This is a genomic window from Burkholderia sp. Bp9031 (assembly GCF_003857965.1).
In the GTDB taxonomy this organism is placed as follows: Bacteria; Pseudomonadota; Gammaproteobacteria; order Burkholderiales; family Burkholderiaceae; genus Burkholderia; species Burkholderia ambifaria_A.
In genome coordinates this window covers 1-43,945 of sequence record NZ_QTPW01000044.1, presented here as the reverse complement: position 1 = coordinate 43,945, position 43,945 = coordinate 1, and the positions used below count along the sequence as shown (strand labels likewise).

The 43,945-nt window shown below is 62.5% G+C and carries 29 protein-coding genes and 1 pseudogene; 15 read left to right on the top strand and 15 right to left on the bottom strand.

The features are described from left to right. Position 1 precedes the first annotated feature (1 nt). Entirely contained in the window at positions 2-1,291 is a 1,290-nt protein-coding gene (locus DIE15_RS33720) for a sigma-54-dependent Fis family transcriptional regulator (protein WP_260428418.1), read from the top strand. Between the two features lie 25 nt (positions 1,292-1,316). Here DIE15_RS33720 and DIE15_RS33715 read toward each other — a convergent pair whose 3' ends face one another. Together DIE15_RS33715 and DIE15_RS33710 are read right to left on the bottom strand one after the other, a co-directional pair. After that, on the bottom strand, positions 1,317-2,087 hold the full coding sequence (locus tag DIE15_RS33715) for a PP2C family serine/threonine-protein phosphatase (protein WP_057927318.1): 771 nt from the start codon (positions 2,085-2,087) through the stop codon (positions 1,317-1,319). Positions 2,088-2,169: 82 nt separating this feature from the next. Further along, the gene (locus tag DIE15_RS33710) at positions 2,170-2,454 is read right to left on the bottom strand and encodes a hypothetical protein (protein ID WP_057927317.1); all 285 of its coding nucleotides are present in this window, start codon (positions 2,452-2,454) and stop codon (positions 2,170-2,172) included. Between the two features lie 481 nt (positions 2,455-2,935). Here DIE15_RS33710 and DIE15_RS33705 point away from each other — a divergent pair, with 481 nt between their 5' ends. Both DIE15_RS33705 and DIE15_RS33700 read left to right on the top strand, forming a co-directional pair. Continuing rightward, positions 2,936-3,481: a lecithin retinol acyltransferase family protein gene (locus DIE15_RS33705; RefSeq protein WP_124835566.1), complete on the top strand. Its 546-nt coding sequence runs from the start codon at positions 2,936-2,938 to the stop codon at positions 3,479-3,481. A gap of 42 nt (positions 3,482-3,523) precedes the next feature. Next, complete coding sequence (locus tag DIE15_RS33700) at positions 3,524-3,766, top strand: hypothetical protein (RefSeq protein WP_057927315.1); 243 nt, start codon at positions 3,524-3,526, stop codon at positions 3,764-3,766. A gap of 30 nt (positions 3,767-3,796) precedes the next feature. Here DIE15_RS33700 and DIE15_RS33695 read toward each other — a convergent pair whose 3' ends face one another. Next, positions 3,797-4,015, bottom strand: a complete 219-nt coding sequence (locus tag DIE15_RS33695) for a hypothetical protein (protein ID WP_124835565.1) — start codon at positions 4,013-4,015, stop codon at positions 3,797-3,799. Between the two features lie 448 nt (positions 4,016-4,463). Between DIE15_RS33695 and DIE15_RS33690 the strand changes: the two genes are divergently transcribed. Beyond that, the gene (locus DIE15_RS33690; protein ID WP_124835564.1) at positions 4,464-6,569 is read left to right on the top strand and encodes a serine/threonine protein kinase; all 2,106 of its coding nucleotides are present in this window, start codon (positions 4,464-4,466) and stop codon (positions 6,567-6,569) included. Positions 6,570-6,595: 26 nt separating this feature from the next. Here DIE15_RS33690 and DIE15_RS33685 read toward each other — a convergent pair whose 3' ends face one another. Continuing rightward, positions 6,596-7,054 carry a (2Fe-2S)-binding protein gene (locus DIE15_RS33685; protein WP_124835563.1) on the bottom strand — a complete coding sequence of 153 codons (459 nt, stop codon included), beginning with the start codon at positions 7,052-7,054 and terminating at the stop codon, positions 6,596-6,598. After that, positions 6,982-9,366, bottom strand: coding sequence for a molybdopterin cofactor-binding domain-containing protein (locus DIE15_RS33680; RefSeq protein WP_124835562.1), 2,385 nt, complete (start codon positions 9,364-9,366; stop codon positions 6,982-6,984). The genes DIE15_RS33685 and DIE15_RS33680 overlap by 73 nt, the downstream gene beginning before the upstream one ends. A 281-nt stretch (positions 9,367-9,647) precedes the next feature. Between DIE15_RS33680 and DIE15_RS33675 the strand changes: the two genes are divergently transcribed. Both DIE15_RS33675 and DIE15_RS33670 read left to right on the top strand, forming a co-directional pair. Beyond that, entirely contained in the window at positions 9,648-11,996 is a 2,349-nt protein-coding gene (locus DIE15_RS33675; protein WP_057927310.1) for a hypothetical protein, read from the top strand. A 24-nt stretch (positions 11,997-12,020) separates the two neighbouring features. Then, positions 12,021-12,983, top strand: coding sequence for an NAD(P)/FAD-dependent oxidoreductase (locus DIE15_RS33670; protein ID WP_185734595.1), 963 nt, complete (start codon positions 12,021-12,023; stop codon positions 12,981-12,983). A 171-nt stretch (positions 12,984-13,154) separates the two neighbouring features. Here the strand turns inward: DIE15_RS33670 and DIE15_RS33665 are convergent, their stop codons facing one another. Next, positions 13,155-13,415 (bottom strand): hypothetical protein, encoded by a 261-nt coding sequence (locus DIE15_RS33665; protein WP_057927308.1) that lies wholly within the window; start codon positions 13,413-13,415, stop codon positions 13,155-13,157. 836 nt (positions 13,416-14,251) lie between these two features. Next, on the bottom strand, positions 14,252-14,512 hold the full coding sequence (locus DIE15_RS37905) for a hypothetical protein (RefSeq protein ID WP_057927307.1): 261 nt from the start codon (positions 14,510-14,512) through the stop codon (positions 14,252-14,254). 118 nt (positions 14,513-14,630) lie between these two features. Between DIE15_RS37905 and DIE15_RS33650 the strand changes: the two genes are divergently transcribed. From DIE15_RS33650 to DIE15_RS33615, 6 genes are all read left to right on the top strand, one after another. Next, entirely contained in the window at positions 14,631-14,855 is a 225-nt protein-coding gene (locus DIE15_RS33650; protein WP_124835560.1) for a hypothetical protein, read from the top strand. Positions 14,856-14,881: 26 nt separating this feature from the next. Beyond that, positions 14,882-16,483: a GMC oxidoreductase gene (locus DIE15_RS33645; protein WP_124835559.1), complete on the top strand. Its 1,602-nt coding sequence runs from the start codon at positions 14,882-14,884 to the stop codon at positions 16,481-16,483. Between the two features lie 137 nt (positions 16,484-16,620). Then, a complete protein-coding gene (locus tag DIE15_RS33640; protein WP_057927306.1) occupies positions 16,621-17,634 on the top strand; it encodes a hypothetical protein in 1,014 nt (337 codons plus the stop codon). Between the two features lie 427 nt (positions 17,635-18,061). Beyond that, the gene (locus DIE15_RS33635; protein ID WP_057927305.1) at positions 18,062-18,361 is read left to right on the top strand and encodes an H-NS histone family protein; all 300 of its coding nucleotides are present in this window, start codon (positions 18,062-18,064) and stop codon (positions 18,359-18,361) included. A gap of 945 nt (positions 18,362-19,306) precedes the next feature. Then, positions 19,307-19,819: a low affinity iron permease family protein gene (locus DIE15_RS33620; protein WP_057927302.1), complete on the top strand. Its 513-nt coding sequence runs from the start codon at positions 19,307-19,309 to the stop codon at positions 19,817-19,819. Positions 19,820-20,385: 566 nt separating this feature from the next. Then, positions 20,386-20,532, top strand: coding sequence for a DUF3096 domain-containing protein (locus tag DIE15_RS33615; protein WP_082664756.1), 147 nt, complete (start codon positions 20,386-20,388; stop codon positions 20,530-20,532). A gap of 96 nt (positions 20,533-20,628) precedes the next feature. Here DIE15_RS33615 and DIE15_RS33610 read toward each other — a convergent pair whose 3' ends face one another. Further along, positions 20,629-22,431: an alkaline phosphatase gene (locus tag DIE15_RS33610; protein WP_124835558.1), complete on the bottom strand. Its 1,803-nt coding sequence runs from the start codon at positions 22,429-22,431 to the stop codon at positions 20,629-20,631. A gap of 395 nt (positions 22,432-22,826) precedes the next feature. On the opposite strand from DIE15_RS33610, the gene DIE15_RS33605 reads away from it, so the two are divergent. Further along, entirely contained in the window at positions 22,827-25,313 is a 2,487-nt protein-coding gene (locus DIE15_RS33605) for an AsmA family protein (RefSeq protein WP_124835557.1), read from the top strand. Between the two features lie 214 nt (positions 25,314-25,527). On the opposite strand, the gene DIE15_RS33600 is transcribed toward DIE15_RS33605, so the two are convergent. Further along, positions 25,528-26,604 carry a helix-turn-helix domain-containing protein gene (locus DIE15_RS33600; RefSeq protein ID WP_124835556.1) on the bottom strand — a complete coding sequence of 359 codons (1,077 nt, stop codon included), beginning with the start codon at positions 26,602-26,604 and terminating at the stop codon, positions 25,528-25,530. A gap of 759 nt (positions 26,605-27,363) precedes the next feature. On the opposite strand from DIE15_RS33600, the gene DIE15_RS33595 reads away from it, so the two are divergent. Then, positions 27,364-28,260 carry a helix-turn-helix domain-containing protein gene (locus tag DIE15_RS33595; protein ID WP_311771998.1) on the top strand — a complete coding sequence of 299 codons (897 nt, stop codon included), beginning with the start codon at positions 27,364-27,366 and terminating at the stop codon, positions 28,258-28,260. Here DIE15_RS33595 and DIE15_RS33590 read toward each other — a convergent pair. Next, positions 28,253-30,172 carry an ATP-binding protein gene (locus DIE15_RS33590; RefSeq protein WP_124835555.1) on the bottom strand — a complete coding sequence of 640 codons (1,920 nt, stop codon included), beginning with the start codon at positions 30,170-30,172 and terminating at the stop codon, positions 28,253-28,255. The two genes, DIE15_RS33595 and DIE15_RS33590, sit on opposite strands and share 8 nt — an antisense overlap. 627 nt (positions 30,173-30,799) lie before the next feature. After that, positions 30,800-31,548, bottom strand: a pseudogene (locus DIE15_RS33585) (HipA domain-containing protein); the annotation flags it as partial. Between the two features lie 569 nt (positions 31,549-32,117). Between DIE15_RS33585 and rpoD the strand changes: the two are divergent. Beyond that, entirely contained in the window at positions 32,118-34,151 is a 2,034-nt protein-coding gene (gene rpoD, locus DIE15_RS33580; RefSeq protein ID WP_260428416.1) for an RNA polymerase sigma factor RpoD, read from the top strand. Positions 34,152-34,533: 382 nt separating this feature from the next. Here rpoD and DIE15_RS33575 read toward each other — a convergent pair whose 3' ends face one another. The 4 genes from DIE15_RS33575 to DIE15_RS37265 all read right to left on the bottom strand — a co-directional run bounded on the left by DIE15_RS33575 (position 34,534) and on the right by DIE15_RS37265 (position 43,902). Further along, complete coding sequence (locus tag DIE15_RS33575; protein ID WP_057927296.1) at positions 34,534-35,904, bottom strand: MFS transporter; 1,371 nt, start codon at positions 35,902-35,904, stop codon at positions 34,534-34,536. A gap of 660 nt (positions 35,905-36,564) precedes the next feature. Next, a complete protein-coding gene (locus tag DIE15_RS33570) occupies positions 36,565-36,879 on the bottom strand; it encodes a hypothetical protein (RefSeq protein WP_057926895.1) in 315 nt (104 codons plus the stop codon). 542 nt (positions 36,880-37,421) lie between these two features. Next, positions 37,422-37,661 carry a hypothetical protein gene (locus tag DIE15_RS33565; protein ID WP_124835554.1) on the bottom strand — a complete coding sequence of 80 codons (240 nt, stop codon included), beginning with the start codon at positions 37,659-37,661 and terminating at the stop codon, positions 37,422-37,424. Beyond that, on the bottom strand, positions 37,648-43,902 hold the full coding sequence (locus tag DIE15_RS37265) for a neuraminidase-like domain-containing protein (RefSeq protein ID WP_221624186.1): 6,255 nt from the start codon (positions 43,900-43,902) through the stop codon (positions 37,648-37,650). The genes DIE15_RS33565 and DIE15_RS37265 overlap by 14 nt, the downstream gene beginning before the upstream one ends. Positions 43,903-43,945 lie beyond the last annotated feature (43 nt).

The window sequence follows — 43,945 nt, the reverse complement described above, 5'->3', positions numbered from 1 at the left end:
GATCTCGTATGCCGGCCTGCTCGAGAAGATCGAGATCCTGCGCTCGATGCTGCGCTGGGCGCCCAAGCTCGAGCGTGCCGACATCGAGAAGCTGCTCAATCAGGCGAACGTGCTGCGCGACGAGGTCATGCAGATGTCGCGCAAGGAGCGCTTCGTCGAGGCCGCCGTGGCCGCGCCGCAGACGCCTGATGCTTCCGATTCTCCCGATACGCCGGAGGCGCCCGCGCCCGCGGTGCAGCGACGCAGACAGGCGCTGATCGAGCGCAGTTTCATCTTCGAAGGCATCTTTGGCGACAATCCGAAGTTGCTCGCCGCGCTCGAGATCGCCGAAAAGGCCGCACCGACCGATCTGCCGGTGCTGATCGACGGCGAGAGCGGGACCGGCAAGGAACTGATGGCGAAGGTCATCCACGCGAACGGGGCGCGTGCCGACCGGCCCTATATCTCGGTGAACTGCGGCGCGATTCCCGACAACCTGCTCGAATCCGAGCTGTTCGGCCATCGGCGCGGCGCGTTTACCGGCGCGTCGAACGATCGCAAGGGCAAGTTCGAGAGTGCGCACACCGGCACGATCTTTCTCGACGAAATCGGCGAATTGCCGCTGTCGGGCCAGGTCAAGCTGCTGCGCGTACTGGAGTCGCACGAAATCCAGCGCGTCGGCTCGGACGAGCCGATCAGCGTCGATACGCGCATCGTCGCCGCCACCAACAAGAATCTGCGGCAATTGAGCGAGCAGGGGCTCTTTCGCGAGGACCTGTTCTATCGCCTGAGCGTCATTCATCTGACGTTGCCGGCGCTGCGCGAACGTCGCGACGAAATTCCGCTGCTGCTCGCCTACTTCGGCGACGAGGCCGCGGGGGCACTGAAGCGCAGGCCCATCAAGACGACGCCGAAGCTGCGCGACTTCCTGCTGACTTACGCGTATCCGGGCAACATTCGCGAGCTGCGCAACCTCGTCTACCGTCTGTCGTGCCTGGCCGGCGAGGTCGCGGATATCGAGCACTTGCCCGAGGACATCCGTCCGAAAACCGTGTCGAGCGCCGTTCGTGCGACGGATGACGGCACGTCGGGCCGGCCGATGTCGCTCAGCGACGCGAAGCGTGCCGCAAGCGACGAGGCGGAGCGGGCATTTCTCGAACGCGGGTTGCAGGAGACCGGCGGAACCGTGGCCGAACTGGCGCGCCGCTGCGAGATGAACCGGTCGCACCTGCAGATGCTGCTCAAGAAGCACGGTATCCGTTCGAAAGCGTTCCGTCATCAGGACGGCGCGACACCTGACAAGGACGCGTGAGCGTCACGCGCGTCCGCTCGATCGTTCAGCGTTGCACGGAAGGATTGGCGAGCGTCCGGTCCGACGCATCGGGATCGTCGGCGCGGATCACGACGGCGGTGACGTTGTCCCGGCCGCCCGCGCGCAACGCGAGTTCGACGAGCACGTCCGTTGCACGCGCGCAATCGCCGCAGGCGAGGGCGGCCGAGATGTCGGCTTCGTCCAGCTCATTGCTCAGCCCGTCGCTGCACAGCAGAAACATGTCGCCGTCGCATACGTCGATGCGTCGTTCGTCGAGATGCAACCGCTCGGCGGCGCCGACCGCGCGCGTGATCACGTGCTGTGACGGGTGATGCCGCACCTGCTCGGCGCTCAGGTGGCCCTGCGCCTGCAGCTCCGCGACGTGGCTGTGGTCGAGCGTGAGCTGCGTCAGGTGCGCGTCGCGGTACAGATAGATCCGGCTGTCTCCGGCCCACAGCCAGCCGCATTGACGGCCGCTCGCCAGCAGCACCGCCACCGTGCTGCCGATCATGCGTACGCCGCGCTGGGCGGCCGATTCACGCAAGCGGGCATTGACGGCATCGAGCGCGGTGCGCGCCGCCTCGATGAAGTCCGCCAGCGTGGCCGGGGCGGCCAGCCGTTCCAGCGCCTGCACGATCATCCGGCTCGCGAGGTCGCCGGCCGAATGCCCGCCCATGCCGTCCGCGACGGCCCACAGGCCACGGTGCGGCAACGCAAGGCAATCGTCTTCGTTGATCTCGCGAACCAGGCCCACGTCAGTGCGTGACGCCGAAGTCCATTGCAGTTCTGCGCTCACGGGGCGCCACTCCCTTTCGTCCAGGGCCTGTTCATGCCGATAACGGGCTCGCGAACGTGTATTGCCGGTCGGCGTGAACAGGCTAGACGAGCCGGTTCCTGCCGTCTGCACCCACCCCGACCACGATGTTCGAGCCGGGCGCCGAGTTCGTGACGTCGACGTTCTGAATCTGGTTGAGGACCTGGTTCGCGTAGAACGTGTTGTACGTCTGATAGAGGTTGACGACCGGCCCGAACGCCGGAGCGGGCGGCGCGTAGGGCTGGATCCAGCCAAATACCCACGGCGCGCCCGCGCCGCGGATGAACGACATCGTCTTGCGGTCGATGTCGCGTTGCATGTGAAGGTCGGTAATTGCGAGCGTGGTCATGATGCGTCTCCGAATGGGGCTTGCCGCCGGAATGGGTAACCGATACGTGCAAACCTCGTGCCATGCGTGACACCACCCGCGTGCGTCGATCCGCTCGCGTGCGTCGATCCGGTGAGCGCCGCACGCGGCAAGGCAAGGCGTCATCGACACGCGTTGCTTGCATGCTAGTGCGTCGCGGCGTTGTCCTGCAATGGTTGCACGCAAGCCAACAGTTGCGCGCACGAACGTGGCCGCGAAACCGACACATGCCGCGGCAGGCGCAAACGGCTGTCCGGCGCGCCAACTGGTGCTGTCGCGCCAACGAAATCTCCGGCAAAGGGTTGGTCGTTGGGCGACAGTGCGGCACCGGGTTCGCAGCGCGCTTCCCGTCGAGCATTGCGCGACGGGCGCCGGGCGATTGGCACGCTTGATGCAGGTTAGTTGGCAACCGGCTAACCGTTGAACAACACGGGCGGCCGCCAACCTGCAGACGGAGCCAGTCATGGAACGCGACCTTCAACCAGTGAACAGCGCTGTGTCCCGCACGGCGGCTGGCGCTGCGGATGCAAGCGCGCATGCGGCTTCGCTGCCCGGCGGCGTCGAGGCACTGACGCCCGGCGCGCACCTGGTTTCCGATCGCGCCGGCTACAGCCACCACGGCATCTACGTCGGCGACGGGCGCGTCGTCCACTACGCGGGGCTTTGCACGACGCTGCATCGCGGCCCGATCGAAGAGGTCACGTTCGAGCGCTTCGCCGACGGTCACGCGGTTCGCGTCGTGCCGCATCCGTGCGCGGCCTATGCGGGGCGCACCGTGGTGCTGCGCGCGCGTTCCCGTCTCGGCGAAAACCGCTACCGGCTGCTGACGAACAACTGCGAGCACTTCTGCACGTGGTGCCTGGAAGGCACGGGCCACAGCGAGCAGGTTCGCACGTGCGTCATGCATCCGCGGACGGCATTCCGGTTCGCGCTGTCGATCTGCCGCGCAATGCTCGCGGCGCGGCGTGCGGACGGACGGTGCGCTGCAGCCGCCATCGCCGCCGCATGAGCGACGTCCCGATGCGTACGACATCGCCACGAGGAGGCTCAAATGAACGGGATCGAATCTTCGCTGCGCATGCAGGTCGACAAGTGGCTCGCGCCGAGCGCGCGCGTGCCGGCGCGCATCGTGCGCTTCAGCCGCATGCCTGCGCAACGGCGGCGCTTTGTCTGCGTCGAGGCCGTGCATCCGGCTCGCACGATCGCGATCTTCTTCTTTCGTCACGACGACGGCTCGTGGTGGGTGTTCCCGCCGGCCGATCGGCGGCCCGCGATGACGGCGCGCGCGGTCTGACCGTGCGCGCCAGGTCGAGTGGTGTGTCCGTCAGCGCAGCAGCGTCGGACGCGCCGGGCGCGCCGCTGCTTCGGCCGCAGGGGCACGCGCCGACGCAGAACCGCGGGCGTCGGTGTGCAGATAAGGGAAAGCTTGCGGCGCGAGCATCGTCTGATGCGCACGGACCATCGCACCGCCGGTGATGGCGGCCATCGCCTGTCTGTCGAGGTCGACGCTTTGAGGAAGATCGTTGATGACGAGCACGCCCATGGTTTGCTCCGCAAAATCGGATGGGAGAAAGGGTAGTCATGCAGCATCATGCGATGTGCCGACGTACCTTGAATCTGTCCAGTATAGGTTCCGCCGCACGGCCGCGCAGCCTGGAAAATGAACGAGGCCGTGCAGGCGGCGCGGACGGCGAAAGCCTGAAGCCGGTTCGCCATGGATCTGCCCGAATTCTAGTTCCGGCACCGATTGCACAGGGCGTTACCGCAGACTAGTATGATTTGTTAGACATCCTGTCAGAAGGCCGGCGGCCGGTGCGGCGCGCAGTCGAATTCGTCTGACGATGGCGTGGCGGCGATCTCGTGTTCGACGGTGTCCGGTGCATCACCGATACGTCGCGCCGCTTGGGTACGTCATGGACAGTCCTTGCCCTGGCGGCGCCGCGAGGCGCCGAAGCGGGTCGGCAAGCTGAAGCTGAGTTGACGGCATACGAATGATGAGCTTTGCGCAGCTGATTCATACATTCCAGAGCGGGACGCTGTCGCAGGACGCGTTCTTGTCGGAGATCGACCGGGTGCTGGCGACCGATCAGGTCGATTGCGCACGGTTGCGCGAAGTACTCGACGAGACGCAAACCACGCAGCCACTGTCAGACGATATCTATGCGGAAGTGCTGAAGCGCATCGAACGGTGTCGTGACAGAACGGCAGCCGCGGGCGACGCAACCCGGATTCAGGAGAGCGTGCTTCGGCCCGAGGCGCGTCCGGACACCCCGTCCGGGCAGTCGAGCGGCGCAATGTCCGTCGACGGCGAGCGCGTGAAAGGCATCGGCGATACGCTGAACGGGCGCTTCGTGCTGGAGGAGTGCCTCGGCGTCGGCGGGATGGGTACCGTGTACAAGGCGCTCGACCTCCGCAAGCTGGAGGCCTCGGATCGCAAGCCGCACATCGCGATCAAGGTGCTCAACGTGCAGTTCCGCGGCCAGCCGACTTCGCTGATCGCGCTTCAGCGCGAAGCCCGCAAGGCGCAGACACTCGCTCATCGCAACATCGTCACCGTCTACGATTTCGATCGGGACGGTCCGCTCGTCTACCTCACGATGGAGTATCTGTCCGGCCGCCCGCTCAGCAAGGTGCTGCGCGCGCCGGACTTCAAGGGCATGCCGCTCGATACCGCGTTGCCGATTATCGCCGGCATGGGCCAGGCGTTGGCCTACGCGCATGAACGCGGCTTTGTCCACTGCGATTTCAAGCCCGCCAACGTGTTCCTCACCGACCGGGGCGAAGTGAAGGTGATCGACTTCGGGATCGCACGCGCCTTCCAGCGGCGCGACGAGGATCCCGACGTGACCGTGTTCGATCCGGCGAGCCTGGGCGGCATCACGCCGGCCTACGCGAGCCCGGAGATGTTCGAGCATCTCGAGCCGGATCCGCGCGACGATGTCTACGCGCTCGCCTGCGTGACCTACGAATTGCTGACCGGACACCATCCGTTCAATCGGCTGTCCGCCACCCAGGCGCGTCACGACCACTTGCGGCCCGAGCGCCAGCCCGGTCTCGATCGCACGCAATGGCGAACCTTGAGCGCCGCGTTGTCGTTCGACCGCGCGACGCGCACGCCGAGCGTCAACTTGTTCCTGGAGGGCATGGGCGTGTTCAAGCGCCCTGCGTGGTCATCGGGCGCACGCGTTGGGGCTGCCGTGGGCGCTTGTACGGTGGCGGCGATCGCCGTGCTCTGGTACGGCTACCAGTCGCTGTCGCGCAGCGGCGAAGGGCGCCCCGCCGCGGACACGGTCGCGCACGCGTCTGCCGGCGGAGGGAATGGCGCGACGGCGGGCGCCACGGCCGGCAGCACGCCCCCGGCCACCGCGAACGCCGTGCCCGCTGCGGCCAGCGTGCCGCCGCCGGCACCGGCACCGGCGATCTCGCTGGCATCCGTGATGGCTGCGCTGTCGCGCATACCGTGTTCGGCGCTGGATGCCTCGGTGCAGGATCACGTGCTGCAGGTGCGCGGTTATGCGGAGGCCGGTGTCGGTATCGGGCGCGTGCGAACCGCACTGAGCAGTTTGGCGGGCGGGCAGACGGCCAATCTCGACGTGCGTCCGGTCGATGCGCACAATTGCGAGGTCGTGAGCGCGTTTGCCCCGTACTGGCGATCGAATCGGGCTTCGTCATCACACGCCGCGTCGATCCGCACGCGAGCGCCCGATGCGCATCTTGCGGAAGGCAACCCGCTGGTCATCGACATCACGACACCCGGTTACGATTCGTATGTGAACGTCGACTACTACGTGCTGAACGGGAGCGTCGTGCATCTCGTGCCAAGCAGCCGCGAACGCGACAACCAGGCGCCGCCGAATTACGCCGCGACAATCGGCAGCATGGGCGAGTGGGTGATCGGCAAGCCTTTCGGGACCGAGATGATCGTGCTCCTCGTCACGCCCGCGCCGCTGTTCGACGGGGTACGTCCGCCATCCGAGCCGCGCACCGCCTATCTCGCGGCAATCGATCGACAATTGAAGCTGTTCGAGGCCAAGTACGGCGAAGGACGCATTGCCGCCGACTTCGTCCAGATCACGACGCGTGCCAAGGGTAGCTGATCGAGCCTGTTGCCGGTTCGCCCCAGTCAGCGGACCAGCGATTCCGCCGCCTGGTGGATGGCCTTGCGGATGCGGGGAAACGTGCCGCACCGGCACGCGATCTTCTTCATGGCCTCGTTGATCTGGTTGTCGTCGGGGCGCGGGCAGCGCATGAGCAGGGCCGTGGCGGCGATCAGCTGTGCGCTTTGGCAATAGCCGCATTGCACGACGTCGACGGCGATCCACGCGTCCTTCAGTGCGCGCGCTTCAACGCTGTCCAACCCTTCGACGGTCGTGATGCGCGAGCCGTTCAGCGTCCCGACCGGGAGCTGGCAGGCAGGCACGGCCTGGTCGTCGAGCAGCACCGTGCATGCACCGCAGACCCCGACGCCACAGCCGAACTTCGTGCCGGTCAGCTTCCGTTCGCAGCGAATCACCCAGAGCAGCGGGGTGGCGGGCTCGGAATCGAGGTGAGCGGTTTCCCCGTTGATACGGACTGACACCATCGGTCGTCTCCTTGGTCGGGTGGGCTCGGCTTGATGAGCGGCAGGGTGCGATGACGCACGCCCGTGAGCGAATACAACGCATTCGCCACGGCCGCTGCGATCGGCGGCGTGCCCGCTTCGCCGACGCCGTGCGGCTCGGTCCCGCCTGCCAGGACCTGCGTGACGATCTCGGGACAGGTCTCCATGTTGACGAGCGGATAGCTGTCGAAATAATGCTGCGCGACTTGCCCGTTCTGGATCGTGATCGCCTGCTCGAGCGCGGCCGACAATCCGAAGATGATCCCGCTTTCCATTTGCTGCTCGACCAGGTTCGGATTCACGGCCAGCCCGCAGTCGATCACGCAGACCACGCGCGTCACGCGAAAGCCGTCACCTTCCTGCCGGACTTCGGCGACTTGCGCGACCACGCTACCGAACGATGCGTGCATCGCCACGCCGCGTGCGCGCCGCGCGCCGGTCTTGTCACGCCATGCCAGCGGCGAACGCCAGCCGGACAGCGCGACGAGCGCCCGCAACACGGCCGCATGGCGCTGGTGCGCCGGCTGCCTGAGCATGTCGAGGCGGAACTGGATCGGGTCCTTCCGTGCCAGCACGGCCATCTCGTCGATGAAGCTCTCGACGAAGAAGGCCTGATGCGAGTGTCCGACGGAGCGCCAGTAGCCAACGGGAACCGGGAGCGTCACCGTATGGTGCTGGACCAGCATGTTCTCGCATTCATAGGGCAGGTCGAATGCGCCTTCCGCCGTGGTGGCGTCGGGCAACCATTTCGCGGCGAGGCTCGGCATGCCGAAAGTGCGAGGCATCGCCTGCGCGCTGATCGACTGGCTCGCCGACATGCCTTTCCATGCGACCAGCCTGCCGCTCGCATCGATTGCGCCGCTGTATCTCGCCACACAGGCCGGGCGGTAGAAGTCGTGCGTCATGTCCTGCGGGCGCGACCAGATCGTCTGTACCGGCCGCCCCTTCGCATGGAGCGCGATGGCGGCGGCCTGCGTGATGAAGTCGACCTCGAGCCGCCGGCCGAATGCGCCGCCGATCAATTGCTGGTTGACGACCACCTTGTCTTCGTCCAGGCCCAGCAGCGCCGCGACTGCCTTGCGTGCCATCATGGGGACCTGCGTGCCGCACCAGATCGTTGCCGAGTCGTTCTCGACCAGCACCGTGCAATTCATCGGTTCCAGCGGCCCGTGAGCCAGGTAGGGCACTTCGTACTGCGCGACGAACGGCTTGGTACGGCCCAGCGCCGCATCGGCGTCGCCGGTGGCGTAGAACACGTGGCGGCCCGCGTCGCCGTCGAGGGCGTGCGTCAACGCCGTGCGGACCTCCTCGGTATTCACGCTGGCAGCCGGCCCGTGATCCCATGTGACCGACAACTGGCACAACGTCCGCATTGCGATGAAGGGATTGTCGGCAATGACGGCAACGCCTCCCGTTCCGCCGTTGTATGGCTCGATCCTGAAGATGCCGGTCACGGCCTTCAGGCTGGCGACCCCGGACTTGTCGAAATCCAGCGCTTTGCCGCCGAGTGTCGGACACATCGTGACGCTCGCATACAGGAGCTTGTCCGGAAGCACATCGATGCCATAGCGCGCGCTGCCGTCGAGCTTCGAGTGCGCCTCGATGCGACCCAGCCGTTTCCCGACCAGCGTGAACGTCTTCGGGTCCTTCAGGTCGACATGTGTCGGGCGCGGCACGTTCCGCGCGAGCTGGACAAGTTCACCGTATGTCGCCGAGCGTCCCGACCGATGGCGCACCACGCCGGCATGCGTCTCGCATTCCGCGACGGGCACATGCCAAAGCTTCGCCGCAGCGCTGCACAACATGACGCGGGCCGTGGCACCCGCCTCGCGCATGGGCCCCCACAGATCGATCATGCCCGTCGATCCCCCCGTTACCATCGAACCCAGATAACGTGCTCCATGGCGCGCCAGTGCCGCCGCGCCGCGAGCGAGCAGGCTCGCATCATCGGGACGAAACGGAAGGCCGTCGGCGAGGGATTCACGGTCCTTGTAGATCGTGTCGAGTGGAGACATGACGGTGCGAACCCGCGACCAGTCTGCATCGAGCTCTTCCGCCAGCAACATGGCCGCGCCGGTATGTATCCCCTGGCCCATTTCGGATTTGCTCATGACGATCGTCACGTCATTAGCGGAACTGATCATCACCCAGCCGTTGAGCGGCACATCGACGCGTGATGTCTCGAGCTGCGCGGGTACGGATTGCCGGTCATCGGGACGCCACCAGGCCCAGCCGACCACCAGCATGCCCGCCGCGCCCGCACTGCCCAACACGAAGGTTCTGCGCTTCAACATGATGTGGCCGCCGACATGTGTTGATCGAGTCGCGGCGCATTCGGCGAATCACGCCACGCGCCTCGACAATTTAATGTTTCAAACACAATCCGACATTTCATTGCTGCTGCAATCACCTATATTAGTCACTGATATCGGCAACTGAGAACCCGAATGTGATGTTCGTTTGAAACAAGCGCTGAAGACGCGGCTTGCCGCGGCCGGAGCGACATGCATGGCTTCCGGGACGCGAAGCGCATCGTGCCGATCGCTTCGAACGCACCACCCGCCGGAGGTCGTTGATGCTTGTCGATGAGGTTCACGCGTTGCTGCTCGATCTGCCGGCTCCGTGGCGAGAAGCGTTCAAGCGTCATGGTCTCGACCTGGCCGATTCGGGCACGCCCGGGGAGACGGCGAACCGACTGAGCCGGCCGTTGCCGATCGACTGGGACGATCCCCGCATTTGCGATCTCTGCCCGGACGCCACGCGGGCGATCGAGCCCGGCGACCCCGCGCGCAGCCTGATCTATCACATGCTTGCGCTGTCCGAGTGCCCGTCGCCGGACGCCGGCGTACGTCTCGAAGCACTCGATTTGCTGGAGAACTACATCGCTTCGCTGGCGCCGTTGCCGCCCGACTGGCAGACGCTGGACATCGCGGTGCTGGCTTACCAGTACCGGCCGGCGCGCCGCACCGGACATCAGCAGCATGCGGACTTCGTGTTCTCGCGACTCGGCATAGCACGCAACGGCGACACCGACGCGTGCTACGACGGGCAGACCCGAAGCTTCGTGCCGCATGTGCCGGACGCGATCGAGCATGTCCGCGTGATGCCGGCGCGCTATGGCGCGTTTCTCGTCCGCCGGGTCACCGGTCCCGACAGGCTCGCCCTGATCGAGGGCAGGCGAGCGGGCGACCCTCAGCGCACCTTCATCGAACCCGTACGCAAGCTGTTTCCCGATGAATGCCTGCCCGGACTGCGGTTGACATTGCAATATGGCCACCGCCATGTCGGCGAGAAGCTGAAGCGGGCCGTCGAGGCGCGCTGGGGCGTGCGGCCATCGCCATCGGGCGATCTGGTCGGCGCGCCGTATGCGATCCGCTGTCAGGACCCCTGCGAGGTACCGCCTGCCGGTTCGATCGCACCGGCAGTCGCGCTGAAGCGTTCGGGCGCGGCCGTGCTGTTGATGCCGGCCGCGCGGCCCCTGATCGAGCCCGTGACCGCGGCCAACTTCGGGGTGCACGGTTTTGGCGTGCCGGCTCGATGGCGACTGGTGCCGCTCGCCAACCGGCGCTTCACGACGATGAGAATCATCACGAACCTGTGGAAGCTGGTGCTGGCCGCCATCGACGAGGTGCGGCAGCACTATTTTCCGCATTTCGCGCCCGGTTGGCTGCGCTTTCCCGAACCTCGCAATGCCCCGGAGTTCATCAACATCCGGCACAAGTCGCGCGAGGACGGCACCTACACGGATATGCGGGCACATCCCGTCGACCGGCTGGCATTTCTCGGGGAGGTCGGCAAAGGCGGTTACCGCGCGCAGCTGTTTCTGGATCACTGCACCGAAGGGGTCGTGACGATCCGCATCGCCGAGCTGGCCGAACGCGCGGTGCTCCCGGCCTATTCGATCGTTGCCGCGCCGGACTTCTATCCGTACGCCGACCAGGCGGAATTGCAGCGCTGGTTCAAGGACCGGCGGATCGATCCGAAGTCGCAGTTCAGAAGCGGCTCGCCGATATCGCTCAGCGCCGAGCGTCTCCCGGCCAATCCCGACCATGTCGATCCGTTCAGCAACACGCAGGCATTTTCGCCGAGCGATGGGACGGTCGCCGTCGCGTTCAGCCTGGCGGCACGCGCAACGCGCCGGGGGGACAGGGAAGTGCATGCGCCGCGCATGACTTCGTTTCTGTCGGACGCGTCGTCGGGTGTCTTTGCGCCCGGCTGGGACGTCACCTATGCGGGTAACCGGCGGGGCATCTTCCTCGCAACCTTCGGGTTGGGCAGCCCGTTCGCCGAGGATATCAAGCTGTGCGCGGCCTCCAACAGCTTCTGGCCTGCCGTGAGTCCGGATGCGTCCAGAACCTTCAATCGGGCCGATGCGCCCACCGCCATCCCCATGCTCGACCCTGAGCTCGGTTTGCATCCGTGCCATCCGCTGGTCACGCGTGGCGACGAGTCGAATACGCGGCGCGGATGGGACGGCGAATACGGCCCGTACCTGACACCCGACGGCAACGTGGATTACGCGGATATCGAACGCTCGGATTACGTCGCCAACGCGTTGCATGGCGAGATGCTGTACGGCGCATTCGAGCATGTCGATTCGGCCGAGCTGATTCGGCGCATCAGTGCATTGCGCCATGCCGTCGCGGCATGCGACAACGGACAAACGCCTTCGCATACGAAGCTGTGGCTGGTATCCGCACGGGCACTTGGCGAAGCCGACGATGCGCACGAACCGGGCGTTGCCGGACGCTATCGCTTTCTTTTCGTGCGTCCTGCCGCTGATGGTGCGGCGCCGACACAGCACACACCGGGACGACTGCGCGTGCGCTACGGTGAGGCGATCCGTTGCGATGCGACCGAGGCCCGGGTAATCGGGCACGTGCTGCGCTGCGCACCGGGGCCCGACGCGCTCGGGCTTTACTGAGGGCGCGCGATGAATGCGTTTGACGTGGTCGTCGTCGGCGACGGGCCTGCCGGATGTGCGGCGGCGATCGCTGCGGCGGGAGCCGGCGGCAACGTGTGGATGCTGGGCCGCGGGCGTTCGCGCGCGGCGCCGGAATGCGTGTCCGGCGCCGCGCTCACGCTGCTGGATCGCATGGCGCCGAGTCTGGCCCGTCAACCGCATGTATGGCTCGAGGGCCGGGCCGATTCGCAGCGGGGACGTTCGGTCATCCGCAGTCGCCTTGACGACGGCTTGCGTGCCGAAGCGCTCGCTGCGGGCGTTCGCTATTCGCGAGCGCCCGCCGGTGGACTTGTCGCGCTTGTCGAACACGGCGCGGTCGTTGGCATCGCGCACGGCGACGGCGAGATCGGCGCAAGCATCGTGATCGATGCGACCGGCATCAACGGATGGCTGCGTCGCGCGATTCGGCTCGACGTGGCGACCGACTCGTCGCGGTTCTGGCTTCGCCGCGGCTACGCGCGTGCGCATGGGGCGCACATCGACACATACTGGAAGATCGCGCATGGCGGCTGGCTATGGATGAGAGCGGCGTCCGCGTTTCAGATCTGGACGTCGCTATCGACGCTGCGCGACGGCGAAATCACGTGGCCGGCGAACACGACACCCGTCGGACCGGTGTGGTGCGAGTGCAGGCGCTGGCATCGCGTGCGACAGGCTGCGGGACCGGGCTATATCGTGTGCGGCGATGCGGCGGGCTATCTCGATCCCGCGACAGGCGATGGTTTGCGTTTTGCCATCGCTTCCGGCCTGCGCGCGGGCGCAATGGCCGTCGAAGTTTCACGTCATCCCGATCGGGCAAGTTTGCTGGCGGCGCTGTACTGCGATTGGGTGACACGAAGCTACGAGCACGACAGAGCCGTGCTGGCACAGAGTTATACGCGTGCCGGGCTGGATATCGGATGGCGCGACACCGTTCGCCGATCGGACTGCCTGCCGCTCGGCAACTGACGCTTCATGCATGCCGGTTGCGCTTTCGTCGATGCAAAAAAGCCCACCAGGAGACGGAGCCTGGCGGGCTTGAAACACCGCGAGGATGAACCTGCGGCGGACTGGAGCACTTCGGTAGTGCGGCACGACACTATCGAATACGGCTAACACTGCAAGGAAGCATGGCGAAACTTACAGGCCCAGCTTCGCGATGACCTGGCCGCCCAGGTTGTTGATCGTGTTGGTCACGCTGGTGAGATCCTGGTGGGTCGATGCATCGACCTGGGTAACCGGAGCCGTGATGGTGTTGGGGCTGGCGAACGAGAATCCACTGCCGGTAGCGATGTTGTTGATACCGGCATTCTGGAACACGCTACCGCCGCTGACGGAAGCCATTTCCTTGCGGCTGAGTTCGTGGGCGCGGGACAGGTCGTTGATCATCAGTGCGGACATGGTAAATCTCCTTGGGTTTGCTGCGGTTTGGAAGAGAGCACGTTTCGTTGCGCTCGCAGCTATAAATGCACGGGGCGTGCCAGCCTTGAATCATGCGTGCATGGCGGGCGCTTAACCTCATGAAAACAAAAGAAATTTCATCTGGCATCCGACGCTTCGCCGGGCGCGGCGAGCAAAATCGAGGAATCACGATGTCGGGTTTTTCCAAACGATTTCCGTGGCGGCTGTTTTGTCTCGGCCAACATGAAACGGCGCGTGGCGCTTGCGATTCGCGTCTCGGGTATCCCTATGCAGCAGCGGGGGGGAAGCGTCTGCACGAAAAAGTCGTCAACGCGCACGCGATCGCGCGCGGCACCCGGCAGTTGAGCGACGCGCGCTTGCCGTCGGCGAACGTCGGCGCGATGGTGTACCGACGGGCGCCCGCAACCGGTCATGTGCTTCGCATAACTGAATTCGATGTGTTCCTGACGGACGGCGAGACGCATCGGGAATGCCGCGCCGAGGGCCAACGACGCATCGATGCGACCACGCCGTTCCGTGACTGGCGCCGCGGCACCATCAACCTCGACGAGGTGAGGCGGATCCGCGTGCAGGGGATGGAGGTCAAAAGCGCGTCGGGATCGTCCCGGCTGCTGATGGGAGAGGGCGGTGCTGCTGACGGGGCGTCAGCAAATCTGCCGGTTCATGCCGGCTGCGTTTTTATCATGCAACGAAGCCCGCCAACGGACACGGCCTGGCGGGCTTTGAGTGCCGCGAGGACAACCCCGCGGCGGGCTGGAGCGCTTCGGTACGACGCTATCGAATACGGCCACCACTGCGAGGAAGCATCGCGAGCCTTACAGGCCCAGCTTCCCGACAACCAGGCCGCCAAGGTTGTTGATCGAGTTGGTCACGCTGGTGAGATCCAGGTGGGTCGATGCATCGACCTGGGTAACCGGGGCCGTGATGGTGTTCGGGCTGGCGAACGAGAATCCGCTGCCGGAAGCGATGTTGTTGACGCCGAAGTTCTGGAACACGCTACCACCGCTGACGGAAGCCATTTCCTTGCGGCTGAGTTCGTGGGCGCGGGACAGGTCGTTGATCATCAGTGCGGACATGATAAATCTCCTTGAGTTTGCTGCGGTTTGGAAGAGAGCACTTTTCGTTGCGCTCGCTGCTACAAACGCATAGGGCGTGCCAGTCGCGAATCATGCGTGTATGAGGGGAGTTAAGCTATTGAAAACACAAGAAATTTCATCTGGGTGGCGGTGTTTCACCGGGCTCGGCGCGCAAGATTGGCGAATCACGATGTCGGGTTTTTCCAAACGATTTTGCTTGCGGCTGTTTCACTTCAGCCAACACGAAAGCGGTCTGACGGGCCGCATCGATTTCGCCCCGTTTGGCATCGAGATGCCTTCGGGGATTGGAGGATTCTTCAGGGGTTTCGCATCGGAACTGTGACGCACCTGCGTCAGGAGAACGTCGTCATGAGCGCGTTTGAATACGATGTCATCGTTGTCGGGAGCGGCTTCGGCGGAGCGGTGGCCGCCTGTCGCGCCGCGGAGGCGGGAAGGCGGGTGCTGGTGCTGGAGCGGGGTCGCCGCTGGACGCCGAACACGTATCCGCGCGACGAGACCGACCCGTGGCTGTGGCGTCAGCAGAACCCGCAACGATTCCATGGCTGGGCCGACCTGCGGGTCTTTTCCAACATGTCGGTGGTGGCCGCCGCGGGCGTGGGCGGCGGGTCGCTGATCTACGCGAACGTCTCGGTCGAGGCCAAACCCGACGCCTTCGAGCAGGGCTGGCCGCCGGAGATCACGTACGAGGCGCTCAAGCCTTATTATCAGCGCGTGGGCTGGATGCTGTCGGTCCAGGAGGTGCCCGACAACCAGATCAGCGAACGCACCCGCTTGTTGCGCGACGCTGCCGACGCCTGCGGTTGGGGCGATCGGTATCGCAAGTTGCCACTCGCCGTGTCGTTTTCGCCGACCTACGATCCGTCCTTGCCCGGCGCGCGCGACGACCGGCATTCGGTCAGGTACGTCAACGTGCATGGCGTATCGCAGGGCACGTGCGTCCACTGTGGCAATTGCGACATCGGATGCCAGGTGTCGGCGAAGAACACGCTCGACCTCAACTATCTGGCCGTGGCCGAGCGCCATGGCGCAACAATCCTTCCGCTGCACGTCGTGCAGAAGCTCGAGCCGCTCGGCCAGGGATGGCGCGTGCATTTCAACGTCATCGATTCCGCCGCGGGGCGTTTCATGCCCGGAACCGCGACGGCGGCTATCGTGATCGTCAGTGCCGGATCGATCGGCAGTACCGAGTTGCTGCTCCGCTGTCGCGACGAGCATCGCACGCTGCCGAATCTGTCGCCGAGGCTCGGCTGGGGCTGGGCTTTCAACGGCGATTTCGTCACTCCGGCCTTCTACAGGCACAGGAAGATCTCGCCGTCGCACGGCGTCACCATTTCCGCTGCGATCGACCTTCTCGACCGGGCTGCCGCCAATGGTCAGCCTCTGTTCGTGGAGGACGGCGGCGTGCCCAATCTCGCGCATGACTTCGTGCGTCGCCACCTGCAGCGCGCTCATGGTGGGGTGATGCGCACGTTCTGGCGGACCTTCGCGCGTCATTTCGATTGCGATGACCCGGTCGAGAACATGATGCCCTGGTTCGGCCAGGCGATCGATCCGGGGGACGGGCGCATGCGTCTCGGGCGCTGCTGGTTTGCGCCATGGCGACGCGAGTTGCGGCTCGACTGGTCGTACACGCGATCCGAGGCTGTCGTCGATGCGATGGTCGATACGCACCGGCGCCTGTCGGTTGCCACGGGCGGCGAACCCTTCGTCCCGCCGACGTGGAGCAACCTCCACAAGCTGATCACCCCGCATCCGCTCGGCGGTTGCAACATGGGGCTCACGCACGCGGATGGCGTGGTGAGCGCGGACGGAAAGGTATTCGGTTACGACGGGCTCTATGTGATGGACGGTGCGACGATCCCGCGTGCGCTTGGGCTGAATCCGTCGCGCACGATCGCTGCGCTGGCCGAGCGCAATGTCGCCGTGTTGCTCGGCCACGGTTCGGCGTAGGTGTTCCGGATCGGCGAGCCCCTCTTCGAGGCTACGGCCGGAGAAGTGAGTGGGTTGGTCCCTGTTACCCGAGGCCGCCTATAATCGCTGTCAGCTTGTCCAAGAAATCGCGGTTACCAAGGTGAGGGGGTGTCCAAATGGGGCAGTGCCGTCGCATCTATTCGCGCTTCGTCCTCACAAGCTCGATCGCCGGTCTGGCAATTCTGGCCGGCCCAGGCCACGCGTACGCCGAGGATAGTGCTTCGAGTGTACCTGCTGGGTTCAAGCCATCGGAAAGAACGATCGACGTCTACGCGGTGTATGGCGACGGACGCTCGACCGAGGGTGGCGATATGCATTGGCGTGCCTACGAAGTCGGCTTCGGCGACGTCCTGAATGACTACCTCTCGGTCTACCTCGCGTATGTGAACGAGGGGCATCCGCTGGATCACCACCGTGACGGCTTCGCCGCCCTGGGTTCGTTTCGTTGGCCGGTCGGCAATCGCCTGGCGCTCGAATTGTCGGCGGGGCCATATTTCAGCATGGACACGACACATGTCGACAACCAGGTGCGCAATGAAAAGCGATGGGGCGTGCGTGCGTCGGCAGCGGTGCGGTATTACGTCATTCCCAACCGCTTCTTCCTCAAGGTGCAGTACAACCACGTCCAGATGATTGGCGGATTCAATTCCGACGCGGTGCTCTTCGGCATCGGCTCGGATTTTGGCGGCGATCCTGGCCCGGCGTTGTCGGACGGCAAGACGCAGGTTAGTGTTTGGGCCGGGACGTCGCAGACGAACCGTCCCCAAGTGCCGATCGAAAAGGGGTATATGGTCGAAGTCAAGCGGCCGCTCGGCAATGCGTGGGCCTATTCGGCGAGCTTCATCTACGAAGGCAATAACGGCGTCGCCGGCCGACGAGGTGTGGCAGCGCAATTCTGGTACGTCGCGCCGATCAGGAGCAAATGGACGCTTTCGGCAGGTGTCGGTCCGTATCTCTCGCATGATCGGGATGAGGCCTCGAGCAAAACGAGACTCAATGCGTTGCTCAGCGCGCAGGTGACCTATCAGGTCACGAACGATTGGGCGGCGAGCTTGCGCTTCAATCGTGTCGCAACGGGTAATGACAAGGATCAGGACATGTTCATGGTCGGCCTGGCGCGCAATTTCTAGGGCTCGTTCTTGCGCGTAGACCCATTCCGTTTGGAGAGTCGATTTGTGCAGCAGCCTGCTGCACAATTGCCGTGGTTTCAGCTCGACAACGCAAAGGACGCGGCGGTCCAAACCGCTTCCAGCATGCGATAAAACACTTGGATTATGAAGTTTTAACTTTGACCAGGTGCGACATGACAACTTTGCTCTTATGATTATGTAAATCCGATTAAAGCATATTGTCGACATCGGCTGATGAAGCTGTGAACAGCACGCCCTCGATATAGAGATCAAATCACGGTGCGCCACCGTCGGCACGCACGGAGATAACACTATCGATTATCATCGCTCTCGCTACCATAATGTTGATGGTGGAGTCGACGATCTTTCGACCCGACCAAGGGGCTTTTCGTCTACTTGCCAATTTTCAAGGAATCCTTTCATATCCATGGCTACCTACCTCGAACTTAAAGCGCAGGCAGAAGCGCTGGCGCAGCAAGCGGAAGAAGCGCGGCTCGCCGAACTGGAAAGCATCATCACGACGATGCGTGAACAGATTGCCGAATATGGCATCACGCCCGATCAGCTTTTTGGGCGACGCCGTCCCGGTCCATCCGGCACCGTCGCTGCGCCGGTCGCACCGAAGTATCGCGATCCGAAAACGGGTGCAACGTGGAGCGGGCGTGGCAGGGCGCCGCAATGGATCGCAGGCGCGAAGAACCGCAATCGGTTTTTGATCGAGCAGTGAAGGGAGCAGATCGTTGAGTTCGACGCCTTCAACGCTACCCGATGGGAAGTACCGGGCGACGTGTCGTGAGCGCACGGTCTTTGCTGCCCGCGCGATGGGGCACGGCGACGTATTTCCGGACGCCGAGATGATCGTGGAGGATGGATGGGCCACCTTCACCCGTAGTGGCGTTGAAGTGTGGAATTGCAGTGCGCGCTACGCCGCAGCGCACTTCGATGTTCAGTCCGCCTAGGAAGAGCCGCAGATGAGCGAGCTTGTTCAGATTGCACCGGGGGTTGTTTTCTCAACCGATGTGCTTGGCGCCGAGTGGGCGCGAAAGAATCGGCAGGACGACGGGAATGTGGCGCCAAGCGGGAATGCTCGGTCCGCAGCCCGGCCGGGCCGGCCTGACAATGAGGGCGACCAGACAGGCGCTGCAAGCATGCCGGGCCAATTGTCGTTGTTGTAGAAGGCCGTGAATGACGGACGTCCTGAGACTGTGGGCCTTCGCGTTGTCACCAACATTCCCTCCCGAGCCGGTACCGACGCCTGCACCTGCTTCGTCCGCGAGTGCGTGGCGGGACTGACCAAACGTCAGTTGCTGGTGCGTACGCGCGCGGTTGGACGCAGGCGTGCTCGCCGTCGTGCCGAGGCTTGCCGGGCTGCCTGCCGGCCGCGCGTTTGGCCGGGCTCGTCGGCACGTTCGGCGAAGTGGGGCTGCTGCATCCAGTGAACACCGTAACCGTTCCCGATTCGTCGCCGCGGGCGTCGCCGCGCAGCGCGACGAGGCCGCGCTGATGAAACGCTGGCAGAAGGCGCGCACTGCATGACGCCGTGAGCGGGCGCCGCCGGGCACGCGGCATGCTCGCTCGTACGCGGCGCCCGCATACGGGACCGAACCCCGTGCCGCAACTGGCGGCCGGACTGCGCGCGCGCCGGGATCGACACGTGTTTCCTGGAGGCGTCATGCACGAATCGAACGATCGACCTCGAGTCAGAGCGGACCGGGACGACCGAACCGTCGCCTATCCGCGCGCGAACACGGCGCGGCACCCCGTTACCCGCCTCTTCGAGCGCTTCGCGTCGCACGTGACAGTGTGGGCCGGCTCGCCGGTCGCATTCGGCAGTGCAGTGGCCATCACCGTGCTGTGGCTCGTCACCGGGCCGGTTTTCCACTATTCCGACGCGTGGCAACTCGTGATCAATACCGGAACGACGATCATCACGTTCCTGATGGTATTCCTGCTGCAACGCAACCAGAATCGCGACAGCGTAGCGCTGCATCTGAAACTGGACGAACTCGTGGCCGTCACGCACGCGGCGAGCGACCGGCTGATCGGGATCGAGGACGCATCGGAAGAAGAATTGCGCGCGATGGCGCAGACCTACCTCGAAATGGCGAAGCGGGTGGCCGCGCGGGAAGACGAACCGGGTGACGATCGTGAGCGCGCGCCCGTCGACAATCCGCCCGACGCGTGACGGGTGTGCCGGAGCGGGCGCACGCCAACGCCGCTGCGCGACCGGCACGAGGACGCGCGGACGATTTTTCAACTGCTTGTCATTTCTGTCGCGGCGTCGCTTCGTGAGAGGTAGCCATGCGACGTCTGCGGGTGGCGCGCCGCTGGTCGCCGAGCGCGTGCATGACGCGCTCGCGCATTCACGTCGTGCCCGGCGTGCCCGGCCGCACGCGCTAACCCGGGCACGGAAATCGCTCCGATACGCAGCGAACGCTGCACCGACAAACGTCCGTGGTTCAGGTCGCCTGCGTCGGTAAAGATCTCCCGTACATGCGGGGAATCGCGTGCAGCGTTGAAAGAGCGCGGCGGCTACGAAGAACAAGTTCATGCGGTACGGTCCGCGGCCGCCGGTAGAGTGTTTGCCTGGTGCTCCGAGATCGTCGGCATGCTTCGGCTCAAGCGCATGTCCCGGCGGGTAACTGGATGTCAATTGGCAGCGAACGTGCTTTTAAGCGACGTTGTTTCCGGTGTTTCGGGAGAGGCGCTCCACTCAGCGATTTCGCGATCTATTGTCAAGGGAGCAACGCCATGCACGTATTTTCGAATTTGAGCCCGTTGGTCTCGCTGATCGCTGGAATTCTTATTCTGGTGGTGCCGCGCTTGCTGAATTACATCGTTGCGATCTACCTGATCGTCATAGGATTGCTCGGGCTTTTCAGCGGACATATCCACTGACGAGCGGCCTGGAGCGGCGCTGTGCATGACTGGCAGGGGCCCGCACTTGAATGTGCGGGAAGGCACGATACAACGAACCCACGCGCGCATCGGAGTCTAGATGGGTTCGACGCGTACCTCGACTGAGCCGTTGGGCACGGTCAATCGCGTGCGGCCAAGCAGTGCGTCCGCGGGCGCGGCTCCGTCCAGGTCCAATGGCTTCACTTTGTTGAACGTGACGGAAAAATGTTCCGGCGTGACGGTGGCCGACGCATAACCCTGCGCGTCGTGGTCGGCGTGGCACAGATCGGGGTTGTTCGCCATCAGGAAGTTGTCGAGTTTGGCGGGGGTGGCCGCGATCGACGCTAGCGGTGTACCGTTCCATGCGACTTTCAGGTACGAATAGAAGGATGCGCTGCTGATGCCGGCGCAGACGAAATCGACGAGCACGGGTACCCCCGTCGAGGGATCGGGATCGTCCCGCACGACGCCGCACTGAAATGCATGCAGATCCCCGGTGATCGCGACGACGTTATGGATCCCGTGCTCCCTCAAGTAAGCGAGCAGTTCGTGCTTGTGTGCGGGATAGCCGTCCCAGGCGTCGCAATCGACCACGAGGCGGGCCGCCGGTGTCTTGGGCGCGCCCGGCATCAGGAGCCACAGCCGGTTCAACATCACCTCGTTGCCCCACACCTTCCAGGTTGCCGGCGAGCCCTTCATCGTGGCTTTCCACCATTGTGTCTGTTCCGGACCCAGCATCGACGGCGGGCGACCAAGCTGCTTGGTATCGCGCGCCTCGTCACGTTGCAGCACGTCCTGCTTGACGAAGTAGCGCGAGCCGGCTGCATCGTCCCCATGCACCGGGTCGTGCCCGCGCGTGCGCGCGACGGCTGCCTCGCTCACGACATGGTCGTCGCGATACAGCCGCTCGTCCGTCATCACCAGGTGCATCAGCATGCCGAAACGAAAATCGCGGTAGATGCGAATGTTCGTGTACGACGGATTGTCCGGCTCGAAGCGCACATCGCTCCAATCCACCGGCATGTACTCCGCCCACGCGCGACTGGCGCTGTGCCGCCGGCGGGTTTCCTGCCGCTCCTCGTTGGTGTAGACCTGATGATCCTGCCAGCAGTCGTCGGAAAATTCGTGGTCGTCCCAGATCGCGATCATCGGCACGCGCTGGTGCAGCGTCTGGAGGCGCGGATCGGCACGATAGGTGCGGTAGAGCGTCCGGTAGTCTTCGAGCGTGTCGGCATACGCGCGGCCGTCCGCGAGCAGCTTGCCGTCGGGCAAGCGCAGCGGAGGATGCGCCGGCTCGGCACGGTCGGGGGGAGAGGTCCCGACCGTTTCATAGATGTAGTCGCCCACGTGCACGACGAAATCGAGATCGCGTTCTGCGGCCAGCAACGTCATCGCTTGCCAGTGGTTGACGCTCCAGTCCTGGCAGGTGAGCCACGCGAAGCGAACCCGTTCGTTGGCCTCGTTTGCCTCTGGCGCCGTGCGCGCGACACCCGTCATGCTGACGTCGTCGCCGGCGACGAACCTGTAGTGGTAGGTGGTCTTCGGCGAGAGCGCCGTCACCTTCGCGCGCACGGTGAAGTCGTAGGTGGACAGCGCCCTCAGCGGGACGCTGGCGACGAGCGTCGAGAAATCCGGCAGCGTCGATACTTCGAGTCGTAGCGGTACCGCGCGCGCGACGCCTTTTGCTGGGTGCCGGGCGTCCCGAGATACCGGCACGCATCGCGTCCAGAACACGATGGAGCGATCGCGCGGATCACCGCTTGCGACACCTTGCGGGAATCGATAGAGATTCTTGCGCACGGCACTGACCGGCAGGACCGTCGGGGGAGCGTCGAGCGTGGCGGTGGCAGCCGCAATGGTAAAAAAGGCCGACGACTTGAGGAAATGGCGACGATCCATTGATTCTCCCGATCGACATACCGTGGATGCGGGAAGCACCGCAGCAAGCGTCCGCTTCTCTCGCGCAACGAGCGTGCCACCGCCAGACAGCGCGAGCAGATGGAGCAGTCGTTCGGGACATTACTGCGAAGATTCACTCCTGAAAAGTCGTGAGAACCCCATTTCGAATTCACGCACGCTGCCTGGCGGAGCCCTCCTTATCCGCAATCCCTCGAAATTCCTGCGCGTATGGCGGATGGTCCGGCAATCGGATCGCGCGGCATCTTTCCACTGCTCGCGCACGCTCTCGGCAGGCCGAACGCGATTACGTGTCGATATCATCGGACATGCCCATTTGAAGCGCATTCAGGAACACGAATTGCCCGATACCGATCAGCAAACTCGGGGAGTGAGCAATGCATATCGGCCACACCGTCGGCAAGGCGGCCGCGTGGCTTTCCGTTATCGTCACTCTGGCGCTTGCGGCGCTGATCATCTTCATTGTGACGTTCGACTGGAATCGAGCCCGGCCTTGGGTCGATGACAAGGTGTCGGACGCGATCGGACGGCCGTTCGCCATCAACGGCGATCTGCGTGTCGGGTGGCGTCGGCCCATGAGCGAGCAGGGCTGGCGCGCATGGGTGCCATGGCCACGATTCAGCGCACACCATGTCACGATCTCCAATCCCGATTGGGCGCGCACGAAGTATTTCGTCACGCTGGACGCGATCAGCTTCGAAGTCGAGGCTCTACCGCTGATGGCACGCCACATCGTGATTCCGGCAATCGATCTGGTCAATCCAACCGTCGACCTCGAACGCCTCAGGGACGGGCGAGACAACTGGACGTTCAAGCTCAGGAAGCTCGCGCATCGGGGCCAATGGACGCTCGACTTGCATGAGATCGCGTTTGCCCGAGGCAATCTCGGCTACTACGACCAGCAAAAGCAATTTGATCTGAGCGCCGTGATCGACACGCTTGGCCAGCCGATCCCGTTCGGTGCGGTGGTGAAGCAGCAGGAGGCGTTGGCGCACCGCGAATCGGCACAGGCTGTCGGGCCGGCAGGTCAAAAGAAGCTTGCGGCCCAGGCGCACGCCGGTTCGGCGCAACCGACGGTTCCTGCGTCGGGTGCCGAGGCGGCGTCCCGCGCATCGGCAGCGGCTTCGCAAGCGTTGGCCGCTGCTTCGCATGCCGAAGCAACGAAATCCGGCACTACAATAGCCCCGCCTGTATCAGGCCCACCGGCGGCGTCGAACGCACCCGCAGCTACCGCATCGGGCACAACGGCCTCGGCGACAACGAGCGCGTCGGCCGGCGCAGCGGCCGCGGCATCTGCCAGCGTCGGCCCTTACATGATTGGCTGGACCGTCAAGGGAACCTACAAGAAGGGGGATGTCGTCGGCACTGGCAAGATCGGCAATTTGCTGGAGGTGCAGGGCACGCAACGCCCGTTTCCGGTTCAGGCCGATGTGCGCTTTGGCCATACGCACCTGGCGCTCGTTGGCACGCTGACTGATCCGTCTCACCTGGCTGCGGTTGATCTTCGACTGTGGCTCGCGGGCACCAGCATGGCCCAACTGTATGAAGTCACGGGCATCACATTACCCGAAACCTCTCCTTATGCGACCGACGGCCGGCTGGTCGGCCAGTTCCGGGCGTCCGGCGACGTCTTCAAGTACGAGGACTTCACGGGACGCGTCGGTGGCAGCGATCTCAACGGCACGTTGGTGTACGTTTCGCGCGAACCGAGGCCGCTCCTGTCCGGTACGCTGGTGTCAAAACTGCTGCAGTTCTCCGACCTTGCGCCACTCATCGGCGCCGACACGAATGCCAGCAAGGCGCGGCGGGGCGCCGCCGTCGCGCAGCCCGCGAACAAGGCGTTGCCGGTCGAGGCATTTCGCACCGACCGCTGGAAGAAGATCGACGCCGACGTTCGATTTACCGGGCGGCGCATCGTCAAGACCTCGAGTTTGCCGATCACCGACCTGTCGACCCACGTCGTCATGCATGACGGTGTGCTGACGCTCAACCCGCTGAACTTTGGTGTCGCGGGTGGCACGCTTGCTTCGAACATCCACCTGGACGGCAGCGGCATGCCGCTCAAGGGGCGGTTCTCGCTGCAGGCGCGACATCTGAAACTCAAGCAACTGTTCCCGACATTCTCGGTGATGCAAACAGCGCTCGGCGAGGTCAACGGCGATGCCGCGTTATCGGCCACCGGCAATTCGCCGGCGGCACTCGCAGCGACTTCCAACGGGGAAGTGAAGACATTGGTCACCGACGGCACGGTGAGTCTCCTGCTAATGGAAGCCGCCGGGCTGAACGTGGCAAACGTGGTGTACGAGAAATTGTTCGGCACACGTGACGTAAAGATCAACTGCGGAGTGGCCGACTTCGTGGCCACCAATGGCGTGCTCGACTCGCGCGTGTTCGCGCTCGACACCGATGACGCGGTGATCGGAATGGACGGTAACGTGAACCTGCGGGACGAGACCATGAATCTGACGATCCATCCGCATACCAAGGGATTCCGGGTGATATCGCTACGCTCGCCATTGTATGTCACCGGATCCTTCAAGCAACCGCACGTCGGGGTCAAGGCCGGGGCACTGATCGCGCGTGGCGGGGCGGCGATCGGGCTGGGCTTGCTGAATCCGCTCGCGAGTCTGCTCGCGTTGCTGCAGCCGGGCCGCAATCGCCCGTTGCCGTGCCAGCAGATGCTGGCCAGCATGGAGCAGCGCCCGACGGCGCCGCCGCCGGGCGTTCGACAGAAGACGAAGGCTGCGCCGGCGTATATGAACAAGCTGTCGGTTGATTCTGCAGCTTCGGCAGCTTCCGCGCCGACTGGTGCTGAGCACAAGCACCCGGAGCGAGCGAACCAGGCCTCTTCTCATGATCGCTAACGCTGTTTTGTACAAGGGGCGATCCGTGCTTTCATTCGGCATCCCCCGATTCTTCGTTACTTTCGAAGAAAGTATGGCGTCGCTTGGTGATTCAGAAAATCCGTTGCCACCTTGAGGCGTGTTCATGAGTGTGCCGGAACACATGTGTATGACACGGCCCCATGATGTCGAGGCCCCGATCGCAGCCCGCGATCCAACCGGTTCACCACTGCCCCTATGTGAAGCGCTCCCGTTTTGTACTTCCGCGCTGGAGCAACGGTGCGTACTCGTGCAATTCTCGTGGCGCGATGTCGAAGGCGCGACGAAATGCGCGCGTAAAGCTCGACGCATCATTGAAACCCAACCCCGAGGCTACGTCCTGCACCTCCATATGCGGAAAGCGCACCAGCTCATCGGCCGCCATTCTCAGCCTGCGGTTGCGGATATAGGCGGCCAGGCCACCTTCATGCTCAAATATGCGATATACGCTGGCGCGTGAGAGATGGAGCGACGCCAGCACGCTGTCAGGCGATAAATTCGGATCATGCAGATTTGTCTCTACATGCCGCCGTACTTGCCCACAAATAGCAGCGCGTACCGCCGCGCGAGCGTTACCGGCAAGGCCCGCTTGACGGCTGAAAGCTGCAACGATCAGCTCTACAGCGGTGAGAAAGGACTGATGCGCCTCCTTCTTGCTCAGGCCGACGATTTCTCTCCTGAGCGCCACCACATGCTCGATCAGTATGCGCGTGAGAGGGGTGGTGGCGTGAATCCAGCGGCCATGCAGGGAGGCTGCATCAGGGAATGATCTTTCCACCAAAGCGCGCGGTATAAAAAGGAGAAGTATCCGACCTTGAAAACTCCGGATTGTGCACGGCTGATCCATGTCCAGCGCGAGGATACTTGGAAATTGCGGCACGTCGGACCGTGGTTTGCCGCCCAGGAACTCGGCCGGCGGCCCTTCAAGGAATATGCTGAACGTGATGTCGCGAACGCTCTCGGTCGAAACCCGACCCAATGATCGCACGGCCAGGTTCGGCCCCGTGCGAAAGTCGAAGATGCTCAGATTGTCGATTGTGTAACGGGACAGCGATGCATCGAACGTCTCCTCAGCTTGCTTTGACGAAGGCCAAATGTCGTAGACAGGACTCATGCGCTCCTGCCAGGCCAGGAAGCTTCGACGGGCGTCGCCTTGAACGCTGAAATTGCTGTGCGCGATGCCAGGCGCGAGGGTCGGCGGCTCCGGCGGCAACAACAAGCGGCCTAGCGGTATCGCAGTGTGTAGCGGGTCGTCGTTCAATGCAGCGCTCATTGCTGATTTTCATCCGGTTTTGATCCGTCCCGCGCGGCCGAACTTTGTATTGAGCCAATGGCCCGCTCAGAACGCGCTAGTGTGGCATGTCAAGCATACAGTACGTACTTTGCCGTAGCGCACCGAGGACGGCTTCAGCCAACTCGATCGTTTCAGTACCTGGACACTCCACGCGCTCTCGAACAGGTCGACTCGTGACAGCAATCGTTTGCGAATTGCGGTTCCACCTCATGCGCCATGCCGGGCCGAATCGCTCGTTTTGCCGACAATTCGACGAGGCCCTGCTCGGCTGAAAGTGCGGATCGCACTGTGTCTGGCTGACCGCCCATTCCGCCTGGAACGGCACGACTTTCAAGATTTCAATTCAGCGTGCGTATCCGTGCCGATGATCGATGCATTTATGCCGAAGTAAGCCATACATCGATCGGGACGTCTTTATGCACAAATTTTCGAACACGCGTGATGTTCCGCATTTTTGAGACGGAGTGTCAAGCCGCCCCGACCGTTCCTCCTAGAATTCTCGGGGCCGTCCGTACATGGGTGTTTGCCCGTTTCAGGCGGCCACGGGCTGCTCCATTCTGCCACTTGATCGTTGCCGAGGGTCGCCCGGATAGCTTGCGTCAACGGGTCCGAGTTGCAGAACCCGGAGCGGGCCTCTGCCGGTCAACGACATCCTTGGGAATAACCGTGGAATTAGAGCACGCCATACTGCCCTGCTCGCGGAAGCCCGCTGCGCGGGCACCGACGCGAGTTGACATTGTGCTATCCAATGGATTTGCGCTGCACGATGTCGCGGCGATCATCGAGATTTTTCATCAGGCAAGTGCGCTGACTGCATCTTGTCCTTCCGGCGAGGCGCGCTACGAGGTAGCGTTGGTCTCCGCCGCTGGCGGCCGCATTGCCACCTCTTCATTGGTCTTCGTCTGGACGGAAAGGATCGATTCGCGGCGGCGCGTGGACGGCAAGCACATCGTGTTCATCGCCGGCGGAGCAGCCGCACATCTGGCTTGTCGGGACAAGCGGCTGATCGATTGGCTGCGCCTCAACCATCCGTATTGCGAAGGCGTTTATCCGATCGCTGAAGGAAAGCATCTTCTGGATGCGGCGGGTCTTTCGAGCAGATTTCGTGCGGCCAACGAATCTCCAAACATATACGCTACCGGGTCGCCGAGCGACGAGCCTGACGCCGTGCGCATGGCGTTGCGAGTTGTCGAAAACGACTTGGGTGAAGTCCTCCCGAGGCATGTGTCCGGATCTCTGGCGGCACCGGCGCCTACACCGTTCGGTTTGCCCATTGCGGTGAGCATGGCGCCACACGTGAGCGAGCAGATCACGGCATCCGCGCGTTGGCTGGAGGCGAACGTCGACAGGCCTGTCTTGATCGACGACGCGGCACAAGTCGCAGCCATGAGCGAGCGCAATTTCCTGAGAAGGTTCAAGAGCGAGATCGGCATGACGCCATCCGACTATCTGCAGCGCGCGCGCCTGAACATGAGTTGCAAGATGCTGGTGGAGTCGAGTTTGCCTGTCGACAAGGTCGCGCGTCGCTGTGGCATCGACAGTGGCGCGCAACTGGCGAGGCTGTTCCGGAAATACCTGTCGACAACGCCGACCGAATACCGCGCGCGTAACGAAGCGACCACTAGCATCACGTGAGCGACGTTTTTGGCAACGTCAAAATGAATGTACAGCCTTTACCCGGGTGAGTGTGCAACTCGATGCTGCCGCCATATCGCTTGGCAATCGTCTTCACAAAAGCCAGCCCGAGGCCCGCGCCCGGCGGGCAACGAGAAGGCCCGGCCTGAAAGCGTTGAAATGGTTCGAACAGGCGTTGCTGAGCGTCGGCAGAAATGCCGGGGCCGTGGTCGGAAACCGAGATGGCATAGCCGTGTTCAACGCAGGACAGACGTACGGTTACCGTGGCGTTCGTCGGACTGAATTTGATCGCATTGTTGACGAGATTGACAACCGCACGTACCAGCAGGAAGGGTTCCACATGCGCGACGCAGACCTCGTCCCCGATGTCCGCGTCGAGCCGGACGCTTCGCGTCTGGGCCAGTGCCCACAATTCGTCTATCGCATCGAGCACCACGCTGCCGACATCCGTTTCCACCAGGGACCAGGTCGGCGCCTCGGCGCGTGCCAGCAGAACGAAGTCGTCGGCCAACGCCAGCGTTCGGTGCGCATACGTGGCAATACGATCGAGCAGGTTCCGTGTGGCGGTGTGTGGTTCGGCGGTTCGATGAAGCTCGATCAACGCAAGAATCGACGATTGAGGCGAACGCATGTCGTGGGAAACGAAGTGCAGCCATGCCTCTCGGCGACGCTCCGCCACACGAATCTCCGTTACGTCGAGCACGAACCCGATGGTTCGTTTGGTGATTCCCTTTTCATTCTGCGGATAGACCGTGGACTGAATCCACCGGATTTCACCATTGGGCTGAACGATGCGATACTCGAACCGATAGTCTTTGCCGGATGAAATGAACTCTTTCGCGGTCTGTGTGACTTGAACGACCTTGTCGACGTCGTCCTGGTGAATAAAGGGGCGAAACTGGTCAATCGAGGTAATCGGATTGTCCGGAGCACGCCCCATGATTCGATACCAGTTCTCGTCGCATTGCAGTGTGTCCGACGCGATGTCGTAGTCCCAGATTCCCAGTCCTCCGACACGAGTCGCGATGGCGAGCCTCTCCTCGTTACGCCGAAGTAGATCGAGCGCGAGGCGCTCGCGCGTGACGTCTCTCGAAACACATAGAATGGCGGTTGTCTTTCCGTCGGCGTCCAATATTGGCGTCAGCATATTGTCCCAATATTGAATGTCGCGTCCCGGGAGCTCGCTTCGCCCGGAAAATCTGCCGAATACGCCGCTCCTGGCGGAATCCAGCGCGATATTTCCCTCGTGCCAGACGTCTTCGGGTAACAACGGCAGCCACGGCATACCGAATCCAGAGTCTTCATCGACGCCTAATGCCAGGCATCCGGAGCGATTCATATGCAGCAAATTTCCTGTTGGCGAAATCAGTTTGATGCAATCTATGCTGACATTAAGCATGTCTGATTGTATCGATGCGCGATTCTTCAGTTCGCCTTCCTTGACCTTCAGGTCATGGATGTTCGTACACGTGCAAAGCCACCCGGCGCCAACACGATGAAGATTGACGATGAACCATTGGTTGATGCCGCGGGAACCCACCAGTCGGCACTCCAGCGCTGTATGGTCCGAGTCCGGGTGTGCCGCCCGAAGTGTCGATAGAGCAGTGTATCGGTGCTCTGCGTGGATCAACTCTACCCATTGGACTCGATGCATGGTTCCGACCGGGTGATCCGCGTACGCAAGCCATGCGTCGTTGATGCTCACGACTTCCCCGTTCCCGTCGAAATAGCATGCGGGCGTCTGAAGAGCATCAATCAGGCTGATGATCTCAAGCCCGTCCGGGCTAGTGGGGCTATTTTTGTCTGATGAAACAACCGAAGCTCCCGTTTTCGAACCGCCAGGAGCCGCAAGATCCGGGTCGACTGTATTGCATGCGCGGCCTTTTTCATTTTTAAAGCGAAATCCATTCATTTCAATTACATCCCATGCGCCGTCGACAGGCTTCGAGAATGTCAGATATAAAGCAAGGCATCAATGCATGGAATGCACTATGGACTGCATAGTAATAATGCATATTGTATTTTTCATGTCGGTGCCGGGTGAGGATGCGGAGATCGTGATGCTGGGGAGATTGAGTTATAAAGTTCGCATAATGGCGATTCGGGGCGTGTAATTAACTGTGGATGATATTGAATACGATGTGCGGGCGAACATCTACAAGAATGCTCGCCTCACTGTCGAGCGTCGACTGGAGAGGGTTCGGGAGATCGGGGCATTCGGTTCGGGTGTGCCACGGGTGGGGGATCTCGGGATGACGGCACTGACCGTTCGGCATCGTTCTCTCAGGTGCGCTCGACCAGGATTCGGCCGGAGGGTATCGGAGCGACGACAAGCACGTTACGCTACCGCACGTGCCGAAGGGCGCGGAATGTGGGCTGTCGTCCCCTGAAATGCCACGTGCCGATGCGTTTCGCGATGTTCGGCGACGGTCTCGTCGGAAACAGCTAGAGCAGAAAAATTTCAATTCATTGGGATTCCGTGTATATCAGAGTGAATCGCAACACAGTATTGCGATTCTAAAACAAAATAAATCAAACATTATTGCATCATCGGAAAATCCCCCGCGCTGATGCACCGTGGAATGCGCCGTACCTCGCCCGCATCCTTCTCGAGGCGCGCGCTGACCGGCATTGCCGCGATCGAATTCAGCCGCCGCATCTCCCCGGCGTCCGGGGGCGCGATTGTCCTCACTTCATCGAGCGTCTGCGCGACGTGGCGATCGAGCAGCTCGAGAAAGCGCTGCAGCTTGCTCGCGGCCGCCTTTTCCCTGAGTCCGAGCGCCTGGCCGAACGCGACCAGCGCAGCCACATCGATATCGACAAACCGCGTCGCGGTGCCGAGCGGCATCGTCAGTTCGCAGTGCGGCCAGTGATCGCCGCGATGGTCGGGCCGGTGCGTTGGCGTGTGATACACAACCGTGCTGACGATGTCGTAGAACGGCGCGAGCCGGTAGCCGCGCGCGTCGACGAAGAACGACAGGTTCTTCAGGTGCGCGTCGGCGTTGCCGACCACCACGTTGAACACGGTCCAGCGGAACACCGACAAGCGCGCCAGCGCGCGCGTACTGGTGCGCTCGATCGCGCGGGCGAGCTCCTGCGCGTTCGCCCGCTGGTACTTGAAGCCGCGGTCGTAGTTGAGCAGCTGCATCGCGTCGATCGTATGCACGCGCCCGGCCGGCGCCGACGCGACGTCGCGGTCGAACCGGTCGATCACGTAGCATGCCGACGGCGCGCGCAGGAAATGCACGTCGGGCACGTCGAGCGCCATCTTCTCGCGAGTTTCATGGGGTAATCGTCCGAACGCTGGCGGTGACAGCCCCCAGCGCCACACCCGAAAGGCTCCGCAACGGTACATCGTTCGACCCACAACGGGAATCGTGCAACTCATTGATAGATAAGAGCCTTCTCGGCCAAAGCGCTATTTTTTGCACGATTCGGACGATTACGCCCTTCGGGAGTCGTTCTTTGCGCTCTAGCGCAATGCGACCCCCGGGGTGGGCGGCATGACGGGCGGTACTACGAGGCAGAGTCGGGCCCATGCTGCCCGCCATCCGCGGACAAATGGCGTGCTTGCCGCTCTCCGCGATACACCTCCTGCGAGGCAATCAGCAAGCTCTTGATTTATATGTGCATTGTTATGGAGCCGACTGCTACCCCCCATGACGCAGCTAGCGCGGGCTACACCGGTAAAGTCTATGGAAATCCACGGAACCCCGTGTTGTGCTGCACAAGATATTCCGGTATCATTCACGCCCCCACAAGCTGCGCATACGGATTTCGCGCGAGGCGTCCCGGCCTCGACTACCTGTGCGTACACGATTCCGTTCGCATCCCGGCAGGCAACCCATTCTGGCGTCATGCTCGCGACGATCGTCGGCTCATCTGTCGAGGAGCATGTATTGGCAATTCCTGATCGGAACGATTCCACATCCCCTGAAATCACAGCTACGGCAAAAGCCGGCCGCCGTGTGTCGAAGGGAAAGGCCCAGGCCCAGGCCCTGACACCGACGGACACCGCGTCCCTGGCACGCCAGAATGAGGAGCGCCAGCACCAGATGCGCGCGTTGATCGCGCTCGGTCGCGAGCGCGGCTATCTCACCCACGCGGACATCAACGATCACCTGCCCGACAACTTTGCCCAAACGGCGGCGATGGACACGATCGTCAGCACGTTCAGCGACATGGGCGTTGCCGTGTACGAACAAGCGCCGGATGCCGAAGCGCTGCTGCTCACCGACGCTGCGCCGGCCGTGGCATCCGACGATCAGGCGGACGAGGAGGCGGAAGCTGCGTTATCGACCGTCGATTCCGAATTCGGCCGCACCACGGATCCGGTTCGGATGTACATGCGTGAGATGGGGGCCAGCGAACTGCTGACCCGCGCCGGTGAAATCGAGGTCGCGAAACGGATCGAAGATGGTCTGCAGGACATGATTCAAGCGATTGCCGCGTGTCCGTCGATCGTGTCCACGATTCTTGCCGATGTCGACCGCATCGTTGCCGGCGAACTGCGCATCGACGAACTGGTCGATGGCATCAGTGTCGACGCCGATGAAAGCGAAATGACGCCGGAGTCCCAGGAAGAGGAGGTGGAAGCACTCGCCGCCGACGATGATTCGGACGAAGACGACGTCGAAACGGACGCCGGGGATTCGGAGAAGGTGAACGCGGCACGCCTCGAAGAACTCACGAACGACAGTCTCGTGATTTTCGCGCGAGTGCGTGCACTGTTCGAACAGTTGCCGGATGTGTCTGTCACTGGCGATGCCCGTTCCGCAGCGGCTGTGCAAGTGCGCATGGCGATCCAGCGTGAACTCGCGCCGATCCGCTTTACGGCCAAGACCATCGACCGCCTGTGCGCCATCGTGCATGGGCAAGTGACTGAGGTTCGCGCGATCGAGCGCAGCATCCTGTCGATTGCTGTCGACCGTTGCGGCATGCCGCGCGACGCGTTTGTCGAATCGTTCCCGGGCCACGAGACCGATCTTGAATGGACGAACCGCACGGCGGCGACCTCGCAGCAGTTTGGCGCGGCGCTCGAGCGACATCAGCCGGCGATTCAGGCGGCGCAGCAGAAACTCGTCGACATCGAATCGCGAGTCTCGTTGCCGCTCCAGCAGCTCAAGCAGATCAACCGCAAGATGAGTGCCGCGGAACTGAAGATGCGGCAGGCCAAGCGCGAGATGATCGAGGCGAACCTTCGTCTTGTCATTTCAATCGCCAAGAAATACGTGAACCGCGGCATGCAGTTCCTGGATTTGATCCAGGAGGGCAATATCGGCCTGATGAAGGCCGTGGACAAGTTCGAATACCGGCGCGGCTGGAAGTTCTCGACCTACGCGACCTGGTGGGTCCGGCAGGCTGTCACGCGTGCGCTCGCCGACCAAGCGCGGACCATTCGCGTGCCGGTCCACATGATCGAGACGATCAACAAGCTGAACCGGATATCGCGCGAAATCTTGCAACAGACTGGGCAGGAAGCGCATCCCGCAGTGCTGGCAAAGCGCATGGAGATGTCCGAGGAGAAGGTGCTCGGTATCCTCAAGATCGCCAAGCAACCTGTCTCGCTCGAAACTCCGGTGGGTGACGATGCCGATGCAACGCTCGGCGACATGATCGAGGATGTCTCGGCGAGTTCACCGGCTGAGGCGGCGATTCACGCGAACATGCGCGCGGCGATCGACGAGGCACTCAACGGGTTGTCGCCGCGCGAGGCCAAGGTTTTGCGGATGCGATTCGGGCTCGACACAAACTCCGATCACACGCTTGAAGAGGTCGGCAAGCAGTTCGACGTGACTCGCGAGCGGATCCGTCAGATTGAGAGCAAGGCGATGCGCAAGCTGATGCATCCCAGCCGTGCGGACAAGCTCAGGCCCTTTCTCGAGCGTTGAGGCAAGCCGGGCGTGGTATCCCTTCGACGCCCGGCTCCAGACTTGCAGCGATCACGCGTCGGCCTGATCGTTGTCCTGTCACAAGCGGCTGTCTGGTTTTCAATCGTTCTCCCGCACACAACTGGAATCGACATCAGCGGCCCGATGGCCGCGGCAATTTCGCCGCCCGTGGCCATCGACCGTATCGCGGAGCCGGTGCCGTGCGCGGCCCGGATCGTATTGAGCGTCGATGCGCTGACCCGCTAGCGCGGGCCGTAGACGGCCACGCATGATGGCCCGCCAAAGGAGCCCCGATGCTCCCGCAAGCAACGTCCGTCTCGCGCCCGGGACGTTATGGGATCGCGGCTGCGGTCGTCATCGCCTGCCTGAGCTGGCGAATTCGTCAAGTCACCGGCGGCGCGTGCCCATGATCCCCCAAACCCCGAGCGTCGTCGTATTCCCGCGAAATATCCTTGTTCGTATAGTCCCCGAGCTTCGATGCGGCGACCACGCTCAGCACCGCACACACCAGCACGTACGCCGCGATCGCATACCCCGAGTGGTAGTACGCGAAGAGTGCCGTTGCGATCAGTGGCGCCGGGCCACCGGCAATGACCGAAGCGAGCTGATAACCCATCGACGCGCCGCTATACCGCAACCGCCCTGTGAATGACTCGGCAATCAATGCAGCTTGCGGTCCATACATCATCGAATGCGGGACCAGCGACAACACGATGGCCGCGAAGATCCATACCGGATTCCGGCTATCGACCATCGCGAAGTAGACGAATCCGAACACGCCGGCGGCAGCCGCACCGATCATGTACATCTTCCGCCGCCCGATCAGATCCGACACGTGCCCGAATAGCGGAATGGTGAAGAACTCGACCACCGATGCGAACAGCACCGCCGCCAGCAGCAGTTCGCGCGTGACGCCCAGCGCCGTGATCCCGTAAGTGAACACGAACGCCGTATAGATATAGAACGGCGCCTGTTCGGCCATCCGCGCAAACGCCGACAGCACGATATCCTTCGGCTGCTTGCGCAGCACTTCGAGCATCGGCGTCTTCTCGATCCGACGCTCGGCCAGCAGCTTCGCGAAGATCGGCGTCTCGAGAATATTCAGGCGGATATAGAGCCCGATCGCAACCAGCACGATGCTGAGGAAAAACGGCACGCGCCAGCCCCACGTGAGGAAAGCGCTGCCGGAAAACCAGCTCATGGCGAGCACGGCAAGGTTGGCGAGGAACAATCCCGCAGGCACGCCGAACTGCGGCCACGACGCGACGAAACCGCGATGCGTATTGGTGCGCGCCCACTCCATCGACATCAGGACCGAGCCGCCCCATTCGCCACCCACGCCGACGCCCTGGATGAAGCGCAGTACCGTGAGGATAACGGCGCCCCAGATGCCGATCGCGGCGTAGGTCGGAACGAAGGCCACGGCGAACGTGGCGAGCCCCATCAGCAACAGGGTCACGATCAGTGTGGCCTTGCGTCCGATGCGGTCGCCGTAATGGCCGAAGATCGCCGCGCCGACCGGCCGTGCGACAAAGCCGACGGCATAGATCAGGAACGCTTGCAGCGTGCCGACGAGTGGGTGGGATTGCGGGAAATACAGCTTTGCGAAGACCAGGCCGGTGACCGTGCTGTAGAGGAAGAAGTCATACCATTCGATCGTGGTGCCAATCGTGCTGGCGATGACGGCGCGGTGCAACTGGCGCCGGGCTTCCTCGTCGGAGAGGGGCGTGGCCGCGGATTGCATGGCAGCCATTTTGATATCTCCCGGAAAAGGGCGATAGAGAAATCAACCTTACGCCTCGCGACAGGTTCCGGCAAGCGCGAGCTGCGAATGGCTTCCACGGCGTCCGGGTCTTTCAGTCAGCGATCCTTATGTATCATAATATGATATTTGATTGCTATTCGCCGCGGAAGCGATGAGGTTGGCGTGATGTTCGAACCGAACCACGCATATGGCGAACTGGACTATCGCGGAACGTCCGATGACCGCACCTGACGCCGTTCCGGCTCGCACTGTGCGCCCGTCAGTGCACGAGGTCGGACTCGCCAATCTGCATGCGCAACACGACGTGCGATCTGCTCGCTACGCCGATTGCAGCTTCCACGACCTTCGGACGATCCAGCTCCCGCTTGCTCATGATGATCGTTCCAGGATGGCCCATGGTGCGCTCAGGCGGCCCAAGTCGCCGCCAGCATGCGCTCAAACCATAGGACTACGGCATAATTTCAACTTTGCTCTTGCAACGAAAAAGCGATCATCGGCAGGATGTAATCTTTCTTGTCACAATGGTGTGACTGCGATACCAAGCTCAGATCGGCAGATTGCGTTGTCGCGTTGAGCAGTTGAGCAGTGCAGTCGACCGCCGTCCGCCTCGTGCAGGTGAGGGTGGCTACCTTACGTTCCGACCACCTTTTACGCGTCTTTCAGCCAGGGCATTTCCACGGGTGACACGACCAGTTGCCGGAATTCGCGTTTCAGATCGAAGATGAATCCGACCAGAATCATCGACTCGGCGTAAGGAATCGGAAAGACATGCGGATTTTCCGGAGTGCGCAGGGGACGCTCGGGCGTGTCCGCTGCCGCCGCGGCGTTCTCGCGAACGCTTTCCAGTTCGTCGGCCATGGCCGGGTCACCGACTTTCAGCACGCGGCTACGCAGGTCGCTAAAGGGCTCGATGCGCGCAGCGTCTTCGTGATATTCGGGCACTTCATAAACGAACCAGGACATTTTTGTCTCCCATGAGAAGGGGCGCTATTCTAACGCTGCTACGGAACGTGAGTTGGAATAGGCACTGACTTCGCTCAATGCAGATCAGGCGATAAGTAGAGAACCCCGAATTGTTCCGCCAACTGCGCGAGCCGCCGATCGCGCGTCCAAAGCCAGGCTCGAGCGGCTTTCCCGCACACCAAGGCAGCTGCGGGGTGTCGTCAAGCTTGCCGCGCGACCACGGTAATTGTGCAACGGGCTGCTGCACAAATTCCGGCCGCGGAAAGCGGTTGCACCCAACGGCAAATTATCTCGACGCAGCCGGAAACCGGCATGCGCGGCTGCCGCGAAGCTAATTGCGACACCGACCCCATTTGATTGTTCATGATAATTATGTGAAATTAAGTCATGAATCTTTGTCCAATCGGGCTGGCCACAGCCGATCGAAAACTTCATCGGTACGCGCGATACAACGCGAATGGGTAAGGCGACAGCTCACAGGCCGATCGGACGCTCGGTTGTTTCGACCGATTGCGGCGTACAGGAGCGGTATGACGCGAGTCTCACGCCGGCCGCTCGAGCACGGCCACGAACCCGGTTCCCTGCGCAAACAATACTTGCTTCAGCGTCAAATCTGGATGTTCGTCAATCAACTGATTGACCCGGTCCTCAAGCGCCACCAACGTCGCGCCCGTGACAAATTGGTACTTCCCTTTCTTCTGGCGGTCCGTTTCGGCGGCGTCGTGGGCGGGGTGCTCTACCTTCCCCTCTCGGATTTTCACAGTCGGCTTACGCGCAGTCATGGCAGCCTCCCTCATGAACGTCGAAAGACGAACTCGGCCGCACGGTCTCGCAACAACGTTCGATGACTTCGTAACGGCACAGCACGAAAACCCGCTCCAGCCCGCAAATTCGATCGGCAAAGTTTAACGTCATCGTATGGCCCGGATTGCGGTTGTCCAGCGGAGCGATACGAATCTCCCCGCTGCCGTGGTACAGCCCCGGCCAATCGACGCTGCTCTTGCATTCGATTTCGAGCTCGTCCGGCGAACATTCGCTGTCTGGGTGGTCGACGGTCACTTCGACGAGGTGGCTGCCGCGCTTCACCTCATGCGCGCAGGGGCACTCGTTGATGCACGGACATTCCTGCTCGCAGCAATGACTGCTGTCGAAGAGCAAGGCGACCTTGGTGACTTTGATCGACGGATCGCCTGGCAGATACGGAAACAGCCTCCTCGAGATAGGCAGCGTCATGACGCCTCCCGGATGCTCCTCGGCAACTCTGCTCCTCCGCACGCCGTCCTGCATCGCGCTGCGCGAGCGACGCAACTGCTCCCACACATCGGGAAAGTCGCGATGCACGTCCAGATAGATCCATCCATTGCCGGGCAGCCTCTCCCGCATGGCCGCGCGAGCCGCATCGCGCAATGCCGTGCCGCCCTCGCGTGACGTATAGTTCAGGTGCAGTATCGTGTCGGCTACCGTATCGAGATCGAAGTAGTTGCTTTCTTGCGGCAGTTCGATGCGCCAGTAGCTGACGGCGCCGGCATATTCGAATGGCAAATGCCGATCGTCATGGAAATTCAATTCGAACAACCCCGCATCGTTGCGGCCACTCGACGTCGCAATCGCCTCGCGCGCACCATACAGCTTCGCGCCACGTGGATCGCAGCATCCCGCCTCGTAATGCTCGTGCAACGGATGACGGCAACCGCAGGCGCCCTTCGGCTTGTCATTGCAGCAATGCGTCACGGGGCAGGGTAGACACGGGTCGATACGCGTCCAGCTATGCAGGAGCGTCAGCTTGCAATGCACGCCCGTATAGGGTCCGGTTACACACGGTATCGTCACGCTGACACTTTTGAGGCGCCGCATATACTGCCCCGGATAGTCCATATCGAACATCCACTCGGGTATTTCGATTTCGCAGGAGCCGGTCAGTCTGAGTTGCAAGAGCTGCAATGGAAAATGCAACGCGAGCGACACGTGCTTGGTGAGCTCGTACTCGCGCTGATGGCATTGCAGATATTCCTTTTCCATCCGGTCGAGCGCGAGTTGCAGTTTGTCTCCCGCGAGCAAGCCTTCGTGCAGGCCGTTCCAGCTTTCGCACGGTAGGTAATTGCGGTCGGTAAAACCGAGCTCGAAATTGAACGCCCGCTGTGCCTGCCGCACGACATGCTGCGCCAGCTCATACATTTGCCAGTACATGGCCATGCCTTCCTTCTGCAGGTATAGCCATAGCTCGTGACTCGTAAATTTGTCGCGCAAGAGGTTCAGTCTTTCGCGCGATTGCTCGAGCGACTGCTGGTGTAGATTCAATTCGAGCAAGGTTTCGTGGGCCTTTCTCTCCGCGGCGAGGATCTGGATTTCCATCTGTTCGATTTCCAGATCGAGGACCTCGACCTGATGCACCCACTCGTCAAGCCTGCGCTGCCAGCCTGCTTGCGTCAGATCGAGCTGCGCATTGAGGCCGGCGATCTCGCCGATCTCGTATGTAATGCGAGCGATCGTCTTGAACATGCCGGCGAGCTTGGTGCCGAGCGGAAGCCAGGTTTCTTCGCATGGGAAGCCGACGAAAAGGTCTGGAATCAGCTCCATTGCCTCCGCCACGGCCTCGATTTCGGTTGCCGTGCTGCGCAGCCCGATCTCGTTGTTCATATTGTCCTGATAGTCGAGCTCCCCATTGATCAAGCCGACATCGATCAGTCGCTTGGTGTACCGGCGGTTCGTCTCCTGCACTTCCTTGCCCTTGCGCAGCGCCTGCACCTGCCAGTCCGCCTCGCGCCATTGCTGCTGCCGGATATCGACCGTCATATCGGCCAGCTCTGTCTCGTGCCGCGCGTGCATCTGTGCTAAATACTCGCCGTCGCCGCGTTCGAATGCGCCCAGGAGTGCCGTGCCCATTTCGCGCAGACGACCCACGCATTCTCGTGCTTTCTGCATCAACACGGCGAAGCGATACTGCGTGAGCGGGTGACACCAGGCGCCGTCCTCGCAACAAACGGGTTCGTCGCACGGCCGGTGGGGAGCCGGATCGCAGCAGCATGGATCCTGTCCCCAGTACGGCGAACCGCACATGCCCGCCACATCCGGGTTGCGCAGCCGCTTGTCGCTCAGGCAACGATGCACGAGCGAAAGACCGTCCCGCACATGGCAATACAACTGCATCAGCCGCGGATTGAGCGGCGGGTTCAATGGCACGAACGTCGCCACGGTCCCCTTGTTTGGCCTTGACGGATTGCGCACGGTCGGTGGACAGGGGCCGAGAATGGCCGAAGCGGTGTCGAGAATCAGCCTGGCCTCTTGCGCCGACTCACGCAAATTCTTCCGCAGCAGCGCGCGCGCCCATTCGACGAGCGTTTCCGCATAAGCGAGCACGATCGCACGATCGCGCGCCGTCTGTGCCGAGATCTTCGTGCTGTCGCAGCACATGTCGAGTGGCGCACGTCCATGGCCGGGCACATCCACGCTGTCGGTCGAGGGCAAATGCGTCGCCGGCGGCTGCTCTGCCACCGCAACGTCGGCCGATCGCTCGGCCACGTCTACCGTTCCGAGGGTGCCGTCGCCCAGCCGGCTGTCCGTGCCGCAATGCACCCACATATTGTCGGATTGCAGCGGATTACGCACGAACTCGTACCACTTCAGTGCCGGTTCGAAATGACAACGGCAGCGCAGCACATCGGCAATTGCAATCGACGGGCTGAACATCGATTCGATGAAAAGCCGCTCGCCGGGCTCGACGAAAACAAAATAGGGATAGGCGGGCAATCCCGCGGGGTAGGGACTCGCGACGGGCGTCGGATCCTGCACGAGCGGCAGCGCCACGCACTTATCCACGGCCATGTCATAGCGGAAGCCCGGGGCGTCCGTGCCGTTGTAGCCGAGGGGCGTGGGCGCAATGCCTCCGGTTACAGCGAAAGTCAGCGAGTCGTCCAGCCTCCCGACATAGGTCAGGTCAGGCGTCGCGCCGGTAGACAGCTTGACCAGTTCACTGGAATGACGCGGCTGCTTGAATTCGCCGTTATGCACTCGGCACCACGCAAGCCGCACGGCCGATTCCGGTTTCCAGTCGAGAAGCGTCGGGATCTGCTGCGGGTCGTGCCAGTAATGGGAGATTTGTTCCGATGGGTCGTAATACTCGTCTTGGAACGGCTCCTCGAATGTCTGCGCCGGCACGAGCCAGAAATAGTATTCGTCGACGAGTGGCGGATGCACGCACCCACATTCGATGCAGCAACCTGGTTCGGAATGAAAGTCGCTCGGAACGAACGCCGCGGCGGCGGGCGGCACGCCACCTGCGGCAACGCGGATGAAGCGCACGCCAAGACGGATGGCCGCCTCGATCCAGAACGGCAGCTTGTCGGACGCGGCTGCCGGCGATGCGCTCGAGGCCGACGTCGCGACGACAACGCCTGCGGCACTTGTGTCTGCGACGCGAGCGATGGTGGGCGATGGTGGATTGTTCGGGCCTTGGGGTGTCCCTTGAGGCGCGCCAGAGTCAGGCGCGAGCCACGAGGGCCGGGCATCACGCTCGGGTGTCCCCAGCACGCCGAGCCCTTCCCTCGGCGGCGTCAGCAAGCGCAGTGCGGAAGGCGTGCACTGTTGCAGCAGCTCGACCGCCGGATGCGATGGCGGCAGCGACGCCGCCCAGTATTCGAGGCCGCCGGGCGCGGCCAACGTCAGCGTCGAGCGGCGCAATTGATCTTCGAGAAACTGGAACGCTTCGATTCTGCGCGCTTTTCTCAGCTCGTCCCACGCGATCCAATTCTCTCGGTAGAGCGTCCGGCAGCGGCAACGCTCCCAGACCTTATAGCTGGCAAAAATGTCCTTCCACAGGCTCACGAACGACGGTCCGATCGCCCAGTCCTCCAACCCCAGCCGTGCGCGCTGCACGAACGTCTGCACCGCCGTGATACCTTCTTCGATACGGCTGGCCCTTTCGCAGAAGCCGGCTTCGACGTCAATGAGGAGTAGGGCGCTCAACGCTTCAGGTGACTTCGCGTGACCACCCCACGGCAGCGGCACCCGATTCATTCCGCACAAATACGCGAGCAAATGCGCTCGTGCATGCTCGCGCAGGCAATCGTTGATCTTTCGCAGATCGTCGTAGCGGCGCAGATCGGGCTCGTCGGGCTCGATCATCGCATTTTCGAAAAGACGCACCAAATTGACATTGCCCGTTTGCGCTTCGCCAGGCACCAGAGCGCCAGGGTCGTCCGATGCCCATAAGTCCGGCCGCGCGAGACGAATGTCATTCGGCGGGCAACGTTCGACAAGTTCGTCGATCCAGTGGTTGGCATGCCAGACCCTGACAGCCCATCGATCGTCCTTCAGGTCGTTGCTGACGATCGTGTAGACGGGTGTCGTCTGCGTCGAGAAATACGACAGCACGCAGGGTGCGTGATCCAGGTCGACGTCGAGATGGCGCAGCAGTTGAGCGGGGTTGTCGGGCTGTTTCTCAGCCGCTTCTTCGAACAACAGCCAGACGGGTCTTGCACGCGCCCACGTCTTCTTTCCGCTCTCGTCTGCCCGTTCGTCCGTGGTCCAACACATTCGCGAGTAATCAAACATCCGCTCCCACCAATCGAACAGCGCCTGCTTGCGCTGGCTGCTCGGAAGGGTGCGTTGATCCTGGCTCGCCGCCGGTGGATGATAGTAGTCGAGGAGCGGCAGCAGGTTCATGTCGAAATTGGCGGCATGCCTGACAAAACCCGGATTGCGGTAATAGCTGACGCCTGCGAACAAGTCCGCATGCGCGAACATATAGCCTAGCTCGGACTGCCCGAACGGCTTCGTTGGATGGCCCGTGAGCGCGAAACGATGCGCGAACAGCAGCGCCTTGAACGCGCGTTGGTAAGTACGGCGTATGTCGCGCAGCGTGCTCGTGTATCTCAGGTACAAGTACTCGGCAACGCTGCTGCCTTTCGGAAAGCTCATTTTGCCGATGAGCTGCTCGTCCTTGCTCGCGCAAAACAGCTTGTCGAGCGGCAGCACCACGAGCTGCCCATGCGTATCGGCGCCCGAATACTTGACTTCGAACCCGGTATGCAACGGATGCACATCGTCTTCGCCAGAAAACTGCGGTTCGTTCTGGAAAAATTCGACTTCGATGTTGTATGCGCCCGACTTCAAATGCAGTGACGAATTGCTGTCGCCGGGTTCGTCGTTCCAATGATGTGACAGTACCGCCCACGTCTTCTGCCCGCGGCTCAAGGTGACTCGCCAGCGGCGTTCCGGAATGCATTCACGCTCGTCTTCGCCGTTCTCCTTGCCCGCGTTCCCGCGCGGTACGTCAGCGTCGAACTGGTAGCGGCCTTCCTCGTCGACCATCAGAACGCCATGCCACTTGATATGAAAGCCGGCAGCACCGCCAAGCTCGGTGCCGCGGCGGTTCTGAATCGCGAAACCGTTACGCACGCCGAAGAGCTTCAGTTGCTCGGGAGAAAAGTTCAAATCGAGAGCCGGCAGAATCGTAGGCAATGGCGTGTTCTTTTCGTTCTTCCCCGTATCGAACGCCCGTATGTTCGCACGGAGCTCGCGCCAGACGAGCTCACCGCCTTTGGTGTGAAACTCGCCCATCAATCCTGTGCCGACGAGTCCCAGCAGCGCCGCAAACGCCCCGCCAGACGGCAACGGCTTCCACATGACGTCGGGTATTGCGCCCGAATCGTTTTCCCACGAAGTCAAACCGCGGTTCTCGTCGCCGAAGAGGTGCCGCAGAATCAGCCATGCCGTTTGCGTTTCGTGCGGCGACGGCGCGTCAGTGCAGCCGCATGGCGAAGCGCTCGCGACAGCACCAACATGGCCGACCAAATGCGCGGCAATCACATGGCAGCGCTTGACCATCAGCGCAAACCGCTCGCGAAACCAATGCCAGCGTCTTTCTTCGTCATGCTCGGCAATCAAATGTTTTTCCGCAGCCGCGAAGTCGGGGAACAACATGGCAAACGGCGCGAGGTCGACGCGCGGCATCGCATACAGGTTCTGCACCGCGTGTTGCTCGTCCGGCGTCAGGTCACGGACGTGCACGAGTTTTTCGATCACGGCGTGATCGGTCAGCGGAAGCTGCGTATAGAGCTCGTTGGTC

Bases quoted from the DNA above. Each gene is read 5' to 3' on its own strand.
- DIE15_RS33710 (WP_057927317.1), bottom strand. From the start codon at position 2,454: ATGACCACGCTCGCAATTACCGACCTTCACATGCAACGCGACATCGAC.
- DIE15_RS33705 (WP_124835566.1), top strand. From the start codon at position 2,936: ATGGAACGCGACCTTCAACCAGTGAACAGCGCTGTGTCCCGCACGGCG.
- DIE15_RS33700 (WP_057927315.1), top strand. From the start codon at position 3,524: ATGAACGGGATCGAATCTTCGCTGCGCATGCAGGTCGACAAGTGGCTC.
- DIE15_RS33695 (WP_124835565.1), bottom strand. From the start codon at position 4,015: ATGGGCGTGCTCGTCATCAACGATCTTCCTCAAAGCGTCGACCTCGAC.
- DIE15_RS33690 (WP_124835564.1), top strand. From the start codon at position 4,464: ATGATGAGCTTTGCGCAGCTGATTCATACATTCCAGAGCGGGACGCTG.
- DIE15_RS33685 (WP_124835563.1), bottom strand. From the start codon at position 7,054: ATGGTGTCAGTCCGTATCAACGGGGAAACCGCTCACCTCGATTCCGAG.
- DIE15_RS33680 (WP_124835562.1), bottom strand. From the start codon at position 9,366: ATGTTGAAGCGCAGAACCTTCGTGTTGGGCAGTGCGGGCGCGGCGGGC.
- DIE15_RS33675 (WP_057927310.1), top strand. From the start codon at position 9,648: ATGCTTGTCGATGAGGTTCACGCGTTGCTGCTCGATCTGCCGGCTCCG.
- DIE15_RS33665 (WP_057927308.1), bottom strand. From the start codon at position 13,415: ATGTCCGCACTGATGATCAACGACCTGTCCCGCGCCCACGAACTCAGC.
- DIE15_RS37905 (WP_057927307.1), bottom strand. From the start codon at position 14,512: ATGTCCGCACTGATGATCAACGACCTGTCCCGCGCCCACGAACTCAGC.
- DIE15_RS33645 (WP_124835559.1), top strand. From the start codon at position 14,882: ATGAGCGCGTTTGAATACGATGTCATCGTTGTCGGGAGCGGCTTCGGC.
- DIE15_RS33640 (WP_057927306.1), top strand. From the start codon at position 16,621: ATGGGGCAGTGCCGTCGCATCTATTCGCGCTTCGTCCTCACAAGCTCG.
- DIE15_RS33635 (WP_057927305.1), top strand. From the start codon at position 18,062: ATGGCTACCTACCTCGAACTTAAAGCGCAGGCAGAAGCGCTGGCGCAG.
- DIE15_RS33620 (WP_057927302.1), top strand. From the start codon at position 19,307: ATGCACGAATCGAACGATCGACCTCGAGTCAGAGCGGACCGGGACGAC.
- DIE15_RS33615 (WP_082664756.1), top strand. From the start codon at position 20,386: ATGCACGTATTTTCGAATTTGAGCCCGTTGGTCTCGCTGATCGCTGGA.
- DIE15_RS33610 (WP_124835558.1), bottom strand. From the start codon at position 22,431: ATGGATCGTCGCCATTTCCTCAAGTCGTCGGCCTTTTTTACCATTGCG.
- DIE15_RS33605 (WP_124835557.1), top strand. From the start codon at position 22,827: ATGCATATCGGCCACACCGTCGGCAAGGCGGCCGCGTGGCTTTCCGTT.
- DIE15_RS33600 (WP_124835556.1), bottom strand. From the start codon at position 26,604: ATGAGCGCTGCATTGAACGACGACCCGCTACACACTGCGATACCGCTA.
- DIE15_RS33590 (WP_124835555.1), bottom strand. From the start codon at position 30,172: ATGAATGGATTTCGCTTTAAAAATGAAAAAGGCCGCGCATGCAATACA.
- rpoD (WP_260428416.1), top strand. From the start codon at position 32,118: ATGCTCGCGACGATCGTCGGCTCATCTGTCGAGGAGCATGTATTGGCA.
- DIE15_RS33575 (WP_057927296.1), bottom strand. From the start codon at position 35,904: ATGGCTGCCATGCAATCCGCGGCCACGCCCCTCTCCGACGAGGAAGCC.
- DIE15_RS33570 (WP_057926895.1), bottom strand. From the start codon at position 36,879: ATGTCCTGGTTCGTTTATGAAGTGCCCGAATATCACGAAGACGCTGCG.
- DIE15_RS33565 (WP_124835554.1), bottom strand. From the start codon at position 37,661: ATGACTGCGCGTAAGCCGACTGTGAAAATCCGAGAGGGGAAGGTAGAG.